This window comes from Paenibacillus sp. J22FR83, from assembly GCF_059691955.1.
Map to the genome: position 1 here is coordinate 57,040 of NZ_JCAUAM010000016.1, position 57,671 is coordinate 114,710.

General features: G+C 45.6%; 60 protein-coding genes (2 of these 60 only partly in view). 48 read left to right on the top strand and 12 right to left on the bottom strand.

Annotated features, from left to right (window positions below; all coding sequences use genetic code 11):
- The 23 genes from aroC to AC58PV_RS26250 all read left to right on the top strand — a co-directional run.
- Window positions 1-26 carry the final stretch of a chorismate synthase gene (gene aroC / locus AC58PV_RS26140; protein ID WP_497435561.1) on the top strand. It extends 1,138 nt beyond the left edge of the window, so only the last 26 of its 1,164 coding nucleotides appear in the window; its start codon lies off the left edge, out of view; its stop codon occupies window positions 24-26.
- 1 nt (window position 27) lies between these two features.
- On the top strand, window positions 28-1,122 hold the full coding sequence (gene aroB, locus AC58PV_RS26145) for a 3-dehydroquinate synthase (protein WP_497435562.1): 1,095 nt from the start codon (window positions 28-30) through the stop codon (window positions 1,120-1,122).
- Between the two features lie 3 nt (window positions 1,123-1,125).
- The gene (gene aroH, locus AC58PV_RS26150; RefSeq protein WP_068670323.1) at window positions 1,126-1,512 is read left to right on the top strand and encodes a chorismate mutase; all 387 of its coding nucleotides are present in this window, start codon (window positions 1,126-1,128) and stop codon (window positions 1,510-1,512) included.
- A 288-nt stretch (window positions 1,513-1,800) separates the two neighbouring features.
- The gene (gene trpE, locus AC58PV_RS26155; protein WP_497435563.1) at window positions 1,801-3,348 is read left to right on the top strand and encodes an anthranilate synthase component I; all 1,548 of its coding nucleotides are present in this window, start codon (window positions 1,801-1,803) and stop codon (window positions 3,346-3,348) included.
- 21 nt (window positions 3,349-3,369) lie between these two features.
- Window positions 3,370-4,410, top strand: a complete 1,041-nt coding sequence (gene trpD, locus AC58PV_RS26160) for an anthranilate phosphoribosyltransferase (RefSeq protein WP_497435711.1) — start codon at window positions 3,370-3,372, stop codon at window positions 4,408-4,410.
- Window positions 4,400-5,194, top strand: a complete 795-nt coding sequence (trpC, locus tag AC58PV_RS26165) for an indole-3-glycerol phosphate synthase TrpC (RefSeq protein WP_497435565.1) — start codon at window positions 4,400-4,402, stop codon at window positions 5,192-5,194. Before trpD ends, trpC begins: the two co-directional genes overlap by 11 nt.
- A gap of 25 nt (window positions 5,195-5,219) precedes the next feature.
- Entirely contained in the window at window positions 5,220-5,918 is a 699-nt protein-coding gene (locus AC58PV_RS26170) for a phosphoribosylanthranilate isomerase (RefSeq protein WP_497435566.1), read from the top strand.
- Window positions 5,915-7,108, top strand: coding sequence for a tryptophan synthase subunit beta (gene trpB / locus AC58PV_RS26175; RefSeq protein ID WP_497435567.1), 1,194 nt, complete (start codon window positions 5,915-5,917; stop codon window positions 7,106-7,108). Before AC58PV_RS26170 ends, trpB begins: the two co-directional genes overlap by 4 nt.
- A 3-nt stretch (window positions 7,109-7,111) precedes the next feature.
- Complete coding sequence (gene trpA / locus AC58PV_RS26180; protein WP_497435569.1) at window positions 7,112-7,924, top strand: tryptophan synthase subunit alpha; 813 nt, start codon at window positions 7,112-7,114, stop codon at window positions 7,922-7,924.
- A gap of 19 nt (window positions 7,925-7,943) precedes the next feature.
- On the top strand, window positions 7,944-9,044 hold the full coding sequence (hisC, locus tag AC58PV_RS26185) for a histidinol-phosphate transaminase (RefSeq protein ID WP_497435570.1): 1,101 nt from the start codon (window positions 7,944-7,946) through the stop codon (window positions 9,042-9,044).
- A 27-nt stretch (window positions 9,045-9,071) separates the two neighbouring features.
- Window positions 9,072-10,160, top strand: a complete 1,089-nt coding sequence (locus AC58PV_RS26190) for a prephenate dehydrogenase (protein WP_497435571.1) — start codon at window positions 9,072-9,074, stop codon at window positions 10,158-10,160.
- A gap of 113 nt (window positions 10,161-10,273) precedes the next feature.
- Window positions 10,274-11,197 (top strand): polysaccharide deacetylase family protein, encoded by a 924-nt coding sequence (locus AC58PV_RS26195; protein ID WP_497435573.1) that lies wholly within the window; start codon window positions 10,274-10,276, stop codon window positions 11,195-11,197.
- 402 nt (window positions 11,198-11,599) lie between these two features.
- Entirely contained in the window at window positions 11,600-12,181 is a 582-nt protein-coding gene (locus AC58PV_RS26200; RefSeq protein WP_436237100.1) for an RNA polymerase sigma factor, read from the top strand.
- Between the two features lie 6 nt (window positions 12,182-12,187).
- Window positions 12,188-12,817 carry an anti-sigma factor family protein gene (locus AC58PV_RS26205; RefSeq protein ID WP_497435574.1) on the top strand — a complete coding sequence of 210 codons (630 nt, stop codon included), beginning with the start codon at window positions 12,188-12,190 and terminating at the stop codon, window positions 12,815-12,817.
- Window positions 12,818-12,862: 45 nt separating this feature from the next.
- Window positions 12,863-13,453 (top strand): histidine phosphatase family protein, encoded by a 591-nt coding sequence (locus AC58PV_RS26210; protein ID WP_497435575.1) that lies wholly within the window; start codon window positions 12,863-12,865, stop codon window positions 13,451-13,453.
- A 137-nt stretch (window positions 13,454-13,590) separates the two neighbouring features.
- A complete protein-coding gene (locus tag AC58PV_RS26215; RefSeq protein ID WP_497435712.1) occupies window positions 13,591-14,706 on the top strand; it encodes a hypothetical protein in 1,116 nt (371 codons plus the stop codon).
- A 174-nt stretch (window positions 14,707-14,880) separates the two neighbouring features.
- Window positions 14,881-15,069 (top strand): IDEAL domain-containing protein, encoded by a 189-nt coding sequence (locus AC58PV_RS26220; RefSeq protein ID WP_497415650.1) that lies wholly within the window; start codon window positions 14,881-14,883, stop codon window positions 15,067-15,069.
- A 204-nt stretch (window positions 15,070-15,273) separates the two neighbouring features.
- Entirely contained in the window at window positions 15,274-15,702 is a 429-nt protein-coding gene (locus tag AC58PV_RS26225; protein WP_497435576.1) for a DUF2487 family protein, read from the top strand.
- Between the two features lie 285 nt (window positions 15,703-15,987).
- On the top strand, window positions 15,988-16,533 hold the full coding sequence (locus AC58PV_RS26230; protein ID WP_068670301.1) for a Rieske (2Fe-2S) protein: 546 nt from the start codon (window positions 15,988-15,990) through the stop codon (window positions 16,531-16,533).
- 17 nt (window positions 16,534-16,550) lie between these two features.
- Entirely contained in the window at window positions 16,551-17,222 is a 672-nt protein-coding gene (qcrB, locus tag AC58PV_RS26235) for a menaquinol-cytochrome c reductase cytochrome b subunit (RefSeq protein ID WP_028554311.1), read from the top strand.
- Window positions 17,223-17,242: 20 nt separating this feature from the next.
- Window positions 17,243-18,133: a c-type cytochrome gene (locus AC58PV_RS26240; RefSeq protein WP_497435578.1), complete on the top strand. Its 891-nt coding sequence runs from the start codon at window positions 17,243-17,245 to the stop codon at window positions 18,131-18,133.
- Window positions 18,134-18,223: 90 nt separating this feature from the next.
- Window positions 18,224-18,883, top strand: a complete 660-nt coding sequence (locus tag AC58PV_RS26245) for a DUF1405 domain-containing protein (protein ID WP_497435579.1) — start codon at window positions 18,224-18,226, stop codon at window positions 18,881-18,883.
- Between the two features lie 54 nt (window positions 18,884-18,937).
- Complete coding sequence (locus tag AC58PV_RS26250; RefSeq protein WP_497435580.1) at window positions 18,938-19,816, top strand: sporulation protein YpjB; 879 nt, start codon at window positions 18,938-18,940, stop codon at window positions 19,814-19,816.
- Between the two features lie 46 nt (window positions 19,817-19,862).
- Here AC58PV_RS26250 and AC58PV_RS26255 read toward each other — a convergent pair whose 3' ends face one another.
- The gene (locus AC58PV_RS26255; protein ID WP_497435581.1) at window positions 19,863-20,735 is read right to left on the bottom strand and encodes a YitT family protein; all 873 of its coding nucleotides are present in this window, start codon (window positions 20,733-20,735) and stop codon (window positions 19,863-19,865) included.
- 118 nt (window positions 20,736-20,853) lie between these two features.
- On the opposite strand from AC58PV_RS26255, the gene AC58PV_RS26260 reads away from it, so the two are divergent.
- The 14 genes from AC58PV_RS26260 (at window position 20,854) to AC58PV_RS26325 (ending at window position 34,410) form a co-directional block, all read left to right on the top strand.
- Window positions 20,854-21,192: a nucleotide pyrophosphohydrolase gene (locus tag AC58PV_RS26260; protein ID WP_497282771.1), complete on the top strand. Its 339-nt coding sequence runs from the start codon at window positions 20,854-20,856 to the stop codon at window positions 21,190-21,192.
- A 63-nt stretch (window positions 21,193-21,255) separates the two neighbouring features.
- A complete protein-coding gene (locus tag AC58PV_RS26265) occupies window positions 21,256-21,780 on the top strand; it encodes a tetratricopeptide repeat protein (protein ID WP_497435583.1) in 525 nt (174 codons plus the stop codon).
- A gap of 16 nt (window positions 21,781-21,796) precedes the next feature.
- The gene (dapB, locus tag AC58PV_RS26270) at window positions 21,797-22,600 is read left to right on the top strand and encodes a 4-hydroxy-tetrahydrodipicolinate reductase (protein WP_497435584.1); all 804 of its coding nucleotides are present in this window, start codon (window positions 21,797-21,799) and stop codon (window positions 22,598-22,600) included.
- 25 nt (window positions 22,601-22,625) lie between these two features.
- Complete coding sequence (locus AC58PV_RS26275; protein ID WP_068670286.1) at window positions 22,626-23,045, top strand: methylglyoxal synthase; 420 nt, start codon at window positions 22,626-22,628, stop codon at window positions 23,043-23,045.
- A gap of 1 nt (window position 23,046) precedes the next feature.
- Window positions 23,047-23,739 (top strand): bacillithiol biosynthesis deacetylase BshB1, encoded by a 693-nt coding sequence (gene bshB1 / locus AC58PV_RS26280; RefSeq protein WP_497435585.1) that lies wholly within the window; start codon window positions 23,047-23,049, stop codon window positions 23,737-23,739.
- A 19-nt stretch (window positions 23,740-23,758) separates the two neighbouring features.
- Window positions 23,759-24,931: an N-acetyl-alpha-D-glucosaminyl L-malate synthase BshA gene (gene bshA, locus AC58PV_RS26285; RefSeq protein ID WP_497435586.1), complete on the top strand. Its 1,173-nt coding sequence runs from the start codon at window positions 23,759-23,761 to the stop codon at window positions 24,929-24,931.
- A gap of 27 nt (window positions 24,932-24,958) precedes the next feature.
- Complete coding sequence (locus tag AC58PV_RS26290; RefSeq protein ID WP_497435588.1) at window positions 24,959-26,245, top strand: CCA tRNA nucleotidyltransferase; 1,287 nt, start codon at window positions 24,959-24,961, stop codon at window positions 26,243-26,245.
- 547 nt (window positions 26,246-26,792) lie between these two features.
- Window positions 26,793-27,761: a biotin--[acetyl-CoA-carboxylase] ligase gene (locus AC58PV_RS26295; protein ID WP_497435589.1), complete on the top strand. Its 969-nt coding sequence runs from the start codon at window positions 26,793-26,795 to the stop codon at window positions 27,759-27,761.
- Window positions 27,762-28,013: 252 nt separating this feature from the next.
- Entirely contained in the window at window positions 28,014-28,868 is an 855-nt protein-coding gene (gene panB / locus AC58PV_RS26300; RefSeq protein WP_497435590.1) for a 3-methyl-2-oxobutanoate hydroxymethyltransferase, read from the top strand.
- A gap of 24 nt (window positions 28,869-28,892) precedes the next feature.
- Complete coding sequence (gene panC / locus AC58PV_RS26305) at window positions 28,893-29,762, top strand: pantoate--beta-alanine ligase (RefSeq protein WP_497435714.1); 870 nt, start codon at window positions 28,893-28,895, stop codon at window positions 29,760-29,762.
- 6 nt (window positions 29,763-29,768) lie between these two features.
- Window positions 29,769-30,152, top strand: a complete 384-nt coding sequence (gene panD / locus AC58PV_RS26310) for an aspartate 1-decarboxylase (protein WP_497435592.1) — start codon at window positions 29,769-29,771, stop codon at window positions 30,150-30,152.
- Between the two features lie 88 nt (window positions 30,153-30,240).
- Window positions 30,241-30,837, top strand: coding sequence for a tetratricopeptide repeat protein (locus AC58PV_RS26315; RefSeq protein WP_497435593.1), 597 nt, complete (start codon window positions 30,241-30,243; stop codon window positions 30,835-30,837).
- A 90-nt stretch (window positions 30,838-30,927) separates the two neighbouring features.
- Entirely contained in the window at window positions 30,928-33,786 is a 2,859-nt protein-coding gene (gene dinG / locus AC58PV_RS26320) for an ATP-dependent DNA helicase DinG (protein WP_497435594.1), read from the top strand.
- Between the two features lie 3 nt (window positions 33,787-33,789).
- A complete protein-coding gene (locus tag AC58PV_RS26325) occupies window positions 33,790-34,410 on the top strand; it encodes a redox-sensing transcriptional repressor Rex (protein ID WP_497435595.1) in 621 nt (206 codons plus the stop codon).
- Window positions 34,411-34,469: 59 nt separating this feature from the next.
- Here the strand turns inward: AC58PV_RS26325 and AC58PV_RS26330 are convergent, their stop codons facing one another.
- Both AC58PV_RS26330 and AC58PV_RS26335 read right to left on the bottom strand, forming a co-directional pair.
- Window positions 34,470-35,471 (bottom strand): inorganic phosphate transporter, encoded by a 1,002-nt coding sequence (locus tag AC58PV_RS26330; protein WP_497435597.1) that lies wholly within the window; start codon window positions 35,469-35,471, stop codon window positions 34,470-34,472.
- A 59-nt stretch (window positions 35,472-35,530) separates the two neighbouring features.
- Window positions 35,531-36,157 carry a DUF47 domain-containing protein gene (locus AC58PV_RS26335; RefSeq protein WP_497435598.1) on the bottom strand — a complete coding sequence of 209 codons (627 nt, stop codon included), beginning with the start codon at window positions 36,155-36,157 and terminating at the stop codon, window positions 35,531-35,533.
- 258 nt (window positions 36,158-36,415) lie between these two features.
- Here AC58PV_RS26335 and AC58PV_RS26340 point away from each other — a divergent pair, with 258 nt between their 5' ends.
- From AC58PV_RS26340 to AC58PV_RS26375, 8 genes are all read left to right on the top strand, one after another.
- On the top strand, window positions 36,416-37,711 hold the full coding sequence (locus AC58PV_RS26340; RefSeq protein WP_497435600.1) for an amidohydrolase: 1,296 nt from the start codon (window positions 36,416-36,418) through the stop codon (window positions 37,709-37,711).
- Between the two features lie 42 nt (window positions 37,712-37,753).
- A complete protein-coding gene (locus AC58PV_RS26345; RefSeq protein WP_497435601.1) occupies window positions 37,754-38,242 on the top strand; it encodes a cell wall elongation regulator TseB-like domain-containing protein in 489 nt (162 codons plus the stop codon).
- A gap of 145 nt (window positions 38,243-38,387) precedes the next feature.
- A complete protein-coding gene (locus AC58PV_RS26350) occupies window positions 38,388-38,927 on the top strand; it encodes a hypothetical protein (RefSeq protein ID WP_497435602.1) in 540 nt (179 codons plus the stop codon).
- Window positions 38,920-40,425 (top strand): AAA family ATPase, encoded by a 1,506-nt coding sequence (locus AC58PV_RS26355; RefSeq protein ID WP_497435604.1) that lies wholly within the window; start codon window positions 38,920-38,922, stop codon window positions 40,423-40,425. The genes AC58PV_RS26350 and AC58PV_RS26355 overlap by 8 nt, the downstream gene beginning before the upstream one ends.
- A gap of 199 nt (window positions 40,426-40,624) precedes the next feature.
- Window positions 40,625-41,497 carry a 3-hydroxyacyl-CoA dehydrogenase family protein gene (locus tag AC58PV_RS26360; protein WP_497435605.1) on the top strand — a complete coding sequence of 291 codons (873 nt, stop codon included), beginning with the start codon at window positions 40,625-40,627 and terminating at the stop codon, window positions 41,495-41,497.
- The gene (locus tag AC58PV_RS26365; protein WP_497435606.1) at window positions 41,494-42,702 is read left to right on the top strand and encodes an acetate kinase; all 1,209 of its coding nucleotides are present in this window, start codon (window positions 41,494-41,496) and stop codon (window positions 42,700-42,702) included. Before AC58PV_RS26360 ends, AC58PV_RS26365 begins: the two co-directional genes overlap by 4 nt.
- Window positions 42,703-42,773: 71 nt before the next feature.
- Complete coding sequence (gene asnS, locus AC58PV_RS26370; protein ID WP_497435607.1) at window positions 42,774-44,063, top strand: asparagine--tRNA ligase; 1,290 nt, start codon at window positions 42,774-42,776, stop codon at window positions 44,061-44,063.
- Between the two features lie 37 nt (window positions 44,064-44,100).
- The gene (locus AC58PV_RS26375) at window positions 44,101-44,787 is read left to right on the top strand and encodes a DnaD domain protein (protein ID WP_497435609.1); all 687 of its coding nucleotides are present in this window, start codon (window positions 44,101-44,103) and stop codon (window positions 44,785-44,787) included.
- Here the strand turns inward: AC58PV_RS26375 and AC58PV_RS26380 are convergent.
- From AC58PV_RS26380 to AC58PV_RS26420, 9 genes are all read right to left on the bottom strand, one after another.
- Complete coding sequence (locus tag AC58PV_RS26380) at window positions 44,771-44,962, bottom strand: hypothetical protein (RefSeq protein ID WP_497435610.1); 192 nt, start codon at window positions 44,960-44,962, stop codon at window positions 44,771-44,773. The genes AC58PV_RS26375 and AC58PV_RS26380 overlap by 17 nt on opposite strands.
- A gap of 732 nt (window positions 44,963-45,694) precedes the next feature.
- Window positions 45,695-46,330, bottom strand: a complete 636-nt coding sequence (mtnB, locus tag AC58PV_RS26385) for a methylthioribulose 1-phosphate dehydratase (protein ID WP_497435611.1) — start codon at window positions 46,328-46,330, stop codon at window positions 45,695-45,697.
- Window positions 46,327-46,989: a 2-hydroxy-3-keto-5-methylthiopentenyl-1-phosphate phosphatase gene (locus AC58PV_RS26390; protein WP_497435613.1), complete on the bottom strand. Its 663-nt coding sequence runs from the start codon at window positions 46,987-46,989 to the stop codon at window positions 46,327-46,329. Before AC58PV_RS26390 ends, mtnB begins: the two co-directional genes overlap by 4 nt.
- Window positions 46,986-48,254, bottom strand: coding sequence for a 2,3-diketo-5-methylthiopentyl-1-phosphate enolase (locus tag AC58PV_RS26395; RefSeq protein ID WP_497435614.1), 1,269 nt, complete (start codon window positions 48,252-48,254; stop codon window positions 46,986-46,988). The genes AC58PV_RS26390 and AC58PV_RS26395 overlap by 4 nt, the downstream gene beginning before the upstream one ends.
- Before the next feature lie 37 nt (window positions 48,255-48,291).
- Entirely contained in the window at window positions 48,292-49,161 is an 870-nt protein-coding gene (gene proC, locus AC58PV_RS26400; protein ID WP_497435615.1) for a pyrroline-5-carboxylate reductase, read from the bottom strand.
- Between the two features lie 22 nt (window positions 49,162-49,183).
- Entirely contained in the window at window positions 49,184-50,431 is a 1,248-nt protein-coding gene (locus tag AC58PV_RS26405; RefSeq protein ID WP_497435616.1) for a glutamate-5-semialdehyde dehydrogenase, read from the bottom strand.
- Between the two features lie 11 nt (window positions 50,432-50,442).
- Window positions 50,443-52,146, bottom strand: coding sequence for a proline--tRNA ligase (locus AC58PV_RS26410; RefSeq protein ID WP_497435618.1), 1,704 nt, complete (start codon window positions 52,144-52,146; stop codon window positions 50,443-50,445).
- A 41-nt stretch (window positions 52,147-52,187) separates the two neighbouring features.
- Window positions 52,188-53,288 (bottom strand): glutamate 5-kinase, encoded by a 1,101-nt coding sequence (gene proB / locus AC58PV_RS26415; protein ID WP_497435619.1) that lies wholly within the window; start codon window positions 53,286-53,288, stop codon window positions 52,188-52,190.
- Window positions 53,289-53,661: 373 nt separating this feature from the next.
- Window positions 53,662-54,861, bottom strand: coding sequence for a pyridoxal phosphate-dependent aminotransferase (locus AC58PV_RS26420; protein WP_497435620.1), 1,200 nt, complete (start codon window positions 54,859-54,861; stop codon window positions 53,662-53,664).
- Window positions 54,862-55,016: 155 nt separating this feature from the next.
- Between AC58PV_RS26420 and AC58PV_RS26425 the strand changes: the two genes are divergently transcribed.
- The 3 genes from AC58PV_RS26425 to AC58PV_RS26435 form a co-directional block, all read left to right on the top strand.
- Window positions 55,017-55,547: a DUF1572 family protein gene (locus AC58PV_RS26425; protein ID WP_497435621.1), complete on the top strand. Its 531-nt coding sequence runs from the start codon at window positions 55,017-55,019 to the stop codon at window positions 55,545-55,547.
- Between the two features lie 109 nt (window positions 55,548-55,656).
- Window positions 55,657-56,457, top strand: a complete 801-nt coding sequence (locus tag AC58PV_RS26430; RefSeq protein WP_497435623.1) for a carbon-nitrogen family hydrolase — start codon at window positions 55,657-55,659, stop codon at window positions 56,455-56,457.
- 346 nt (window positions 56,458-56,803) lie between these two features.
- Window positions 56,804-57,671, top strand: partial view of a glycine--tRNA ligase gene (locus tag AC58PV_RS26435; RefSeq protein ID WP_497435624.1) — the 5' portion only. The gene runs 515 nt beyond the window's last position; the window shows 868 of its 1,383 coding nt (coding positions 1-868); it begins with the start codon at window positions 56,804-56,806; the stop codon falls past the right edge of the window.

The window sequence follows — 57,671 nt, forward strand, 5'->3', positions numbered from 1 at the left end:
TTCTCAAGCAAGTGGAGAACTACTAAGATGAGAGAACTTACCGTAGAGCTTGGAGAACGTTCTTATCCCATTTATATTGGCCAAGGCATTCTTACCAATATCTCGGCACTGTTCGATCGCGCGAAGCTCAGCCGCAAGTCGCCGCTGCTCATCGTCACCGACGAATCGGTGGCGGCCTTGCACTTGGAGCGCGTCCTGACGCTGCTCCGCGACGGCGGCTTCGCCGCGACAGCCTGCGTCGTGCCTGCAGGCGAAACATCCAAATCCCTCGCGCAGCTCGAGGGAATCGTTACCGCCGCCCTCCAGGCGGGCCTTGATCGCAATTCTGCGATCATTGCCCTCGGAGGCGGCGTAGTCGGCGACCTCGCCGGCTTCGCTGCGGCGAGCTTCATGCGCGGGATCCGCTTCGTGCAGATCCCGACGACCATCCTTGCCCACGACAGTTCTGTCGGCGGCAAGGTCGCGGTTAATCACCCGATGGCAAAGAACATCATCGGGGCGTTTCACCAGCCTGAGCTTGTCCTCTTCGACATCGACTTGCTGTTAACTTTGCCTGAGCGTGAAGTGAAGGCAGGCCTGTCCGAAGTGATCAAGCATGGCTTGATCTGGGATGCTGCTTTCACACAATGGTGCGATGAAAATGCAGATAAGCTGCTGGGGCTAGATCCAGAAGCATTAAGTTATGCACTTTACATAGGTTGTCGGGTGAAAGCCATCGTTGTTTCCCAAGACGAACGTGAGAATGATCTCCGTGCGATATTAAACCTTGGACACACCATTGGTCACGCTTTAGAAGCCGTAGCAGGCTACGGAGAGTTGTTGCACGGTGAGGCGATTGCCATTGGGATGGTTGGCGCAGCGAAGCTTGCACAGCAATTTGGCTACAGCGAGGACATACACACAGTTACCAAAGGTTTATTTATGAAATACGGATTGCCTGTGCGTATACCATCACATTTGGACACAGATCGCATTATGAGCGCTATGATGCATGATAAGAAATTCAAAGAAGGTACGATGGTGTATATCATCCCGACCGAAATTGGTAAAGTCGAGATTCGTAAGGATGTTACTTCTCAACAAGTGAGAGAGATTGTTGACCTTCTAAAAGGGGAGAAATAACCGATGTACTTAAGGGGAATTCGTGGAGCAACGACGGTTGAACGTAACGAGGCAGAAGAGATACTAGCGGCTACAAGCGAGCTTCTGCAAGCTATTATAGAGGCGAATGATTTCCTTCCTGAAGATATTGGATCTGTTTTCATTACAGTAACAGCAGATATCACAGCGATATTTCCAGCAGTAGCGATTCGCTCGCTAGTAGGGTGGGAGCTTGTTCCTTTGATGTGTTCCTTGGAAGTACCCGTTGAGAATGCATTACCCAAATGTATTCGTTTGATGGTTCAGGTGAACACCACCAAATCCCAAGCGGAGATTAACCATGTGTATTTGAAGGAAGCCAAGAAACTTCGTCCTGATATTGTTAAATTGACAAATGAAGCTACCCGGTAGTATAGTGAAGTTAGATGAGTTTAGGTTAGTAGAGCAGAGTTTAGTCGAGTAGAGCAGAGCCGAGTTGAGATGAGAAAAAGCAAAGTAGCTATATGACCATTGGTTCGTTCCCATGAGGGATCGTCTATTTGTTCATACCTGGGCTTCATTTTCTTTTTTCACATTCATCCTGATCGTCTACTGAAACTAAATTCAACCTCTACCCTTGGTAGAGGTTTTTTTGTATTCGAATAGAGTTTTGAGCGCCGCAGACAGTGAGCAGCTCACAAGCTGAGAGGGGATGTTTCCATGTATACACCTGAATTGCAAGAAGTCATTCGTTTGTCCAAAGATTATAATCTCATCCCAGTGGTGCGACATTTACTAGCAGATACTGAGACGCCTATACGTGTGTTCCAACATTTATATCAAGAGCCTCGTGCTTTTCTATTAGAAAGCGTAGAAGGAGGAGTGAAATGGGCCCGTTATTCCTTCTTAGGCAGCGATCCATTCTTGATGATCACGGCGAAGCATGGAAAAACAACGATCGAAACGGGATCCGAGAAAAAAATCACGGATGAGAGACCGATCGAAGTGTTGAAGGCTTACCTTCGTTCCTACTCCAGTCCTCAGCTTGCTGACCTTCCACGCTTTACAGGTGGTGCGGTTGGATTCTTCGGATATGATTTGTTGCAATACTATGAGAAACTTCCAGCTCATCAGATTGATGACTTACAAATGAATGATATTCAATTTATGTTTTGCGATCAGGTCATCGTGTTCGATCATTTCAAGCAACAGATCAAAGTGATTGCGAACTTGCATGTTCCCCAGTTTGCAACGGATGCAGACATCGCGAGAGCTTATCAGGCAACTTGTGAAAAAATCGATGCTACGATTGAGAAAATTAAAAGACCACTTAGTTCGGAAACGATGACACACAATCCAATTGTTTCTGAACCAGATTTAGGTGAAATTCGCTCAAATATTACGAAGGATAAGTTCATATCCAATGTGAACAAAGCGAAGGAATACATTCGCGCCGGCGATATTTTCCAAGTCGTGCTCTCGCAGCGGTTTGAAATGGAAACAACAGTTTCTCCTTTACAGGTGTATCGTGTGTTACGAACCATGAATCCATCGCCTTATATGTATGTGCTCAAAATGGATGAAGAGATTATTGTGGGCACCTCTCCGGAACTATTAGTTCGCGTTGAGGAAGAAAAAGTTGAAACGCGGCCGATCGCTGGAACAAGACCTAGAGGGAAAACCCCAGAGGAAGACCTTGCCTATGAGAAAGAGTTGCTTGCTGATGAGAAAGAACGCGCTGAGCATCTGATGCTTGTTGATCTTGGACGCAATGATATCGGGCGTGTCTCCGAATTCGGTACGGTGAAGTGTGATACGTTCATGGACGTTGAACGTTATTCTCACGTGATGCATATCGTTTCCAATGTGTCTGGTAAAATTGCCAAGGATAAAGATTTCTTCGATGCTTTCCTTTCCTGTTTGCCTGCAGGTACGGTGTCTGGAGCACCGAAACTGAGAGCGATGGGCATTATAGCTGAGCTGGAGCCAGAGTCTCGTGGTTCTTACGCGGGTGCGATTGGTTATCTCGGATTCTCCGGGAACTTAGACACGTGCATTACGATCCGAACGATTGTATTCAAAAATGGTAAGGCCTATGTACAAGCAGGAGCAGGAATCGTTTGGGATTCTGTACCTGAGAGTGAATATCAAGAAACCGTGAACAAAGCGACGGCTTTGCTGAAATCAATTCGTATGGCAGAAGCCATGTTCAGTCCTGAGCCTAGACCTGTTAGCGAGATTAACAAAGATTACTGGGTTAACTCCTAGAAGGAAGGGGCATCGATGAATATGAGTGGAAATAATTTGATGCAGCAAGCTCTTGGTAAAGTAATTAGCGGCAAACATTTATCCCGGGAAGAAGCACGAAGTGTCATGTCTGAAATTATGGATGGGACTGCTTCTCCAGCACAAATAGGTAGTCTATTAACTGCGCTTCGAATCAAAGGGGAAACTTTTGAAGAGATCACTGGGTTTGCGGAGACGATGCGGAGCAAAGCTATGCAAGTGAAGGTACACCAAAGCGACCTCCTTGATACGTGCGGAACAGGTGGGGATGGAGCGGACACGTTCAATATTTCAACTACAGCAGCTATTGTCGCTTCAGCAGGCGGTATCCGAGTAGCGAAACACGGCAATAGGGCAATGTCAAGTAAAAGCGGTAGTGCGGATGTCTTGGAAGCTCTTGGCGTTAAAATCACGCTCAGTGGGGAGCAAGCTGCAAAATGTCTAGATCGTACTGGCATTTGCTTCATGTTCGCGCAAGCTTATCATCAATCGATGAAACATGTTGCAGCACCGCGCAAAGAACTTGGTTTTAGAACGGTTTTCAACTTACTTGGACCGTTAACGAATCCTGCTGGCGCAGATCGCCAAGTCCTTGGTGTCTTCGACAGAACCAAGACCGAGATGTTAGCGCAATCGCTGCAGGCACTTGGGTTGAAACGCGCACTTGTTGTGGCCAGCGAAGATGGCCTGGATGAGTTCAGTATCTCAGCTCCTACCAAAGTGACAGAGTTGAAATCGGATGTAATCACTACGTATACCATTACACCGGACGATTTAGGTTTACGTGCACATAGTATCAAAGATGTAGCTGGCGGGGATGCTTCACTCAACGCTGAAATCATTCGTCATATTTTTGCCGGTGAGAAAGGTCCTCATCGTGACATTGTGCTAGCGAATGCAGCAGCATGTTTCTATGTAACTGGACTTGTAGGAACGCTTCAGCAAGGTGTTAAATATGCCGCTGACGTAATCGATTCGGGACGTGCGGAGCAAAAGTTAAATGATTTAATCCAATATACAGGAGAATTATGCCATGTTTCTTGATAAAATTGTTGCTACGAAACGCATTGAAGTAGATGCAATGAGCCATTTTTCGATTGGGGAGGCTGAAAAGCTAATTTCTCAGCTTCCTCCTTGTTTAGGCTTTGAGCGGGCGTTAACGCTAGGCAAAAACCGCTCCATGGGGCTTATCGCGGAAGTGAAGAAAGCATCGCCGTCCAAAGGATTAATTCGCGCGGATTTCGAACCTGTTGGATTGGCTCAGTCCTATGAGCGTGCAGGTGCCGATTGTATTTCGGTATTGACTGATGTTTCGTATTTCCAAGGAAGCAATGAATATTTGCAAGCTGTGCGTAAAGCGGTCAATGTTCCATTGTTACGCAAAGATTTCACCATTGACCCCAAACAAATTTATGAGGCTAGAATACTTGGAGCCGATGCCATCCTACTTATTGCAGCGATTCTGACAACAGAGCAGATGAAGCAATATTTGACGCTAGCCAAGGATCTTGGCTTAGATGCACTCGTCGAGGTGCATGATCGTGAAGAGTTGGAGCGCGCATTGGAGCTGGATACTCAAATGATAGGTGTAAATAATCGGAATTTAAAAACTTTCGTAACTGATCTAGGTACAACGGAAGAACTAATAAGTTTTATGCCAAAAGGCAAAACGGTTGTGAGCGAAAGTGGTATTTCTACGGTTGAAGATATGGCTTATGTCGAGAAAGTAGGGGCACAAGCTGTACTCATCGGTGAGCATTTCATGCGACAACCCGTCGTTGAACAAGCAGTCCATGAGCTGATGGGTGAGCTGACCAACAAGGTGTAGTTATAGGTAGAAAGAGGCGAATTTGATGACTGTAGGAACGATTCCAACGGTAAAAATTTGTGGACTTCAAAGCGTTGAAGTGTTAAAATCAATCGTACATTTGCCGATAGCTCATATCGGCTTTGTTTTTGCACCAAGCAAGCGGCAGGTCACGCCAGAGAAGGCGGCTGAGCTGATTGGTTACTTGAAAGCTGAAGAAGCGAAAGGCCAGACAGTTCCGCGTTCTGTAGGCGTATTTGTCAATCCAACGAAGGAGCAGCTGATCGAAATCCTAGCTGTTGCACCTTTGGATATCGTGCAGCTACATAGTCAGGAAACACCAACTTTCTGTGGTTGGGTTCGTGAGCATTTTCATGTACAAGTATTCAAATCCGTATCCATTTCCAAAACAGAAGATGCCATACCGTCTCTTTCGAAGGTAGCAGAGCAACTAAATCCTTATATTAGGCATGTAGATGCCATCTTATTAGATACTTTTGACCCCGTATATGGTGGGGGTTCTGGGACAACTTTTGCATGGGATTGCATTCCTGTGTATCAAGAGTGGGCTCGAAGTGCTGGCATTCAACTGCTAGTTGCAGGTGGACTCCGCCATGATAATGTAGATCAATTAGTACATGCATACGCACCTGATGGTGTTGACGTATCGAGCGGCGTGGAGACAGATGGCGTGAAAGATATTGCGAAAATAACTGCGTTTGTGGAAAGGGTGACCCGTAAGTGACACAAGTACCTGATCAGCATGGTAGATTTGGCAAGTTCGGTGGCCGTTATGTGCCAGAGACATTGATGAATGCCTTACATGAGCTTGAAGAAGCTTATGCCAAATATAAAGATGATCCTGAGTTTATTGCTGAAGTCCGTTATTTGCAGAAGCAGTATTCCGGTAGACCTACTCCGCTTTATTATGCAGAGCGCTTAACCGAGCTTCTTGGCGGAGCCAAAATTTATTTGAAACGTGAAGATTTAAACCATACAGGCGCGCACAAAATTAACAACACCATCGGACAGGCAGTTCTTGCCAAACGCATGGGCAAAAAGAAAATTATCGCAGAAACTGGGGCAGGTCAGCATGGTGTAGCTTCAGCAACCGTTGCAGCTTTAATGGGTTTCGAATGTAAAGTATTCATGGGCGAAGAAGACACGAAGCGTCAACAATTGAATGTGTTTCGCATGAAATTGCTTGGCTCCGAAGTCATTCCTGTTACATCAGGAACTCGCACATTGAAAGATGCTTGTAACGAAACTTTGCGTTACTGGGTAAGTAACGTGCAAGATACGTATTATATTCTGGGATCTGTTACTGGACCCCATCCATATCCGATGATGGTTCGTGATTTCCAACGTGTTATCGGGGATGAGTCCCGTGAACAAATTTTGGAAACAGAAGGCAGATTGCCAGATGCAGTAGTTGCTTGTGTAGGCGGAGGCAGCAATGCCATGGGGATTTTCTATCCCTTCGTTGGTGATGAGTCTGTGAAATTGATTGGTGTGGAAGCAGCAGGACGTGGCGTTAACACGGAGGAGCATGCAGCAACGATGACGAAGGGAACGCCAGGTGTATTCCAAGGGTCACTCAGCTATTTGCTACAGGATGAGTATGGTCAAGTTCTGCCAGCACATTCGATCTCAGCAGGTCTAGATTACCCAGGAATTGGCCCCGAGCATGCCTATCTCAAAGATGCTGAACGTGCTACCTATTATCCGATAACGGATCAAGAGGCCCTGGATGCACTTCAATTACTGAGCCGTACTGAGGGTATTATTCCTGCATTAGAGAGTGCACATGCTATTGCGCAAACGCTCAAATTAGCACCAACTATGTCCAAAGATCAGATTATTATCGTAAGCTTGTCAGGCCGCGGTGATAAAGATGTGGAATCCATTATTAGCTATCTTGGCGAGGGGGTATAGGCGATGAACCGTATTGACAGTCGTTTTGCTGAACTCAAAGCGCGCGGTGAAACCGCAATGATCCCTTTTTTAACAATCGGTGACCCTTCGATCGAGGCATCCTTGGAGTTAATCCTAGAAATGGAACGCGCAGGCGCGGATTTAATCGAGCTTGGTGTACCGTATTCGGATCCCCTCGCAGATGGACCTGTAATTCAGCGCTCCTCTGAGCGCGCGTTGCAGCGTAAAATCTCTATCTTTGATGTCATTGATGTTGCGAAACAAGCAAGGAATCGCGGCTCACAGCTGCCTTTCATTCTTTTCACCTATTATAATCCGGTACTCCAAATAGGTTTGGAACGTATTTTTAAAGTGATGCAGGAGAATGAAATTAGTGGCATTATTATTCCAGATCTCCCGCTGGAAGAAGATAGTGAGACTAGAGGCATTGCTGAGCAATATGGTGTTCATTTGATTCCTTTAGTTGCACCAACTTCGAATGAACGTGTACAACGGATTGCATCGAGTGCACGTGGTTTCGTTTATTGTGTATCTTCTCTAGGGGTAACTGGCGAGCGTGCCGAATTCTTTGGAGGTATAGAAGATTTCCTGACAACCGTTCGTGAAGCTGCGTCTGTTCCGATTGTTGTGGGTTTCGGCATATCTTCGCGTGAACAAGTTGAACGATTTGAGAAATTGTGCGATGGTGTTGTCGTAGGGAGTGCGATTGTCCGTACGATTGAGAGCGCGTTACCACATTTCACTGAAGATGCTGCGCATCCAGAAGGACTTAAACAAATCGGTAATTTTGTAGGACAATTAAAACGTTCGAACTAATAATTGATGAGGTGACTTCATGAAACCGAAACAAACGATTATACATTTACCCGTGTATCAACCAGGCAAGCCGATTGAGGAAGTCAAGCGTGAGCTTGGACTGACAGAAGTGATTAAATTGGCATCCAATGAGAATCCATTTGGTTCCTCTCCTAACGTGAAGGCGGCCATCGAAGCAGAAATAGCTAATATTAGCTTGTATCCAGATGGAGGCGCCGTACAATTAACAGAAGCTGTAGCAGCTTCTCTAGGCGTTGAAACGAATCAACTAATTTTTGGTGCTGGCTCTGATGAAGTTATTCTGATGCTAGCTCGTGCTTTTCTAGTGCCAGGTGATGAATCCGTTATGGCTTCTCACACATTCCCGCAATATAAACACAATTGCGAAATCGAAGGCGCAATCTCCATTGAAGTTCCATTGAAAGATGGAACGCACGATTTGGATGCAATGGCTGCAGCGATTACGGATCGTACGAAGATTGTTTGGATCTGTAATCCTAATAACCCAACGGGTACGATGAATACAGATGCGGAAATTAAAGCGTTCTTAGCTAAAGTTCCTGCACATACGATTGTTGTTCTTGATGAAGCGTATTGCGAGTACAACACTACGGGTGAGTTCCCTGACAGTATTGAGCTTATTGGTCAGTACAAGAATGTGATCTCTCTGCGTACGTTCTCCAAAATCTATGGGTTGGCTTCCCTTCGCATTGGTTACGGCATTGGGCATCCAGATGTCATCCGCTCGATCAATCAAGTACGTGAGCCTTTCAATACGACTCGCTTCGCACAAGCTGCTGCGCTTGCAGCGATTAAGGATCAAGATTTCATCACTAGCTGCCGTGAAGCGAATTCAGCTGGTTTAACGTACTTAGAAGAACAATTCAAACAACTTGGGCTGCACTCATTCCCTGCACACGGAAACTTTATAATGGTGGATGTTGCTCGTCCAGCCTCAGACGTATTCAATGGCTTATTACGCCGTGGGCTGATTGTTCGTGGTGGACATATGCTGGGCTTCCCAACATCGCTGCGTGTCACGATCGGTTCAAGTGAGCAAAATGCCAAATTCATTGCGGCTTTAACGGAAGTTCTTGCAGAGGTTCCAGTTCTAGTCTAATTCAGAAGATAAAGGTTGATTCTTGCCATGACGAAAATAGCAATATTCGGAGTAGGTCTGATCGGTGGATCTCTTGCCTTATGTTACAAAGGAAAACCAGACTTTACAGTTATCGGTCATTCACCCAATCCGAACTCTGTCGATAAGCTGTTGAAACGGAATGTTGTTGACCATGCAACTACAGATATGGCTGAAGCCGTTGATGGGGCTGATTATATTTTCCTCTGCGTACCCGTTGGTAATTTGGAGGAATATGTTCAGAAGCTGATGAAGCTACCCTTGAAACAAGGCTGTATTATTACCGACGTGGGCAGTACGAAAGCATCGATCACAGAAAGCGCAGCAGCGCACTTGAAGGAAGGCTACTATTTTATCGGAGGCCATCCGATGGCAGGCTCTGAGCGACATGGGGTGGAAGCAGCTTCATCTCATCTGTATGAGAATGCGTTCTATGTCTTAACTCCAGCAGAAGGCACGCCACAGGCTGAGGTGGATCGCCTGACAAGCCTGCTTAGTCATACGAAGGCTCAAATCGTGCAAGTCGATGCTCGCGAGCATGATGACATTGTTGGTGCAATTAGCCATTTGCCGCATATTATTGCCGTTGCGCTTGTTAATCAAGTAAGGGGCTATAACGAGAGTAATCCTTTGTATCAAAACTTAGCAGCTGGTGGTTTTCGAGATATTACGCGAATTGCCTCGAGTGAACCGACGATTTGGCGCGATATTCTAGTCAATAATCGTGCTGTGTTGCTCAAGCTGCTTAAGGATTGGAATGAAGAGATTTCACGATTCGTTCATTTGATTGAACAAAGTGACGGCGAAGGAATTGCTGAGCAGTTTCGAATTGCTGGCGAATTCCGCAAAGAGTTGCCGGAGCGTCGTAAAGGTGTTCTTACTTCCTTATTCGATATTTATGTGGATGTACCCGATCACCCGGGTATTATAGGTTCAATTACATCGCTGCTCGGAAATGCTCGAATTAATTTGAGTAATATTCAAATTATCGAGAGCCGTGAAGATGTGCCTGGTATCCTACGATTGTCGTTCCGTAACCAAGAGGAAGCCGATCGCGCTTCGGCGTTATTAGGCAAAGAATATGCGGTACATGTATAATTTTTGAATACTCGCAACATTTTAGGACTTTCTTTGTGTTGGTATTTACCATCGCGAAGGAAGTCCTTTAATTTTTTATTAACAGATTCACAGGTCAAAAGGCTCATGCTATAATGGGTCTTATTATTTATATACATACTATTCATTGTTATGGGGCGGTTGATCTGAAGTACCGAATGTTCATTGTAAGCTTGCTGACAGTCATGATTGTCTTTCTTAATTTTTCACCTATTTTGGCAAGTGCGAAAGATGTGTATTATTCGAACGAGGTTGCCGTACTTGTTTATCATCACATTGATGAATTTGAGCAGAGTTCAGTCACCATAACGCCAAGGCTGTTTGAGCGGCAGTTAGTTTCGTTACAACGGAAAGGTTTCCATTTCATTAGCTTGGACCAGTTCAAGGACTTCAAAACGACAGGCAAGCCAATACCCGATAATGCCATTCTGGTCACCTTTGATGACGGCTACGAAAGCTTCTACACACATGCTTTTCCGATTCTCAAGAGGCTTCAAATCCCTGCTGTCAATTTCGTTATCACGAAAGATTTGGATGATCCCAAGAGGCCGAAGATCGCGTCTCTATCCAAGGATGAGATTAAGCAGATTACAAGAGAAGATCCTAATATTGAATTTCAGGGGCACTCCGACGAACTTCATGCCATGAAAGATGGCAAACCGATCCTATCCAACAAACTATTGCTAAATGGAAAGCTAGAAACTGAGGTTGAGTTTAAGAGCAGAGTTCTTCAGGATACTCGCAAATGTATCGCCAAACTGAAGGAACTGAATCCTTCGAAAAATGTGGATGCTTACGCTTACCCCTACGGAAGTTACGACGATACGACAATTTCCTATTTGAATGAGGCAGGGATACAATATGCTTTTACAACAAAAGCTGGTATTGCGACAGAATGGACAGACGCTATGCAAATTCCGCGAATCAATGGTGGTAGTCCGTTTGTTCGTCCGCATTCCATTAGTAATTTGATAAAGCAAGCCAAGAGGGAACAAGCTCAATTCACTGATTCAAAATAGCGATAGTAAACGTTTTCAAATAAGTGTTGACAGAATGAAACCGTATACATATAATAAAAGTACAGTATGGTTTCTCTCCACTCCTATCCGATAATCGCACCATAAGTGCAACCGCCGATTCGGCGGTTTTTTTTTTGTCTTTTTTCTTTTCTAATTACATATAAAAGGAAGAAGGGTAAATGTCGATAGTAGAGTAGAAGCAGAAATATGAACTTTAACCAACAATTTGTCGAAACTAGCAGGAATCTCGCCTTTAATCGAGAATAGATTAGAGGCTTATTGTTTGCCCAATTCCACATTTATATTTTTTGCAAATACAACGCAACTTTTCACTCCAACACAAGTACAACATGTATGAACAGTTGGAGTGGTACCCGGAATCGCGAGGAGGGTCGCCACGTAATGACCGATTCCCAATTGATCAGAGAAATCAAGGATGGAAATGTTCAGCTGTATAACGAGCTTATGCGTCGTTACGAGCGTAAAATCCTTGCCTTTATTTTTCACATGCTGAAGAGCACACAAATGGAAGCTATTGCGGAAGATTTGTGTAATGAAACATTTTATAAAGCGTATCGCAGTTTGCATTCTTTCCGTGAGATCGAGGCATCTTTTTCTACGTGGTTATATACGATTGCCCGCAATACCGTATTGAGTGAGCTGCGCAAAAATAAAAGTGTCCAAGTATCATTAGAGCAGAGCGGGCTTACCCCTCATGCTTCTTTTGATGCGATGCCAGAACAAGCCATGTTGAGGAACGAGAAGGTATCCATGGTTCGCGAAGCGATTAATAGCTTGCCTGAAAAGCAGAGGTCGGCTTTGATTTTACGCGAGTATGATCAGATGGATTATCAGGAAATTGCCAACATACTTGGTCAAACGGTAAGCTCGGTGAAATCGCTGCTATTTCGGGCGAGAGCATCCGTCAAGCTGCATCTGGATCCTTATTTCAGTGAGCCGATATTCGAAGAATCGAAGGGATGACTAGCGATGAAGTGTAGTGAGATCCAGGAATTATTTGGAGTCTACTGGGATTTGCCGAATGATGACCTGCGTCGTCAAGCAGTGGATAAGCATTTAGAAACGTGCGACTCTTGTAACGAGGAGTTTCAAATATGGGAAGAGAGCATGATTCTGATCCGCACTGCAGCAACGGACGAGGAGCTGACGGACTTTGAGCCAATAGTCTCCACCAAAGTAATGAGCCGAATTTATGAGGATGAATCATGGCGAATTCCAGTTTCGGAGCGGATGTATGCCATTTCCTATAAATTAAGAAGAAATTTAACCGCGGTTATTGCGTTTTGTTTAGCTCTTTTTGTATTTAGCTTTTTATTTGCCATCGTATATGAGGGATCTCCACAGTCAACAATGGCATCCGCGGATAATTCACTATATGACCTTGAAGCGCCTCAAGCACTCAAAATTAGCGGTACTGAATCTTTGAATGGACATAAGTTAGGTGATGCCGTGGCTAGTCTGAATCCAAGTTTCATGGAACCTTTACGGTTTCATGTAGGACCGATTCATTCGTATCCCCATTACTTATTAGTCGTATCACTTCTAGGTTTAGTAGCAACGATAATAATCATGAATTGGTTATCGCGAACCAAATCATAGTGCTCCTCATGGGGCATTTTTCATTTCTAGCGCTGGAGGTTAAGAATGACGACGATCGGGTTTATACGGCACGGAAGTACGGAGTGGAATCGTTTAGGCAAGTTACAGGGGCAGCTGGATACAGATTTGACAGACGAAGGCAGAGAACAAGCTAGACTGCTTGGACTGCGATTATCTCATGAGAGTTGGGATGGGATTATTAGCAGTGATTTGAAGCGAGCGAATGAAACTGCACAAATTATTTCCTCGCTCTCTGGCATTCCTTTCCTGCATAAGGATAAAAGGTTAAGAGAACGTAAATATGGGTTAGTTGAGGGAACTACAGTCGCTGAGAGAGAAGAACGCTGGGGAACCGAGTGGAAGCTTCAGGATCTAGGTCAGGAGTCGGACAGTGCGCTCTGGGCAAGATGGCTTGATCTAGAAACAGAGATATTGAATCTCTACCCTAGTAAGAAAATTTTACTAATCTCGCATGGTGGTTTTATTGTTCAAGTTCTTCGCGTGTTGAAATTGAATCAAGAGGAATTCCTGCAGAATACCTCATTGACTCTTCTATTACGACAAAGTGATCAATGGGAGCTGCAGTTGTATAATTGTTTAACCCATTTACAAACAGCATCGGAACCAATGACATAAAGTAATCATGAGTAAACATGACTCTATCGAGTCATGTTTTTTTGTTTGTCACGGAATATTTTCGGAAAAAAATCCCATAATGGTTACTAGAAACATTGGAGTAGAAAACTCCGCCAGATAGGAGTTGTAGGATGGAAATGAACCTAGCGGATATGCTTAGCTATGCCGATATCCATGAATTAGGCCGAATTGCACATACCTACGAGTGTGAGTGCAATGGTCATTCTAAAAATGATTTGATTCAATCGATCCTGAGTACGGCCATGCGCAAAGACATATTCGAAAAACACATTCAAAATCTTAGTTTGGAAAACATCCGCTTCCTTAACGCATTGCTCTCCGATCCTCGTAATTCATTTAGTATGGAGGAACTTATCGCTAGAGCCCAGCAATCACGTTTTCAGAAAGAAGAATCATCAGAAGATTGGAATCCGAGGGATATGATTCTGAAATTCAAGAAACTAGGTTGGCTGTTTAACGGGTATTCCCAACAAACCAAATACCTATTTCATGTTCCAGCGGATTTAAAACGAAGATTTGGTGATGCATTGGCCAAGCAATTTAAACAAGCTTTGGTGAAAACGGAAGAACCAACGGTCTATCGTGATGAGCAATTACTTCTAGTTGACGACATATTTCTTTTCTTAACGGCAGTTGCACAGCAAGAAATGCCTTTAACAGCCGAGGGTTTTATGTACAAAAGACAACTTGGGCAGCTCCTCAGTCTATTATCTGTTCAAGAGGGATTGGTAGCCAAGGGAACGTGGAGATTTGGGTATGGACGAATGTTTAAGGAATATCCGAATCGATTTTCACTCATCTATGATTATTGCTATTACCACGAGCTCATCAGTGAGCATGGTATGGTGCTACATCTAACAGAAGCAGGTAAGGAACGGTTAGTAGAAGGCAAGAAAGAAACAGTATCGGATATCTATAAGTTTTGGCTGAGGCTATACAAAAATCCGATTCCAAGTTTACAAAGCATATCCGTGTGGCTAGATCGCCTTTGTGATCAGTGGGTGACGATGGCTTCTGTTGTAGATTTATTTAGTCAATTAGTTAAGCCATTCTATTATGATGGATCAGAATCCATTGTCGAGCAGCGAATCCTACAAATGATGATGCACATGGGATTGATCCGAATAGGCGAAGATCACACGCATGGGGTTGTTATACAAGTTACCAAGATAGGCTCCAGAGTAATTCGTGGAATTAGCATTGCAGAAGAAGACAAAGTAGTTCTCTTCTGATCTAGGTATTAACACATTCCCGTTCAAACGGGCATTTGAATGAAGCGTTGAATTAACTAGTGAATATGATGTAATAGGAGCATAACAACGGGTTGGCGTACACCATAATGCAAACATATTTTTGCGAAAAAGAAGCTCCTGACAAACCGCGGACAACATTTGGAGGTAGGTCTCATGGGAAAAATGAATGTATCTAACGATGCGCTGCTGGCACTTTTCGCGGAAATGATTTGGGATAATGCCTTACGCAAATATAGGGAAGAAAATCTTTATAAGGAAATTGATAGCGCACTTGCTAAAGGAGATCAGATATCTTTCTTGGCGCTAACGTCTGAACTAAGGATTTTACAATCACTAGGGTAATTAGCTGCGCATGAATAAGTTAAACTTGAAGACATGTGGATACCAATCCAATGTCTTTTTTGTATGATGTAAACCATGTTCAGATCCAGGACGAAATCGTGGATTGACAGCTAAGGGAGGACGGATTACAGTACTTAAAGTACAAGTTGAGCTTACGCTACATAGTGGAAGTTCTTTTGGTAAATGATAGGGAGGCGCTACACCTTGAAATTTAATGAGATTGTTTTACAAGAATGGAAGGAATTGAAACCCTATTTGGATACGTGTCTTCTACCTGTTACTGGATTGGCAGGAAATGAGGATCCGATGCAAGTGACAACAGTGTTGGAGCGGCTCCGTGATGTCATGGAAATTATTGAAATTCCTTTCAAGGGCAGAGTTGTTACATATCCAGCTCTTCATTACATAGCAGATACGGGTGCAAGTGAGCAAGTGGATTCCATTGTGCATCAATTAAAGAAAAGCGGATTTCGTTACATCATTGTAGTCACTATGCATTCGGAAGCCGTCCACTGGAAATCTGCCGAGACAGATTTGTTGATTGTTGTCGATATCGAGCAATGGGCAGAGCAATCAGAGGCGATTAGAGCGGGTATTTCCAAACAAGTACAACAACTATGGTACCCTGTCTAAGCAACTTTGGTGATATCATGTATTAATGGAAAAAAAATGTGCAAGATAAGGGTAGTAATGGATGATTGTGGCTTGCAAAAAGTTGTGACAATTTCGTTAAAATTTGTCCGAAAGCGCAGTTTTCAATCCAATAAAAGGAGTTATGAATTCTTGACGACCTAGTAGACGTAGGCTATTATTAGAAATGTCCTAGTTATGTAGTGTAATGTCGAACGACACGTGATAGAGGTAGCTGATGTTCGAGAGGGTTCGGACTTCGGCCAATGTAGGAGGGTAGGCCTGAGAATGAGTGATCATAACAATCACAATGAAGAACAGCATGGGAAGAAACCCGGGACCAAACGCGAAATGTCTCGTCGACAATTTCTTTCTTATACCCTTGGTGGCGCTGGTGGATTCATGGGAGCCGGGATTATCATACCGATGATTCGGTTTGCCATTGATCCAGTCCTTCAGCCTAAAGCAGCATCGGATTGGGTTAAAGTTGTCGAAGAAAGTAAAATTACGAATGTTCCACAAGCGTTTACGTTCCAAGTCCATCAGGTAGATGGTTGGTACGAAAGTGAAGCTGAACTCGTAGCATGGATTTCCAAAGATAGTAAGGGTGCTCTCTTTGCGTTAAATCCAACATGTAAGCACTTAGGGTGTACGGTTAACTGGAACGATAACCCTGCTTACAAAGATCAGTATTTCTGTCCTTGTCATGGTGCGCATTATACGCAAGACGGCAAGAACCTTGCTGTTGCTCCTAGTCCATTAGATGAGTACACAACAAAAGTAGAGAATGGTTTCGTGTATGTTGGACAACTGCATGCTAACACTAGAGTATAAGGGGGCGTCACGATCAGATGTTTAAAAACGTATACAACTGGATTGACGAACGTCTTGATATTACGCCTATGTGGAGAGATGTAGCGGATCACGAGGTACCAGAACACGTTAACCCTGCTCATCACTTTTCCGCATTCGTTTATTGTTTTGGCGGTCTGACGTTTTTCATCACAGTCATTCAAATTCTGTCAGGTATGTTCCTTACAATGTACTACACACCTGATATTATCAATGCTTATGCGAGTGTTGATTACTTACAACATAAAGTAGCTTTCGGTGTTATCGTCAGAGGTATGCACCACTGGGGAGCTAGTTTAGTTATCGTAATGATGTTCTTACATACCCTGCGCGTGTTCTTCACAGGTTCTTACAAAGCTCCACGTGAAATGAACTGGGTAGTAGGCATGCTCATTTTCTTCGTTATGTTAGGTCTTGGTTTTACGGGATACCTGCTTCCATGGGATAACAAAGCTTACTTTGCAACACAAGTAGGTATGAAAATTGCAGCATCGGTACCATTCGCTGGACCGTACATCGAAACATTGCTGCAAGGCGGAAGCATTGTTGGTGCACAAACACTAACACGGTTCTTTGCTATTCATGTGTTCTTCCTGCCTGGCGTTCTGCTCGCTTTGCTTGCCGGACACTTCTTCATGATTCGCAAACAAGGTATTTCCGGACCGCTATAATTTAGGGAGGGGCGAATAGCGTGGCGCATGGTCATAAGTCTGATGAAAAAATCGTTTACGTAGGGGATTCCCGCGTAATTAAGAAAACGCAAGAACAACGACTCATTCCTAGAGATTACTCTGCTTACCCAGGTAAATCGGAAGCCTTCATTCCTAACTTCTTGTTAAAAGAGTGGATGGTTGGTGTCGTTGTCTTGGTCGGTATGCTAGTTCTAGTCATGTCCGACCCAGCTCCGTTAGGTTATCCTGCGGATCCGAAGAACACGGCATTCATTCCAATGCCAGACTGGTACTTCTTGTTTATGTATCAATTGCTGAAGTATCCATACACTTCAGGTGATTACGTAGTTCTTGGAGCGGTTGTAGTACCAGGTTTACTATTCGGTGGTTTGTTGCTAGCTCCATTCTTGGATACTGGTAAAGAACGTCGATTCTATAGAAGACCAATTGCTTCAAGTCTTATGATTCTATCTTTGATCGCTTGTACATATTTAACGTACACGTCATGGGCTCATTACCAAGTTGAGCTTAAAGAGAAAAACATCATTCCAGAGCACATTAAGCGTGAAGAAGAAATGCACGCGAATAAAGGTGGCGCTGCTGGCGAGGGTGCGAAGAAAGAAACGAAGAAAGCTGCTGCAATCGTGGCTGCTGATGATCCAGGTGCTGCGATCTACGCGAAAGCAACTTGCTTGGCTTGTCATGGTGCGGGGTTAAAAGGAATGCCAGCTTCTGGTGTACCTGCTTTGTTAGGAACTGGTGATACACATACGAAGGAAGACATTATGGGTATTATCAAAAATGGTAAAGGCAATATGCCTGCTATGTACAAACCTAACATTGATAAAGGCTTGACGGATGCCGATATTGATAAATTAGCAGATTGGTTATCCAAACAAAAAACTCAATAACATGTGAACCTGGTCGCGAGAGTGATCAGGTTTTTTTTGAGAATTTTCAATGGTCTACGTATTGAATTTGATTCTAATGGAGGGGCCAACATGTCCATTTCCTATTTGTGGAGCAGTAATTTCTTACTAAGTAAAAGAATGCTATGGTTGCTTTTCATTAGTAATTTACTAGGAACCATTTATGGCTATGAATGGTATTGGATTCAGATGGTAGATACCCTTGCAGAGAATCCGATATGGTATGTATTTTTTGTGCCAGACAGTCCGACTGCCAGTTTGTTTTTCACCCTTGCTGTTGGTTACTTGATCGTAGATCGTTCCTTTGCCAAACCTGCGAGTAAGCTATATAAGGCTATTCGCGGCTTCGTTGAGGCTTTCGCGCTGATTACATCATTTAAGTATGGCATATGGGCTGTAACGATGATATGGGCAGGAGCTACGCAGGGGGCATCTGTTGGATGGGATGGATGGATGCTGACAGCGTCTCATTTGGCGATGGCCGTGGAAGCGCTGCTATTTGTTCGATGGTTTTCTTTCCGATTGCCTGCTATTGTCATTGTGGCGATATGGACGTTTTGGAATGATTACATGGATTATGAAAAGGGTGTCTTTCCAAGACTCCAACGCGAGTTGCATCCCTATTTGGGAACCATTCAATTCTTTACGATATGCTTGAGTATCATCGGAATTTGGATTGCGATTACTTGCTTAATGGTAAGAGAGAAAAAAATGTTGAAAGCGAGTACGTGATGGTCTAAAGTGGGACGAACCTCCATATGATGATGGTGAAGGAGGGGATGTCCCATGTTTTTCGATAAAAGGTTAAGAGGGATAGCGGTGACGATCTTACTCGGCTTTGTTCTTTGTCTACTTGCAGCTTGCAGTACCAATCAACATAGAGTCGGACAAGCTAGTAAACCTATAGACCCAGTTCAAGTAGAGCGGATAGCATTTTTAAATGGCATTGCTGAAGAATTGTATACACTAACGATGTCTGGACAAGTTGCTGAGGCAAGAAATAAATTGATTCAACTATCCGATCAAATCCCAAAGATTTCATGGGAAGGAATTACGTCCATTGAGGGATTGAATGCATTGACTGCGACAGTCACCGACGCGAAACGAGTGTATAACGCCGTCAATTACTCGCCAAATGAAGGACAATTAGTTGTAGCCAAGATTCGTCTAGCAACAGATGCACTTTCACATAAGAATCAGCCGATGTGGCTGCAATATTATAAGGTTCTGCAGAATGATACGCAACTGCTAAGTCAGCATGTAAAGGCGAATAAGCAGCAAGAAGCAATCGAACAATTTGGCAAGTTGTCACAACACATCGCTATTATTCATCCTTCATTGATTATTAGCCGTGATCCATCAACCGTTGAGAAATTGGATTCATTGCTCGTCTTCCTTCGAACCAATGTGAATACGAAACCGCTGCCGATAAGACCGTTAGAGGCTGGGATCGTGAATGTAAACCAATTGTTAGATGAAATTTTTATGAAACATAAAGATGCTCTGGCTTATGTGCCGCTCACAGATCCGAATCATCCTATTATTTGGTCAATCAGCATAGGCGTTATTATCATAGGTGTCCTCTCGTATGCAGGTTGGCAAATGTATCAATCTGGACGTCATATTGTTCCTGTTCGGCAGACAAGGGAAAGTGAAAATAGATAAGAAAAAGTGGATTTACAGGCTCACAGGAGCTGTTAATCCACTTTTTTTAATTTGTCTTAAAACCTTCTCCGATGACCTCATGTACATCCCCAACAATGATGAAAGCACGTGGATCAACGGCGTGTATTAACTCACGTAATTGCCTTGTCTCATGACGATAAACGACACAGTAAACGACTTCTTTCGTGTTTCCTGAGTAAGCGCCACGTGCTGGGAACAGTGTGACTCCGCGATCGAGTACTTTCGTGATGGATTCCGCTAAGATACCTGGCTGCTCACTAATGATTGTAAAAGCTTTGGCCGCATAAGCGCCTTCTGATATGTAATCAATAATGCGAGATGTGACGAATACGGCTACAAGTGAATAGAGTACTTTTTCTTTTGGCAGATAAATTAAAGAGGAACCAATCACGACGACATCAATAATGAGGATGACTTGTCCAACACTCCAGCCTCTCTTTTTGTGCCCAATGCGAGCTAAGATATCTGAACCACCGGTTGTTCCACCGAATCGGAATACAAGTCCAAGCCCCGTGCCTAACGTAATCCCAGCATATAGAGTTGCTAGGAAGTAGTCTTGTGTCGTTTGAAACGGGACTACCCAGCCCATATGAATGAGCCATTCCATCACCCATAGAAAGAACGAAAGACAAATGACGCCGAAAATCGTATACAACATGGGGCCCTTACCGAAATTCCGCCACCCTAAGTAAAATAAAGGAATATTAAATACGAGTGTTGAGACGGATGGAGGGACATTAAACACGTATTTGAGCAGGAGGGAAATGCCCGTTAATCCGCCTTCCATCAGCTCATTGGATATTACAAAATAATGCAAGCCAAATGCATAAATCGCAGTTCCAATCCCGATTCCTAGCACATTAAGAAATTGATCTTGAAACCTTTCTTTAAATATCATGTGAATTCCTCCATGCCTAAAATGCTTACCTTATCAAACAAAAAATTTGTCAACTATTCTCGTTTAGTTTAACATAAGGAGGATAACCTTTGTGAAGAGGATAGAAAGAAGGATGCCGATGTCAGAACGATCACTCAAAGACCTGCAACAAGAGGTTGATACTTATATTTCCCAGTTCAAGGAAGGATATTTCAGTCCTCTTGCAATGCTGGCCAGAATGTCTGAAGAAGTTGGTGAATTAGCTCGTGAGGTGAATCACTCTTACGGTGAAAAACCGAAAAAAAGTACAGAAGCGGACAATTCAATTGAATTGGAGCTTGGTGATATTTTATTCATTACGATTTGCTTTGCGAATTCACTTGGCATTGATTTAACGGAAGCGCATGACAAAATCATGCACAAATTCAATACCCGTGATGCAGGGCGTTGGACTAAAATTAACACCGAAACGAATTGACCTTCATAAACTAAACCATCCCCATGAATCGGGAAAACCGCTAATGGCAAGGAGGATGGGCAGATGAATGGAGAAAATCAAATACAGAAAGCATACGAATCCATACTTGGGCATGATTTTGAAGGAGCCATTGAATGGTTTGAAAAAGCGATTGCGGAAGAACCAAACAATGCTGTCTATCATCACAAACTTTCCATTACTTTCGCGAGGAGCAATAAGCTTACTAAAGCTGTGGAACATGCAGCAAGAGCAATTGAACTCGACCCTGCGAATGAAGTGTTTCGATTTCAGTTGCAAGTGTTGAATGCACGTGAGCTTGTTGAACAAGCCAGTAGGCAGTTGACGATTAAATCGGATCATACAGAGCGCGCAATTTTTCTATTAAAAGAAGCGATCACGCTTGATCCATTAGCAATTGAAGCGTATCTGATGCTAGGTGAGGCCTTCGCAATGCGAAAGGACTATACCAGAGCTTATCAAACCGTAATGGAAGCTGTTCGCTTAGAGCCGCATCACGAGCTTGCTATGCAGCATGCCACGATCTATAAGATCAAAATGAATACAGAGTTAGGCCCGAAACAAAGATAAAGGAGATCACCACAATATGGAGCGTAGTATACGAGTAGCAGTTATCGGAGCAAGTGGAAGAATGGGGCGGGAAGTCGTCAAGACTGTTCTGCGAGAGCCAGATATGGAGTTAGTTGGGGGAGTAAGTCGTACTTCCGGCCCCATTGATCTTGGAAGAATGGTTGGCATGGATGAATGCGGAATTCTTATGGGGAACGACATTGAGAAAGTATTGACCGAATCCAAGCCAGATGTTTTAGTTGATTTTACAGGACCGCAAACGGCGGTTTCACATACCAATCTTGCAATTCGCTTAGGGATTCGTCCTGTGATGGGAACGACGGGATTCACCCCTCAAGCTATTGCAGATTTGGACATGCTATGCCGAGATAACAATATCGGTGGATTAATTGCACCGAATTTCTCGATTGGTGCTATTCTTATGATGAGATTCGCTGCACAAGCTTCGAAATATTTTCCGCACTTGGAAATTATCGAGTACCATGGAGACCAAAAGCTGGATGCACCTTCAGGTACAGCTGTGAAAACGGCTGAACTCATTTCAGAAGTACGTGAAGAAATCAAGCAAGGTAATCCGAAAGAAGAAGAAACAATTGAAGGTTCCCGCGGTGGGTATTACAATGGATTCAGAATACATAGTGTACGTCTGCCAGGTGTATTTGCGCAACAAGAAGTGATTATGGCTGAACAAGGTCAAGCGCTTAAGATTAGACATGATTCTTATGATCGTGCAGCCTATATGCCAGGTGTGGCGATAGCGGTACGTAAAGTCATGACCTATATAGGTATGATTTATGGTTTCGAGCATTTTATAGATTAGAGATCCCTAGGAGAGTGGAAGTTAGATGTTAAGCATCGCACTTATTGCCCATGATCGAAAGAAAGATGAAATGGTGAATTTCGTTACAGCTTATGAGCATGTTTTCGAAGGGCACAAACTATATGCAACAGGCACGACCGGTACACGAATCATGGGAAATACCAAGTTGGATATTCATCGATTTATGTCAGGTCCACTTGGGGGAGATCAACAGATTGGGGCATTGGTTGCCAAAAATGAGATGGATTTGATCATCTTCTTGCGTGATCCTTTGATGGCTCAACCACACGAGCCAGATATCATCGCTTTGCTTCGTTTATGTGATGTGCAAGGGATTCCGTGCGCAACGAACATTGCGACTGCGGAGTTGCTTGTAAGAGCTTTGGATCGTGGGGATTTTGCTTGGAGAGAACTCGTACATAAATATAAGCCAGGAATTGAATAAGATGAGTGAACAATTAGATATTCTTATATTTGGTGCCCATGCAGACGATGCTGAAATTGGGATGGGTGCAACCATTGCCAAGCATACGCAGCGCGGACTTCGTGTCGGGCTCTGTGAGCTAACGTATGCAGAAATGTCCTCGAATGGGACGGTAGAAACTAGACTAGAAGAAGCAGCGGAAGCAGCTCAAATTCTTGGTGTGGCAGTCCGTACGAATCTGGGCTTACCCGATCGAGGATTATTGGTTACGGCAGATCATATCGAGCGCATTACACAGGAAATCCGGAAGTTTCGTCCGCGAATTGTGTTTGCACCGTATTGGCAAGATCGTCACCCGGATCATATTGCCTGTTCAACGCTCGTACAAGAAGCTGTTTTTAACGCGAAGCTGCGTAAATATTTGCCAGACACTGAAGCGGTGAATGTGGAGCAACTATTTTTTTATTTTATAAATGACGTGTATGAAGCTGATGTGATTGTAGATGTAACAAATACGTATGATATTAAAATGGCAGCACTGCGTGCGTACCAGTCACAATTTGTAACGGGTGCGGGCACCGTTGCGACGCCACTCAATCAAGGTTATGTCGAACGTGTAGAAGCTCGTGATCGCGTCATGGGTCAGAAGCGTCAACTAACGTATGCGGAAGGGTTCGTTTCCAAACTCCCTTTGGTGATAGAACATTTTGATTGATCGGAAAGAGGTGTGAGAGATGAAAGACAAATTAAAGATTGGTATTACGTGTTACCCAACACTTGGAGGATCAGGTGTAGTCGCGACTGAGCTTGGAAAACTGCTAGCTGAAAAGGGACACGAGGTCCACTTTATTACACATAGCATGCCATTTCGTTTAGGCAAATTTCATAAAAATATTTATTATCATGAAGTGGAAGTTAGCCAATATTACGTCTTCCGCTATCCACCTTATGATCTATCGCTCGCTAGTAAGTTAGCTCAGGTTGCCAAAATGGAAGAGCTTGATCTGCTTCATGTGCATTATGCGATTCCGCATGCCGTTTGTGCCTTACTTGCTAAGCAAATGGTAGGATCCAATCTCAAAGTTGTTACGACACTTCACGGTACAGATATCACGGTATTGGGTCAGGATCAATCGATTTCGGACCTAATCCAATATGCCATCAATGAAAGTGACGCGGTAACAGCGGTTTCTAAGGATCTTATAAAAGAAACACGGGAATTGTTAGCGATTGAGCGTGATATTGATTTGACTTATAACTTTGTAGATAAACGGGTGTATTACCCGCGAGATATATCCAAGCTAAGAGGCGAATTCGCGCGACCAGATGAGAAAATCCTTATCCATATTTCCAATTTCCGACCGGTGAAACGCGTGCAGGATGTTGTAGATATTTTCGCAAAGGTAAGTAAAGAAGTGCCGTCCCGACTTTTATTTGTAGGGGAAGGACCGGACCTTTCGAAAATGATTTCTAAAGTGAAAGAACTTGGATTATCCGATAAAGTGACGTTCTGTGGAAAACAGGATGATGTCGCACAAGTGATTTCACTTGCAGATGTCATGTTGCTTCCTTCGGAAAAGGAAAGCTTCGGACTCGTTGCGCTTGAAGCTATGGCTTGTGGGGTGCCTACGATTGGTTCCAATGCAGGTGGAATTCCTGAGTTGATCACCCATGGTGAAACAGGCTTCCTAGCTGAAGTCGGTGATACAGACCAAATGGCTAGTTATGCGATAAATCTGTTGAAAAATCAAGTGATGTATGAACAAATGGCACAGAATTGTTTGAATCGTGCGCGATATACGTTCTGTAACGATATTACGACTGTTCAGTATGAGGAGATTTACTATCGGGTGTTAGGACGGGAACTCCCTGAATCACACCGCATTTCAGCATCTTCGTGCCAATAAGGATGCCAACTGGATAGGAGAATGAAGTTGGATGCAAGCAAGGGTATAAATGATCCAGGTGCTGCTGAGGTATTGGCTAGGTTAGTGGAAGCAGGGTATGAGGCCTATCTGGTTGGAGGCTGTGTACGAGACGCTGTGATTGGTCGGTCGATCAAGGATATCGATATTGCGACTTCTGCTTTGCCTGAACAAGTGATGGGAATTTTCCATCGAACCGTGCCTACGGGTCTTCAGCATGGCACTGTAACGGTATTAATAGCGCAGGGCATGTATGAGGTAACGACCTTCCGTAAGGAGGCAGCGTACGAAGGCTTTCGTCGTCCTGCCTCTGTTGCCTATATTTCAGATTTAACTGAAGATTTAAAGCGAAGGGATTTCACAATGAACGCAATGGCTATGAATATAGCTGGCGTTCTGCAGGATCCTTATGGCGGACAAGCTGATCTAGCCGCTGGTGTGCTTCGCTGCGTAGGTATTGCGGAGGAACGATTTGGGGAAGATGCGTTACGCATGCTTCGCTGTATTCGTTTCGCTTCGACGTACGATTTGGAAATCGAGGCGAGTACTTGGCAGGCGCTGCTAGCGAATGCGCCACTGCTGCGCCATATAGCGATGGAGCGCGTGCGCAGCGAGCTGCAGCGCATGGTAGAAGGCCCAGCCCCTGCGCGGGCTGTGCGGCTAATGCTGGCGAGCGGCCTGCTGGCCAACCTCAAAAAGCAGCTTCCGCTGCCTTTTGAGGCCTGGCTCGCCTGGGACGACGCGCTGGATGCTCTCAGCGCGCTGGAAGGGCAGCATGACCGCTGGGCCATGCTGCTCATGCTTCTGGAGGTGCCAGCGGACGTAGTCCGCGCGGCGCTCCAGGACTTGACCTTCTCCCGCGCCGATGGCACAGCGGTCGCGGACGTGCTTGCCCTGCGCGAGGCGATCGCCGCGCAGGTGGCGGTGGAAGACCCGGCTCCGCTGGAGCGGGTCTGGAAGCTTGGCGCGGTGCGCCGCGGCGAAGCCGCAGCCAGCGCGTTATTGCGGCTGCTGCGCGAGCTGCCGCAGGTGGAGGGGAAGCGCGGCGACTTGGCGCGCTTCTTGAGTGAGACCGCGCCGGCGCTGCTGCGGCGCGGGGAGATATGGCTGAAGGAGGTCCCCTGCTTCAGCCTGAAGGAACTCGCCATATCCGGCCAGGATGTGGCGGTGGCTCTTGATCGGCAGCCCGGCCCATGGATGGGCAGGCTGCTGCAGGATCTGCTCGAGCGAGCGGCTCTCGGGGAAATCCCGAATGAGCGCGAAGCTCTGATTGACGCCGCGCAGGCTGCGAAGTAGCAGCGCTGTGCGGTTTTTCTTTTGAATGGCGGCTAGGATGGCATTCATGAAATCGAATAAGTGTAAAAACTACAGTTATTATCAGGGTTTTTCACTTGAAATTGCATTTAACTGTAAAAACTCCAGTTAAATAGTGGATTTCTTGTAGAAAAGGTAAGAAATTATGAAAATACCTACATAAAATCCAGTTAATTTTAATTTTGCTGCTTTTTCAGTCAAAATACCTACATGAAATCCAGTTAAATTTAAAAAATTGGTGGATGTGAGGAAGGTAGGCAAGCCTACTGAAGTAATTACTTTAGTTTGTTAGTTTGAGTTAGAGGTATCTTGTCCGCTGGAGTAGCTAGTAAATCGAGCTAGAGGTACCTTGTACGTTTAAGTGATAAATCAGTTGTCGTGTAAAAGCAATCCTACTCACCAAAGTAGCTACTAACTTGATATTGTGGTATCTAGTATCACCCCACCGAAACAACCAGTAAGCCAAGTCAGAAATCAAGCGCATCCTGCGCTGCTATAGATTAAATTAAAAGATTGCGAGTGAATTCGTATGAATGAACGAATTTTAGAGCTTTTTGAGCAAGCTCCGGAAACTTATGTATCAGGAGCGGAAATCAGTCGACGGATCGGTGTGAGTCGAACGGCAATTTGGAAGCACATTGAGGAACTTCGTGCGGAAGGATATGCGTTTGAAGCGGCTCCACGCAAAGGGTATCGTCTTATCAGCAAACCAGCGAAGTGGCAGCTCAGCAAATTAATGAGCGGGATGAAAACGAAGGTACTCGGCCAAAAAGTACATATTTATGATGAAGTAGACTCGACTCAAACGATTGCACATAAGCTGGTCGCTTCAGGGGCGCCTGAGGGCACGATCGTGCTTGCGGAGAGACAGACGGCAGGCAGAGGCCGAATGGGGCGCAGCTGGCATTCTCCTTCGGGTAAGGGGATCTGGTTGAGTCTTATTCTGACTCCGCGAATTCCGGTATACTTCATGCCACAGCTAACCCTGCTTAGTGCTGTTGCGCTATGTCGTGCCATTCAAAAAGTGTGCCAAGTTGATATTGGCATCAAATGGCCAAATGATCTTCTGATTCATGGGAAGAAGGTCAGTGGTATTTTGCTGGAAAGCAGCGGCGAGGATGAGCGTCTGAAATATGTGATTGCAGGAATTGGCATTAGTGTTAATTTGCTAGAAGAAGACTACCCGGAGGAGCTGCGCACCAAAGCAACTTCTTTAGCAATTGAGTCCGGTGGCGAGGTTTCGCGCGAAGGGTTAGTGCAAGCATTTCTATTGGAATTTGAGGAAATGTATGCACTATATCTGGAGAAGGGGTTTGCCCCAATTCGGCTGTTATGGGAAGCGTTAAGTGTCACCTTGAAAAGACCGATTCGGACATCAACACCGACAGGCTTCATTGAAGGTATCGCAGATTCATTGGATGATACAGGTGCTTTAACCGTGATAACCCCGGATGGAGAACGTGTTAAAATTTATTCCGGAGATATTGAACTTAAGTAGTGGGAGATAAAGGGTATCCTCGCGAAGCAAGCTTTGGTATAATAGAACCATAAGGCGGTATCCTTATAGGAACTGCACTTGCTTATCTTGCAATAACATTGCACGCAAACCGAAATAACCGAAACAAGATGTTGGATTCTGCTCTGAGCCTTACAGGACCGAGACAGAGGGATCATTGATTCTTTCTGCATGCGCTCCTTTTAGCTCTTAGCTAAAAGGTTTTTTATTTTATATGAGGAAGCTGGGATACCTGTGGAACAACGTAAAGCGCTAACGACAGCAAAGATGAGAAAGATGAAGGGAGACGGCGTACCGATTACGATGGTAACGGCCTATGATTATCCCTCAGCACGTTTGTCGGAGGAAGCTGGAATTGATGTCATTCTAGTTGGAGATTCGCTAGGGAATGTCGTGCTAGGCTACGATTCTACACTGCCCGTAACACTGGACGATATGGTTTATCATACACGTGCAGCTGTGCGTGGTGCCGCGAACACGTTTGTGGTCGCTGATATGCCTTTCTTAACGTACCATGGCAGCTTGGATGCAACTTTACAAGGTGTTGGACGTTTGATGCGTGAAGGCGGCGCTAAGGCGGTTAAATTAGAAGGTGGGGCAGAGATCGCGGCGACCGTCAAAGCGATTACGGAGGCAGGAGTTCCTGTCGTTGGTCACTTGGGATTAACACCGCAGTCGGTTCACCAACTCGGAGGATTCCGTGTACAAGGGCGCAACTCGGAGCAAGCAGAGAAGCTGCTCAGTGATGCTAAGGCCATTGAAGAAGCGGGTGCGTTCGCAATCGTACTGGAACTCGTGACGGATGAATTGGCAGCATGGGTCACGAAGCAACTATCTATTCCCACAATTGGCATAGGCTCTGGTGTGCATTGTGATGGGCAAGTGCTTGTGTATCATGATTTGCTGCAGTATGGTTCTGACAGTGCTCCCAGAAAGTTTGTTAAAGCCTATGCAAATATCGGGGAAACTATCCGTGCAGGGATTGGCGAATATGTGAAAGAAGTGAAAGCGCGGACGTTCCCAGCGCAGGAAAATACATTTCATATGGACAACGATGTTGTTCAATATCTATACGGCGATAAGGAGTGATTGGTCATGGCAGCGATCCATACGATGGAAGTGGTTCAGACAATTGCCGATTTACGGGCTCGGATCAAAGCTTATCGACGGAAGAATGATCAGACGGTTGGTTTCGTTCCGACGATGGGTTTTTTGCATGAGGGACATGCGAGTCTTCTCCAAAAGGCTCGTTCCCAAAGTGGATTAGTTGTGCTAAGCATTTTTGTGAATCCCTTGCAGTTTGGTCCAGGAGAAGATTTCGAACGTTATCCTCGCAATGAAGAACAGGACTTGGCTGTAGCTGAAGCGGCAGGTGTAGATATCGTATTTATGCCATCTGTCGAAGAGATGTACCCAACACCAACACGCACCACTGTGAGTGTGTCGGAAGTGACCACAAGGCTATGCGGGGCTTCGAGGCCAGGACATTTCGATGGTGTAGCAACAGTTGTTAGCAAGTTGTTCCATATGGTTCAGCCGGACCAAGCATTTTTTGGTTTGAAGGATGCCCAACAAGTGGCTGTAATTGAGCAGATGGTTCATGATTTAAACATCCCGGTTGAGATCGTACCTTGCCCGACCTTGCGCGAACATGATGGCTTGGCGATGAGCTCACGCAATGTGTATTTGTCGGCAGAGGAGCGTCAGCAGGCGTTGGTTTTGTCGCAGTCTTTACAGCAAGCTAAAGCATTCATTCAAAATAACGAATCAGGTTCCTTCACATCAGAAGAGCTGCAGAGGCTTGTTAGCGATCATATACAAACGGCGCCACTGGCAGTAATCGATTATGTCGAAGTTTTGTCTTACCCAACTTTAGAGCCTTTTGAACATAGCGATGCTATTACTACTCTTATTATTGCGCTCGCAGTGAAGTTTGGGAAAACCCGTTTGATAGATAATCTTATTCTAGAAGTCAGGAAGTGACGTCTTATGTTCCGCACAATGATGAAAGCGAAAATTCACCGCGCCACGGTTACAGAGGCCAATTTAAACTATATCGGGAGTATCACGATCGACGAGGATTTGATCGATCTTGTGGATATGCTGCCTAATGAGAAAGTGCAAATCGTGAATAACAACAACGGTGCGCGTTTAGAGACCTACATTATTCCTGGGCCACGCGGCACAGGCGTAATTTGCTTGAATGGTGCGGCAGCTAGACTCGTTCAAACCGGGGACACCATTATTATTGTTTCTTATGCCATGATGAGCGATGAAGAAGCCAAAAAGCATCATCCAACGATTGCCATTATGGGACCAAACAACACAGTTGCCCAATTGCTCAAGGAAGAAGAACACTCAACAGTTCTCTAAGCGTGTCTGACTTCCCCTACCATGCATGAAAACGTCCCTGTTTACAAAGAATGAGGGTAAGCTTTCGAAGCAAAGGTGGGGATGCCAAATGTTTAAGCATTTATTTTCCACAATGAATGAGGTTTTGGAAGAAATCCAAAAAGAATATCCGAACAGCGATGTGGAGAAAAAGGCCGAACTTGACGAACAATTGCAAGTATTAAAAACGATGAGTGATGAATTCATCGAGGCGTGGCTGCTTTTTGAGGAGAAGCTGGGAAAGTTTTACGGGGAGGCGCCGATCAGCCCTACTCAAACCTTACATGATGAACTGCTGGAGCTCGACATGTCAGGCAAACAAACAGAAGAATTCATGCGCGGGCAGGGATATTATAAGCTGTACATGTATGATCAAGCGATCAAAGAATTCGAGGTCCTGATACAGCGTCAGCCAGATTTCTTGTTAGCGCGAGTGTATTTAGCAATGGGACATTTGCGAAAAGGAGAGTTTGGCGATGCGTATCAGCATTTCAAATTCCTGCTGCCACTGACGGAAAATTCAAAGATGAAAGCAATTTCTTATAACGCTATGGGCTGTATTCAAGTGCAAAATCAGAACCTAGAGAAGGCTTTCGAATATTTTCAAAAAGCGTATCATACCGACCCCTCTTTCATGGAGCCACTTATCAACCTCGATGAGTCCTAAACCGAAACGGTAAAACAAGGTATTCCCTTTTCCTAATGGAGTTTGGTATGCTAGGAGAAGTGTAGGACGAAGGGATTGAAGATAGACGTTATGAAATTTGCAGTTTTGGATTTTGAAACGACAGGAAGTCAGCCTGGGGACGAAATTATTCAGGTTGGACTCGTCATCATAGATCAATTTGAAATTACAGACAGGTATACTTCTCTGGTGAACCCAGGGATTAGTATACCTTCTTCGATTACGACACTTACAGGGATTACCAATGAGATGGTGGCGGATGCACCCTCACTCGATCAGGTGATGTCGGACATGTTCCCGCTTTTGTTTGATTGTGTACTTGTAGCACATCAAGCCGCCTTTGATTTGTCTTTCTTGCAGCGTGGTCTTACGAGAACAGGGTATCCGCCTTTCTCTGGACGTGTCCTTGACACCATGGACATGCTGCGCATTCTATTCCCGTCCATCTCAAGTCTACAGCTTAGCATGGTGGCGGCGTTGTTTGGTATTGACCATGAAAGACCGCATCAAGCAGATAGTGACGCAGAAGTTACGGCATTGATTTGGATTCACTGCTTGGATCGCTTACTAGGTTTGCCTCTCTTAACGGTACAACGTTTGAATCAAATTTTCGAAAACGGTAACACGGATCTAGGCTGGTTTTTGGACGAAATATGCTTGTATAAAGAATCAGTCACCAGTGTGGACATGGATACGAATCGTTACTTTCGTCAATTTACTTTGAATGTAACCGATTGGGGCGAGGAAGAAGAACTGCGATCGGAATATCAAGTTACAGAAGCGCTGGGCGCTTCCTTTCAAGCATTTCAGCAAGGATTGAAGTCTGCACTTCAACAACGATTTGAGGTGTACGAAGATCGTGAATCCCAGGATCAAATGATTCTGGAAGTAGAGAGATCACTTGAAGCAGATCAACATCTGATGATAGAAGCGGGAACCGGTACAGGCAAATCGTTAGGATACTTGATTCCTTCGATTTACTACGGTTTGAAATATGAGAAGAAGGTCGTCGTTTCGACGCATACGATTAATTTGCAGGAGCAATTGCGTGAGCGGGATATTCCTTTGTTGAAAGAAATATTTCCTGTCCCGTTCAAGGCAGCTGTGCTCAAAGGAAGAAGCCACTATCTGTGCCTTCGCAAGTTTGAAACGAAGCTCACAACTAGGGACTATGAGAATGGCAGGGAAGACCCGATAACAGCCGCGCAAATGGTTGTTTGGTTAAGTGAAACCGAGCACGGGGATGAGGAAGAAATACATTTTGGCAATAAAGGTGCCCAGTTCTGGTACTCGGTTGCTAGTGATACGGATTCCTGTTTAAATCGGATGTGTCCTTGGTATAAGAAGTGCTTCTATCATAGAGCTCGCAATGACGCCAATACGGCTGATGTGATCATCACGAACCATTCCCTCCTCTTTACCGATATGAAGGCTGAGAACCGACTTCTACCGTCTTACAAGCACCTTGTCATTGATGAGGCACATCACTTCGAAGAAGTGGCAAGTAAGCACCTCGGGATCGAGCTGCATGCCTCTGCGTTTTACCATTCATTATTGTGGTTGTATAAAGATAATCGAAGTGGACAGCTTCCAATGCTTCGTTTCCGATTGCAGAAATCAGATGAGGCTGGAGAGCGTGCGGCAGCATGGAGCCAAACGATAGATGGTCTTTTTCCGAAAATCATTTCGATCAAAGAAGACTGGGAACGTTTAAGTGAAGCCTTGTATGAATTGGTCTCTTCCAAAAGTGATCCTTCGCAATCTGAAAATTCACAATATGTTCTGCGATTGAAGTCGGACACATTGCCTCCGAATTGGCGCGAGATGCTGATTATGGAGGATAACATTTATCTGAATGCCAATGAATTATTACGAACATTAGATAAATTGTTGAATGAGTTAAAAGAGCAGCAGGATGGACTGGGTGTGCAAGGGTTAGTCACCGACCTGAATGGGACTGTGAAAGAGCTGTATGCACATCGGGATGCACTTCACTTCTTTATGAAAATGGCGGATGAAGGGTACGTTTACTGGGTTGAAGCGGGTACGTATGCGAAAGCGAAATCCGTTCAGCTGAATTCCGTGCCAACGGATGTCAGTGGACTGTTGCAACAGCATTTCTTTGAAACGAAAGACAGTATTATTCTGACGTCAGCAACGCTTTCGGTGAATAAATCGTTCCAATACTCGGCGGAGCAATTAGGATTAGCTATTCCAGAGGACGAAGAGTCAGGTAAGTTGAAAACGGTGCAGCTGCCTTCTCCTTTTAACTACCGGGAGCAGGCACTGGTCGTCATTCCAAGGAATTTTCCTACGATCAAGGGAGCAGGAGATCCTGTTTTCATCGAAGCACTGATCAACTCTCTGAGTGATGTGGCCAAGGTGACGAAGGGTCGAATGTTGGTTCTATGTACCTCGAATCGGATGTTGAAACTTGTTCATGCTGGGATGAAAGAAAAGCTAAGCCCTCATAGCATCACAGTGCTCGGTCAAGGTGTAGACAGCGGCAATCGCAGTAAGCTGACCCGCATGTTCCAAGACAATAAAATGTGCGTGCTACTGGGCACCAGCTCGTTCTGGGAGGGTGTAGATATTCCAGGAGATGCTCTAAGCTGTCTTGCGATTATTCGACTCCCGTTTCAACCACCGAATCACCCGCTTGTCGAAGCAAAGTGTGAGAATATTAAGAAGCGCAATGAGAATCCATTTATGAAGTTTTCTGTACCTCAGGCAGTTATTCGATTTAAACAAGGTTTCGGTCGATTAGTTCGGAGAGCGTCAGACAAAGGGATCGTCATTATCTATGATACACGTGTTATCGAAACGTATTATGGCAAGCACTTCCTCTATTCGTTGCCTGGTCCGAAGATTGAACACATGACCTGTGAACAAATGCTGCCGAGGATTGAGGAATGGATGGGAGGGGCTTAATACGTGAAAACACAAAAAATTTCGGAAGCTGTTGTCCGCAGATTGCCTATCTATTTGCGTTATCTGAACGAGTTGCAAATGAACAATGTGTCCACGGTGTCTTCTCAGGATTTAGGTCAAAAATTAGATCTGAATCCTGCTCAAATACGGAAGGACTTAGCTTATTTTGGAGAGTTCGGCAAAAAAGGAATCGGCTATGATATCAATTATTTGATCGAGAAGATTCGCCAGATTCTTAAATTAGATCGACATATTCAAGTTGCGCTTGTTGGGGCAGGTAACTTAGGTCGAGCACTTTGCAATTATAATACGTACTTACGCAATGATATGAAAATCGTGGCTTTATTCGATGCCATGCCTTCTAAGTCTGGCGAAGTGATTAATAACTTAGTTGTGCTTCCTATGGATAAAATGAAAACGGTCATGTCTGAGCTCGGTGTGCGGATCGGTATTATTACCGTTCCCGCGGCCGAAGCACAGAATGTAGCGAATCAATTCGTTGCTTGTGGCATCGAAGCGATCTTGAACTTCGCGCCTGTCATCATTAAGGTGCCGCCAGAAGTGCGCGTACATTATGCAGATTTCACGACAGAGCTTCAAAGCTTGGCCTATTACCTGGACTAGTAAAATAAAAAGGCACGACCCGCGCAGCTCAGCGGATCGTGCCTTTGTTTGTTTTATCATTACATGATTAATCGGAAAATCGCAAAGTACAGGGTATAAGCAAGAACCATCGAAATGGGAATCGTAATAACCCAAGTGATCAACATGCGACCTACGGTACCCCATTGGACATCATGGAAACGCATGACACTGCCTGTCCCGATAATCGCGGAAGAAATGACATGTGTTGTAGATAATGGTTTACCGATGAAAGTCGAGATTTGAATGACGATCGATGACGTTAAGTCTGAGGCAAAACCATTAATCGGTTCAATTTTGACAATTTTACCGGAAACCGTTTTGATAATGCGCCATCCGCCAATGGATGTTCCAAGGCCCATCGCGAGTGCGGCAGCAATCTTTACCCAAATCGGCACGTTCAAATCATCTTGCACACCAGCAGCCACGAGACCAAAGACAATAATCCCCATTGCTTTTTGTGCATCGTTACCACCGTGAGAGTACGATAGTAATCCGGCAGAAAGGATTTGCAGCGTACGAAACCCACGATTAAGTTTGGATCTAGAGGTATTCCCAGACCAAATTACGATATATTTGATCAAAACCATGATGAGATAACCTAGAGCGAAAGCGATAATTGGCGATAGAATGAGAATGATAATAATTTGTGTGAAACCACTCCAGTTAACGCCACCAAAGCCTGCACCAGCAATTACAGCACCAGCTAGAGCGCCAAGCAACGTATGGGAGGAGGATGATGGAATGGACAAGTACCAAGTAAGCAAGTTCCAGATGATTGCCGCAAGTAAGGCAGCAATAACGACTTCAACCCCATTTTCGATCTTCGCAGGATTGGCAATACTTCCGCCTACCGTTTTGGCAACTTCAGAAGATACCATGGCACCAACGAAATTAAGTGAAGCCGCCATAAATATCGCAACACGAGGGCTTAATGCTCGTGTAGAAATGGAAGTTGCAATCGCATTAGCTGTATCGTGGAATCCATTGATGAAGTCGAAGAGCAGAGCTAGTGCAACGATGATAATCAAATAAGTTAACATGAATTCCTCCTAGCGTTTTCCAATAGGAAAACTTTCTTCGTACGCACAGACATCTCGTCTTAAGAGTAACGAAGTACTACGCTGTCTAGAATGTTAGCAACATCTTCACAAGCATCGGTCGTTTCTTCCAAACGCTCGTAAATTTCTTTCAGTTTGAAATCTTCGTACGGATCTTTGCGCGTGATGAAAATTTGGCGGATACCTTCACGCATCAAACGGTCCCCATCATTCTCTAATTTATTAATAGCCACTGTGTGCTCTGGAATTTGCATATATTTTTTCTTTGCTAAAAGCTTAAAGGCATCTAACATATGTTGGCAGGAATCGACAATTACACCTGAGAAATCTTTCATGTACGCATCCGTATGAGAAACGTTCAAATAGTCGAAACGAGCAATGGTTGCCTCAATCCCGTCTGTGACATCATCCACTTTGGAAGCAAGAACCATGATATCTTCCCGATCAATCGGAGTGATAAATACTTTGTTCAAACCTCTGAAAATGTCGTGTGTGATGGAGTCTCCTGCATGCTCCAGATCATGAATCGCTTTGACATACTCAATTGGGGGCTTATCACCCATCATGGCGGTTCGGAACAATTGAGCGGTTTGCAAAGCGTTCTCTGCAGCACGAATAAGAAGTTGCAAGAAATCGACTTCGTTCTTTCTGGTGAATAACGTTGTCATAGAATCCTCCTAAATTTTACTATATGTACAAGTTTTTGAACGAATTTGCGAATCGAAATTGACCAAATTGTAGAAAAAACTCACAATGATTAAAGTATCATACTCGTAAGGTTTAACGCAACGAAAATTCCGTGACAATTTACAATTTCTTAACATTGTGGAATATGTGCGGAGCTTCCTTGATTTTACAAGCATGAAGATGTAAAGTTTATGGAGCAGCAACTGTTTATAGAATGAGCATAGAGAGGGTTTTTTACTATGAAAAAAACATTAATTTCCCATGGTATTTTTATTTCTAATAAGGAAGACAAAACATCGATCAAAGGCTGCATGGTTATTGAGGGCAGTCAAATTACATACATCGGGACAGAAGTGCCTGAACCTTTAGACAACTATGATGAAGTGATTGATGGAACGAACAAACTGTATATGCCTGGACTTGTTAATACCCATGGACATGCCGCGATGTCATTGCTTCGCGGTTATGGGGATGACCTTGCACTGCAAGTATGGTTAGAGGAAAAAATGTGGCCTATGGAAGGGAAATTCACTTCACAGGACGTTAAATGGGGAACACGTTTGTCGATCCTTGAAATGATCAAAGGCGGGACAACGACATTTGTCGATATGTACGACCATATGAATGAAGTTGCCTTTGCGGTCGAGGAGTCGGGTATGCGCGGTGTTTTGACCCGTGGTGTGATTGGACTATGTCCACCAGATGTACAAACAGCTAAGCTGATCGAGGCAACTGAATTTGCAAAGAACTGGCATGGCAAGGCCGATGGACGCATTACAACGATGATGTCGCCGCACGCGCCATACACTTGCCCGCCCGATTACATCGAGCGTATCGTACAAGCAGCACATGATCTCAATCTTCCTATTCATACCCACATGTCCGAAACACGTCGTGAAGTCGAAGGAAATGTCGAACAGTATGGCGCTAGACCTGTGGCCCACTTGGAGAAGCTAGGCGTATTCTCACGCCCAACGCTTGTTGCACATGGTGTTCACTTGAATGATGAAGAGATAGCGATTCTCAAACAATATGATGTACGTGTGTCTCACAATCCTGGCAGTAATCTCAAACTTGCGAGTGGTGTTGCTCGTCTTCCTGAATTGTTGCGTGCAGGTGTTAAAGTTTCATTAGGAACGGATGGAGCGGCATCCAACAACAATTTGGACATGTTCGAGGAAATGCGATTGGCAGCACTTATTCATAAAGGAGTTACAGGTGATCCATTAGCAATCCCAGCGAAGGAAGCTTTATTGCTGGGAACTCGCATGGGTGCAGAATCCATTTGGTTAGAGGATGTCGGTTTGCTTGAAGTTGGCATGAAAGCTGATTTTATTGCGCTGGACATTGATCAACCTCATTTCCTTCCGAAAACGGACTTCGTTTCCCACATTGTGTACTCCGCTTGTGCGAAAGATGTTGTGGATGTCTGCGTGGATGGCACATGGATTGTCCGTAAAGGTGAATGCCTAACATTAGATGAAGAGAAAATTAAACGCGAATTTGAAATATGCTTCGATCGCCTAAAAGGCTAATGAGCAAGCAAGTAAGTGGCTTTGGGGAGGTGCGCGGCGATTATGAATGCGAAGCGATCAATTACACTTGGTGTTTTCATAGTAGCGACATTAGGTGTTGTGCTTAGCCGATTCTACCTGAATGTACAGAACGAACACTGGGAAGAGAAACGTGTAGCTGTTGAGAAAGCCTACAATGGAAGTATGATGACCAAGGCATCCAAGGTAGATTTTTTCTATGGAGACGAGCCGGTTCAGATTGTTTATGGGGAAAATAAGTTAGGACAACATCTCATTACTTGGGTATCAGGTGAGAATGTTCATTCCGAAATGACGGATGAAGGCTTCCCAGAGGAGCAAGTCCGCGCTGCTGTATTGAAAAAGGCGCCTAACAGTGAAATAGAGCGTGTCATACCTGGCAAATTAGGTAATGACTATGTTTGGGAAGTATTTTATAAGTCGAAAGATGATAGAGGTACGCGGTATTTCTATGATTACTATCGATTCAATGATGGAACTTATCTAGATACGTATCGACTCAGCCTTCAATAAGAGGGTTGAGTTTTTTTAATTAAAAGAGTTATTTTGCGTATTTCCACTGTTTACATAAGGCATTGCGTGTATATGAGATGATATACTAATCGTATTGCAACAGAGGCATACAAATAACTTATTACAGAAAGGTGGACGCCAAACCATGAAGATGAAACTGCGCGTTTTACCTGTTATTTTGAGCGTCATTATTTCGGCAGGTGTACTGTTTGGAGGATGGTTCGCCTATACAAGCTTTGCGATGGAAAATCCATTATCACATATAATTGATACTGCACCTGGTGTAACGAATTCAACGATGAAACTTTCTTCTAGTCATGTGGATGTAGAGTTAACTTTGAAGCCGGAAGCTAATGTAAGAGAAGTTGTACAGAGAATTAATGCCGAAGGCGCATCGATTATCGGGAAACGAACGATGAATATTACAATCAAGAATCAATCTTCTGATAAGCTGGATCAATGGTGGTCTAAAGCGTTATTTGAGGTTGCTCAAGCCATGGAAACGAAGCATTATGCAGATATTCCAACAACGTTACAGAAATACGCAGATGGTGTACCCACAATGAACGTTGACAGCGAAATGGATGAGCACTATGTTTACATTCGATTAACAGATGGTGATGCGACGAAGTTTATCATGCTGCCAAGAGTCTCCCCGCAGATAGGAGTGTGGCCGAATGAGTAAAATATATAAAGAAATTGGGATTGGTTTTATTCCTGTGCTACTGGTATTCTTAGTTTTCCAAGGTGTGAATGTGATTCCAATCTTATTCGTGAGTGCGCTTGGTGTTTCGTTATTCTATATGTTGAAAACACGCGGCGGTATCGGAGCTGCTGCTGGCGGTGGAGATCGTAAAAGCAAAAATCGGACACCGTCTTTTCTCACATTCGATGAAATTGGCGGACAAGATCGAGCTAAGAAAGAATTGATGGAAGCACTGGATTTCTTGATTAAGCATGAGGAAATTAAGAAGTTGGGTATTCGCCCCCTTAAAGGGTTGCTGTTGACAGGGCCTCCAGGGACGGGGAAAACGTTGATGGCGAAAGCCGCTGCACATTATACGAATTCTGTATACATGGCTGCTTCAGGTAGTGAATTTGTTGAGATGTATGTTGGTGTCGGGGCAAGCCGTGTCCGTGATTTATTTAAAGAAGCTAGGTCTCGTGCACTCAAAGAAGGCAAGGATAACGCCATTATTTTCATCGATGAGATTGATGTAATTGGTGGTAAGCGAGACGGCGGACAGCAACGTGAATATGACCAGACGTTGAACCAACTGTTAACGGAGATGGACGGGATTCATACGAATGACGCGCCGCGTATTCTTATTATTGCTGCGACGAACCGTAAGGAAATGCTGGATAGTGCATTGCTGCGACCTGGGCGATTTGACCGACATATCGAGGTTGATCTGCCGGATAAAAAAGGGCGTTTGGCTATTCTTCATATCCATGCAAAAAACAAACCCTTAGCTGTCGGTGTTACGTTGGAGCAAACGGCGGATCAAACTTTCGGTTTCTCCGGTGCACAGCTCGAAGGCGTATTGAATGAGGCCGCTATCTATGCGATGCGTGAAGATAAACCAGCGATTGAACAGTCCCATCTGGCATCTGCCATTGATAAGGTGATGATGGGGGAACGAACAGATAAAGAAACGGCGAATGATGAGAAAGAACGAGTGGCTTATCATGAGTTAGGTCATGCTATTATTGCTGAGCTTGTTCGACCAGGTTCTGTATCCCAAGTCACAGTGAGTCCTCGAGGAAAAGCGTTAGGTTATGTACGTCACAATCCGCCGCAGGATCATTATTTATATACGAAAGATTATATCGAAGATCAGATCATGATTGCCTTAGGTGGAGCTGCTGCGGAAGAGATGATTTACGGTGGACGTAGTACCGGCTCTCGGAACGATTTCGAACAATCGCTTTCTATGGTTCGTAACATGATGGATGCTGGACTTACCAGCTTAGGGATTATTGATCGTGAAATGGTGACGAAAGAACAACTGATGAAAGAAAATGCTGCCATTCTAGATGCACTCATGCTGCGTACGAAAAACATGTTAGAAGCGCAGCGAAGCGTGTTTGAACATTCATTTGCTATTCTCATGAAAGAAGAAGTACTATCGGGTGATACATTCCGTACATTATTTGACGCTTCTGTGTCACAAAGTGCATAATAACGACCGTTGGCCAATTAGGTCAGCGGTTCTTGGCTTTACTTCGGGTATGCAGGATACATATACTAATAATAAGGTGCTTATGAAATTGGACAACTAGCACCGACGAGATGGATAAGACTTAAGAATCAGAAGCTGATATACTGGCAGCTGCGCGAGATAGAGTAAACAGTAGTTCGGATGAAGGAGAAGACAAGCTATGATATTCAGAACAATAGGTGTAATTGGCGGAGGGACGATGGGGCAGGGTATCGCAGAGATGCTGGCCGCTCGTGGACTTGATGTCATTCTAGCTGAGAAAACAACAGAAAAACTTGACCGTGCCATTGAGCTCATTACGGTCAGTTTAGATAAGCAAATTGAGCGTTGGGCATTGACAGGAGCGGAGAAGAAATCCATCTTGTCCAAGATTAAAGGGGCTCATTCGATTCAGGACATGGCTGCTTGCGAGCTCGTCATTGAAACGATTTCTGAAGATTTAAATGCGAAGAAGCATGTCTTTTTCCAGCTCAATCAAATATGTTCCCCCCACATCATACTAGCAACGAATACTTCGACATTAAGTGTAACGGAGATCGCGGCAATCATAACGCATCCAGAGCGCGTCATAGGTATGCACTTTCTTCATCCTGTTGCGAAGGTGAATCTTGTTGAAATTGTGAGAGCGATGAAAACGTCGGATGAAACGTATGATCGCACACGACAATTCGTTGACGATATCCTCACCAAAAAAAGTATCAAGGTGAATGAATCACCGGGTTATATTACGACGCGCTTGATTTGTACACTCATAAATGAAGCGCTGCACACCTTATCCGAAGGTGTCGCTTCTGCAGAAGATATCGATCAAGCGATGCGAATCGGCTATGATTTCAAACATGGTCCACTGGAAATGTGTGATCGATTTGGACTAGATGCTGTTCTAGCTGCGCTTGAGGGAATGTTCCGCGAATATGGGGATATTAAGTATCGGCCATCTTACTTGCTCAAACAAATGGTACGCGCAGGTCATCTTGGCGCTAAGACGGGGGAAGGCTTCTTCCGTTATGACAAGGATGGTGATCGGTTATGAACATTCTCGTGATTAATGCCGGCAGCTCTTCTGTCAAATATCAACTCTATGATATGGACAATGCGATCGTGCTTGCCAAGGGAAGAGTTGAGCGGATTGGCATGGATACGGCCATTCTGATGCACGAACCGGCGAATAAACCTGAATTTCATAAGGTAGATGAAATTTTGGAGCATACAACGGCCATCCGCAGAGTGCTAGATGTTCTTGTACATCCAGAGCATGGCGTGTTGAGCGCCATCTCGCAGATCGATGCCGTAGGCCACCGTGTGGTCCACGGCGGCGAATCTTTCAAGAGCTCTGTCCTCGTCACGGACGAGGTGAAGAAAGAGATTCGGCGCCTCTTCGATTTGGCGCCGCTGCACAATCCAGCGCACATGCTGGGCATCTCGGCGGTAGAAGTAAACATGCCCGGCGTTCCCCAGGCTGTCGTCTTCGACACCGCCTTCCATCAGACGATGCCGGCGAAGGCCTATCTGTATCCGGTGCCGATGGCCCTTTACCGGAAGCACAAGGTGCGACGCTACGGCTTCCATGGTACGTCGCACAAGTACGTGAGCGAGCGTGCCGCTGCCTTCCTAGGACGCCCGCTAGAGCAGTTGAAGCTCATTACCTGTCACATTGGTAATGGGGCTTCCTGCGCCGCAGTATGGGGCGGCCAGTCCGTTGATACGAGCATGGGGATGACCCCGCTCGAGGGTCTGATGATGGGCACGCGCAGCGGCGACCTAGACCCGGCCATCGTGCCCTATGTGATGGGCAAGGAGGATTTGACGATCGGCGAAGTAAGCTCCATGCTGAACAAGCATAGCGGCCTTCAGGCCATCTCAGGCATCTCCAGCGATATGCGGGAGATCGTGGAAGCGGTAGAAGCGGGCGATAAGAACGCTACTTTGGCTTACGAGATGTATACATACCGGCTGCGCAAATACATCGGAGCTTACGCAGCGGCCATGAATGGCGTGGATGCGATTGTGTTTACAGCAGGCGTAGGGGAGAATTCCGCGCCTCTGCGCAAAGCGGTTTGCGAGGGCTTGAGCTTCCTTGGGGTTGATTTTGATGAGGGAGCGAATCTGCTTGGAAGAGGTATAGAGAAGCGGATTACGAAGCTAGGTTCCAAAGTTGAAGTGCTCGTAATTCCAACGAATGAAGAATGGGTTATCGCGCAGGATACTTACAGTCTTTTGCAAGCACAGGCCGACTGACATTTTCGTGGAATTCGTGAAATAGTGTACAATAGGAATGATCTTCAGTTCTAAGGAGGAAGGATGACCATATGAAAAGTACAATAGGTGAAGTTAAACATCATGTCGGCGAATCCGTAACCATCGGCTGTTGGCTTAACAAGAAACGTTCAAGTGGTAAAATTCAGTTTTTGCAACTGCGCGACGGTTCGGGATATATACAAGGCGTTGTTGTTAAAAGTGAAGTGAGTGAAGAAGCGTGGGAAGCAGCCTCCAAGCTAACCCAAGAGAGCTCCTTATACATAACGGGAAAAGTAAAAGAAGACACGCGTTCCAAAGGTGGTTTCGAACTCGATGTGACTGGTGTAGAGATCATTCAAATCACGGAGGAATATCCGATTACACCGAAAGAGCATGGCGTAGATTTCCTTATGGACAATCGCCACCTGTGGATTCGGAGCCCGCGTCAGCGTGCAGTACTTGTGATTCGCGCAGAAATTATCAAAGCGGTTCAAGGTTTCTTCAATGACAGAGGATTCCATTTGGTGGATCCGCCTATCTTGACACCGTCTTCTTGCGAAGGAACAACGAACTTGTTTCACACGAAATATTTTGATGAAGATGCCTTCTTGACGCAAAGTGGGCAGTTATACATGGAAGCAGCCGCGATGGCACTAGGTCGCGTATACTCCTTCGGTCCTACCTTCCGTGCAGAGAAATCCAAGACACGCCGACATCTGATCGAGTTCTGGATGATTGAGCCGGAAATGGCGTTCGTAGATCATGTTGAAAACCTTGAAGTACAGGAACAATTCGTATCCTATATCGTGCAAACCGTGCTGCAGAACTGCCAAGCAGAGCTTGAAACGTTGGAGCGAGATACTTCCAAGTTGGAGAAAATTAAAGGCAGCTTCCCACGTATCACCTATGATGAGGCTGTTGACTATTTGCAAAAGAACGGGCATGAATTCGCGTGGGGAGAAGATTTCGGAGCTCCGCATGAGACAGCGATTGCCGCTCAATACGAAACACCCGTATTCATCACTCATTGGCCAACAGAGATTAAGGCTTTTTATATGAAACCAGATCCAAGTCGGCCAGAAGTTGTCCTATGTGCCGATATGATCGCGCCAGAGGGGTATGGTGAGATTATTGGGGGAAGTCAACGTATTGATGACCCGGAATTAATGGAGCAGCGTTTCAAGGAACACGAACTTTCGCAAGAAGCGTATCAGTGGTACTTGGATCTTCGCAAATACGGAACCGTGCCGCATTCGGGCTTCGGTTTAGGTTTAGAGCGTACGGTGGCTTGGATATGTGGTTTGGATCATGTGCGTGAAACGATTCCATTCCCACGTTTGTTATACCGTCTATACCCTTAAATATGGGATTGTCCATGGGGAGAAAGGGGAAAGACGTATGAGTACGCAATCGAATACACAGATGAAGGTCGAAGCGATCCTGATGAATAGCTTTCTGGAGGGGAGTGTCGCGGTACCGAGTTTACTACTCAAGCATTATCGTGCACTACTTTTGAGTGAAGTGGACGTCATGACACTGATTCATTTTATTTCCTTTGTTGAAAAGGAAGGGAACACGTTCCCGACACTGGATGAAATTCAGGAGCGGATGTCGGCTTCACCGGATGTCGTTATTGCCAGTGTGCAGAAGCTGATTCGCGAAAAATTTATCGCCATCGATGAGGATACCCACGAAACAACTGGGTTTCGTAGCGAGCAGTATAACTTGACGCCGCTCTATAAAAAACTAGCCAAACGTGTAGCTGAGCAGCAGCTCAAAGAGTTAGCAGAGTTGGCGACAATTGCTCAAGTGCCTAGTGATGATCGAGTTAAGAACATTTATACAACGATCGAAAATGAATTCGCAAGACCGCTCACGCCAATGGAGCTGGAAACCATCAGCAATTGGTTGGACAAAGATATGTACAAAGAAGAACTGATCATGACAGCTTTGAAGGAAGCTGTGTTTGCTGGGAAAGTTCATTTCCGATATATTGATCGGATTTTGTTGGATTGGAGTCGCAATCGCGTCTCGACAGTGGATCAGGCAAAGGAATATTCGCAGCGATTTAGGCAATCGCGGTAAGATGAAGCCCATTTTTACTCCGCAAAGGAGGAAAATGGGCTTTTCCGTTGTCCGATTGGAGATGGATCGGTGTACCTACCAAAACCGGATCCTTATCCGTGCTCATTCCCGCGCCGGTCCCGGCACCTGCGCTCACGCAAGCTTCCGCCACCGCAGGCCCCACGCCAGCAGCCACCGCCACCTGCTCTCACGCCAGCCCCCGCGCCTGCTCCTCGCCTCCCTGACACCCGCCGCCCCGCGCCCGCCCCCGGCACCCACGCCTGCTCCCGCTGTCCCCGGCCCCCGCTACCGCCCCCGCTGCCATCCTCCACCAAAAATGCGAAAAGGCATCTTTTTGTTCACTAATCGAGCAAAAAATAAGAAATGGATGCAAAAAGGCAACCTTTTTCGCTCTACAAGCTGATTTCTCCTCATTTCAGCATAAATAAGTGCCTATTCGCACTTTTGCGCAATAAAATCCATTGAAGAGCATAAAATAAGTGCCTATTTGCACTTTTGCCAATTCACTCCATGGAAGAACAATAAAGGTGGCATTTGCCCAAACCGTATCCGTACTCAATCCCCTGCACTGCAACCGCAACTGCAACTGCTTCCGGCTACTGAACCGCATACCGCTCTTCACACCATTTACCAGTACCTCGACCACCACCTAGCGAATCCCACCACTTAACTCCGAACCTCAGACTACCCCATTACTCTCACACAAAGTAGTAAAAGAACGAGAGGAGCTATTTGAGCTCAAATAGCGAAATAAAAAAAGTTGCGGAACGTAGTTCCTCTATTTCGTCACGAATGCAAGAAATGCGTTCGAAATAACAAAATAGCGGACTGACGTTCCGCAACTAGATGTAATTGGGTGCTTCCCGTATCTGCACACTAGAAAATCCCCAGTTGCACGTGGATAGAATTACTTCTTCATTACATGCAATCGGTACACATATTCGAATAAGAATTCGAATGCCTCAAGATGCCTTTTGGCCTCAAAAGCATTCGCGCCCCAAGCGTAGATGCCGTGCTTGCGAAGAACGATACCAGGAATACGCGGTACGATCGCACCTTCAACCAGCTCAGCAATGCGTGGGATCTCTGCATAGTTCGGCAAGATTGGAATCTCAATTTGAGCTTCTTCATCCCAAATATTGAACGCTTTAATGAGCTCAACGCCATCAACGGGAATGCTCCCGCGTTCAGCGTATAGTTCAGATGCTAGATTGTTAAAAATCGTATGCACATGGAAAATAGCGCCAGCGCCTGTTAAGCGGTATATCTCACTATGGATCAAGGTCTCCGCAGATGGCTTAAGGCTAGTAGCTTCTGTCGGCAAGCCTTTCTCATTGACGAGAAGGAAATCCTCGGGAGTTTGGACGGATTTATCTCTTCCGCTAGACGTAATAGCGAAGGTGAAAGCGTTCGGCTCAAAGCCGCCAACACGAACAGATAAATTACCGCTTGTCGCTGGGAACCATCCCCGTGCTGCCAGGTTCGCTTTGATCTCACGTAATTCAGCGAAGGCACGCTGTTTTTCTTCTAGTAAAATACTCATTTGACGGGCTCAGCCTCCAATTGCTTAATGATGTCGAAGAACGATTCGAAGGGATGGTATGCATAGCCAAGTTGCTCACAACGCTCAATAAGATGTGATCTAGCAAAAATGGTATCTACAAGCTTAGCCCCTTCAAAATCGGTGATGCTGTCTCCGATAATAATGCGTTCATACCGCTCAGAATCGTAGGAACGAATGATGCTTGTTTTGCACATGCCGCAGTCGGTGTGACAGTGAGCATCACAGGGATTCGGCCATAGAATCTCGATCGTTTCACCTTCGAAAGAGCTAGCGTTGCAATAGATATGATCTTCAGGAATCGCGAACGCGCGAAGCAGTGGATAGATAAAGAAATCGATACCCCCGCTTGTGATCAAAAGGGTAATGCCTTGCTCCTTGCAGTAGGAGACGAATTCTTCAAATCCATCACGAATCGTCGCATTGTTGATCGCATAATCCACAATCTCCGCTTTGCGAGAAGTAGGCAGGAGGGCAAACATTGCCCCAACACCTTCACGAATGGAGATTTGCTGTGTCACAATCTTCTCGACAATGCCTTCCCAACCTGCTGGATTGAAATGCTTCATAATCGCTACAATGTTATCGTTAACGGTGATCGTACCGTCAAAGTCACAAAAGATGATGCGTTCCTTGCTCATTCTCTAATCCCCCATGTGTCAATAGCTGTTTGTAGCTCTGGATGTGTTAGGGCGTATTCACGCAATGTCTTACCTTGTAAAGTCGCATCAATTGCTTGACGGAAAGCATGTCCCCCAGCGATCGTTCCCATTGGGTGACCATGGATACCTCCGCCTGCATTCACGATAACATCTTGACCGAAATCGCGTAAGATGAGTGGCACAAGACCAGGATGGATCCCCGCGGATGGGACCGGGAAGCTGGGAGCTAATGTTAATTCTACATCAGACGGAGCCTGATACGTGTAATCTTTGCGTAAATCATTCGTCAACAACACATGCTTAATGGCCAAATTCTCTTCCTTCGGCATAACAACGGAGCCATAAGGAGAAGGGAATAATACCAAATCAGCACCGGCAAGGCGCATTAATTTGCCCAAAAGGACGGAAGGCGAGATCCCGTAGTGTGGCGATGGATACATAGCGCCAGCCATTGCAGGATGTGCCATGATCGGAATGTTGATCTCTGGGTCTGCGCTTAATTCATGCAGCACATCGAAGCCGTATGCCAACACGTTGAATAATAATGCGTTTGCCCCTTCGGCGATCGCTTTCTTCGCTTGTGAAGCAAGTTTAGACGTTGAACCGGTCAAATTTACTGCATAGAGCAATTTTTGACCTGTCTCTTTCGTGGCTTGCTCAGCGGCTTCGAGACAAATCGCAATGCGCTTCTCCAAAGGTGTTAAGGGATTTTCGAATAAAATCTCGTCATCCTTAATCAGATCAACACCACCAGCTGCTTGTAAATAAAACTGTTCGCGCAATGCTGGCAATTCATACCCGACAACGGATTTGAAAATGCTCATGAGCAGCGGACGATCATGTACGCCAAGGAGATTGCGAACGCCTTGCATGCCAAATTTCGGACCAGGGAACCCAGCTAAGAAATCAGAGGAGAAGGCAAGGTCGATCAGTTTGATTTTGCCATCCATAGAAAGCTTGCCGAACACCGTTACTAACAGCGCGGGGATGTCGCGGCTATAGTTCACATCGGGATAAGCGATCGTGATATCTGCGTAGCGTCCCGAAATGGGTTCACCAGGTGCTGGTTCGTGGACTTCAACGGAAACGACCTTGCCCAAATGCTTCTCCATCGAAGCTTTCTGCGCCTCTGGGAGCTCCGTCCAACTGCCGACGGTAAGCCCAACTGCGATGCCAGTTGCTTTTTTATGAAAATCGGCTTTCTCATCGAAACTCCGATAGGTTGCTAAACAATATGAACTCATAACGAACCCTCACCTGCTTTAACTTAGAATTCTACTATTAGACCGATTTACCTACAGGACTGTTAGGCGCAATTTGTTCGCCCATTTCTTTCGTGCGAGCGGCGCAATGCAACACAGCTTGATGGACAGCTTCGTCGAACTGATAGCGATCCAAAGCTTGAATAGCAGCATGTGTAGCACCGTTAGGAGACGTCACTTTGCGGCGTAGCTCCGCAGGGTGTTCTTTGGTACTCTGAACCATGTGCGCAGCACCAAGCACCGTTTGAAGTGTTAATTGATTTGCGTCTTCTGGGGATAAACCGCCTTCGATACCCGCTTTAATCATTGCTTCCATCAGGTAATACACGTAAGCAGGTCCACTTCCGGAAATGCCAGTGAGGATTTCAAGTTTGTCTTCTTCTACAATCGTAACAGTTCCGACGGCTTCAAACATTTGGATAGCAAGCTGCTTGAATGTATCATTAACCTTAGAAGAGAAGCTCATTCCTGTCGCGCCTAATCCAATGGTGGAGGAAGTATTTGGCATGGTACGAACGATTGGCGAGTTGGATTTCAGAAGTCTTTCGGCCTTCTCGATAGATAGGCCTGCAATGACGGAGATTATCAGTTGTCGCTCGTTCAAAAGCGGGCCAAGTTCGGCAAAAGAAGACTCCACATCTTTCGGTTTCATGCAGAGGACAACAACATCGGCTTCTTGAATTAGTGTGTTCTTCGTCGCTTGATCGGAAGTGGCTCCAACGCCATATTCCGAACATAGAAAGGCCAAGCGATCTTGATTGGAGCGATTCATCATTGAAACATTTTGCGGATTCGCGACTCCCGTCTGAATTAGTCCGCGGACGATAGCTTCAGCCATAGAGCCTGCACCTACAAAAACGATTTTCGTTTGCGATAACATGAGTGACATCCGTTGTTCCTCCTCCTAAAGTTTATTCGCGTATTTGTCCGCTTCCATAGACGCGGTATTTGGTTGAAGTTAGCGAAGGCAGCCCCATAGGACCACGTGCATGAAGCTTCTGTGTGGAGATGCCGATCTCGGCACCGAAACCAAACTCAAAGCCATCGGTAAAACGTGTCGAAGCATTATGATAAACAGCAGCTGCATCCACTTCTTGCAAGAATTTCTCCGCATTGGCAGCATCTTCCGTTACGATACACTCCGAATGCATCGTACCATAAGTACGAATGTGGGCTAACGCCTCATCTAGATCCTTAACTACTTTGATGGATAAAATATAATCCCCGTACTCCGTACCCCAATCGGCTTGTTCAGCAACTAGCATACTAGGGACTAGTTCTCTGGAACGCTCGTCGCCTCTAAGCTCAACGTTAACCCCTTGGAAAGCGTCAGCAATGGCAGCAAGATGTTTCTCGGCTATCGCTTCATGCACAAGCAACGTTTCCATACTATTACAAACGGATGGGCGCTGTGCTTTGGCATTAATCCCGATGCGAACTGCCATATCAAGTTGAGCACTCTGATCTATAAAAGTATGACACACCCCTGCACCTGTTTCAATGACTGGGACGGACGCGTTATTGACAACATTTTGAATAAGTGAGTGGCCGCCACGTGGGATTAGCACGTCAATAAGACCGTTGAGTTTCAGCATTTCATCGACGGAGCTGCGATCGGCGCTAAGAATTAATTGCAGAGCATCTGCAGGCAGGTCAGAACGCTCTAAAGCTGCATGCAGGACCTCCACTATTTTCTCATTCGAAAATAGGGCAGAGGATCCGCCACGAAGTACAACGGCATTGCCGGTTTTGAGACATAAACCTGCAGCATCGACCGTCACGTTCGGTCTTGCTTCATAGATAATACCGATGACGCCTAGAGGTACACGAATTTTACGAATGCGTAATCCATTTGGGCGATCGAAAGATTCGAGCGTATCGCCAATTGGATCAGGTAACTCTGCAATTTGACGAAGGCCTTCGGCCATCGCAGCAATGCGTGTTTCGTTTAGAGCCAATCGATCCAGTAGCGAAGCGCTAGTGCCTAGCTCTTTGCCTCGCTGCAGATCCTTGCTATTAGCTTCAATAATCGCTTGTTGTTCCGTAATTAAGGCGTCTGCCATCAGCAATAAGGCTGTATTTTTTTGCTCAGTTGTGAGATTGCCCATTGCTTGGGCAGCTTGTTTGGCCAGCTTGGATTTGTTAATAACTTCACTCATGGGAAGACCTCCTAGTTGAAAAAGGTTTGGCAATGCGTTAACAATTGTTCCACGTTCAGCTCATAGGCAGAACCGCTGCGTCGTTCTTTACACTCGACTATGCGTTCGTTTGCCTTTTTACCAATAGTAAGTCGTAAGGGGAAGCCGAGTAAATCGGCATCATTAAATTTCACGCCTGGACGTTCCTCGCGATCATCCCACAGGACCGAATAGCCTGCGCTAGTTAACGCGTTGTAGATTTCCTCGGATAGAGCCATGTGGGTTTCATCCTTAACTTGAACAGTTAATAGATGAATGGAATAAGGGGCCAGCGTGTTTGGCCAAATAATGCCTCGCTCATCATGATGCTGTTCAATGACGGCAGCTAACACGCGTGACACGCCAATGCCATAACAGCCCATAATCATTGGTTCGGAGAGCCCGTTCTCATCGGTGTAAGAGGCGCCAAGCCCCTCACTATATTTGGTGCCGAGCTTAAATACGTGCCCAACTTCAATGCCTTTTGCAAAAGCGAGTTCATGTCCGCAGTGAATACAGGATTCTCCCTGGCCCACATTGCGAACGTCCACATAAGTTAATGCACCAAGATCACGCTGAACGTTCACGTGCAGAAGATGATAGTCCGCTTCATTGGCACCAACAACGGCATCTGCAAGTCCTTGAATCGAATTGTCTGCAATCAATTTGACGGAAGTTAAACCAATTGGACCAATGAAACCCGCAAGGGAACCTAGCGCAGTAATTTCCGCTTCAGTTAGCATGGTGATTTCATCTACACCAAGAACGTGTTTTAACTTGATTTCATTAATTTCGAGATCACCACGTATAAGCACGATCACAGGTAGGCCTTCTGCTTGCACAGCGACGGATTTAATAATGTGCTGCGGTTCAATCGTGAGGAATTGGCTTAATTGTTTGATGCTCGTTACGCCTGGTGTATGAACTTTCGTAAGCTGTGCAAGGGACACGTCAATGGATGATGTTCCTTTATTTGTGATGACGCCAGAGGCTTTCTCCAAATTAGCAGCATACTGACAAGAAGGACAGTGTACGATCGTATCCTCTCCGACATCCGCCAAGGCCATAAATTCGTGCGTATCCGTACCGCCAATGGCGCCAGAATCCGCTTCGACCGCACGGAATTGCAACCCGCAGCGTGTGAAAACGTTGACATAAGCGTCATACATCGCTTGATAGCTAGCATCAAGACCGCTCGCTGAGCGATCGAAGGAATAAGCGTCCTTCATTATGAACTCACGCCCACGCAGCAGGCCGAATCGAGGTCTGCGCTCATCCCGGTATTTCGTTTGGATCTGATATACCGTGAGCGGCAACTTTTTATAAGAATGAATCTCATCTTTGACGAGTGTAGTAATTACTTCCTCGTGCGTCGCACCTAAAGCAAACTCGCGTCCGCCTCGGTCTTGGAGTCGCATTAATTCAGGACCGTACACGTCCCATCGACCAGAAGCTTTCCATAATTCGGCAGGATGGAGGGCAGGCATGAGCATTTCTTGGGCACCTGCGCGGTCCATTTCTTCGCGTACAATGGTTTGAATATGTTGTAAAGCCTTGAGACCCGTAGGTAAGTAGGAATAAATGCCGCTCGATAATTGTCGAATGAGCCCTGCTCGCAGCATGAGTTGGTGACTGACTGCCTCGGCATCTCCCGGTACATCTCGTAATGTTGGATTTAGTAATCGTTGTTGTCTCATTAGTAAGGGAGCACCTCGCTTTCTATCACATCTGTTTACAATTAAGTCAAAGGCACCCATTCATCTCGGTGAATAACTTCGATGCGTGACACTTCGACGCGTTTCTGGACTTCGTCCGTCGAAAGGCCTGCTGCGGCTTGAACTTGCCAAGCCGCATAATTGACGACGCCGCGGCCCAGCAGCAGGCCTTCACTACAGATCACCTCGACGACGTCGCCGGGGTGGAAGTCGCCAACCGCTGACGTGATGCCAGCGGGGAGGAGGCTCTTCCCACCGTTGACCAAGGCAGCCTTGGCGCCTTGATCAACGATGATTTGCCCTTGGGGCAGCGAGTGGAAGCCGACCCACTGCTTTTTGACCGGCAGATTGTTCAGCGCCGTGTCGAAGTATGTTCCCTTGCCGGTGCCGTCAACGGCAAGGTCCAGATCACCGGGCTCGAGTACGCGCCCGATGAAGACCGGCACGCCCCCGCGCATCGCGATGCGGGCGGCTTCAACCTTGGAGCGCATGCCGCCGGTGCCGACCGCGCTCCCGGAGCCTCCAGCGAAGGAGAACAGCTCGTCGCTGATGGCGTCTACGCGATCGATGCGCTGTGCGTTCGCGTTCTTGCGAGGATCGTCCGTGTATAGGCCGTCCATATCCGTAATAATGATCAATTTGCTCGCCTTGACCAAATTGCCCACTAATGCTGACAACGTATCATTGTCACCGAATTTCAGTTCATCTACCGAGACGGTGTCATTCTCGTTAATGATCGGAACGACCCCGCGTTGCAGGAGCTCGTCAATCGTCATCATCGCGTTCTGCACGCGCTTGCGGTTGGAGAAGTCGTACCGAGTCAGCAGAATTTGCGCCACGCTTATGCCGTGTGACGTAAATGCTTCATGGTACGCCTGCATTAAGAGCGCTTGGCCGACGGCTGCGGCGGCCTGCTTCTCGTGAAGCACCTTGGGCCGTGTACGATAGCCCAAGGAAGTGAAGCCGGCGGCTACTGCGCCAGATGTCACGAGCAGCACTTGGCTGCCGCTGCGTTGCAGTTCTGCAAGTTCCGCCGCAAAAAAACGTATTTTATCCGGGTTCAATCCACCCGTGTCTGAGGTTAATGAGGAACTGCCGATTTTGACTACGATTCGCTGAGTCATGTTCATCCCATCCTTCGATTTCCAACTATGTAGATACAAAAAAGACTCCCGTCCTTAAAACATAAGGACGAAAGTCTGTTGCTTCCGCGGTACCACCTTAGATTAGCGCATATCAAATAGAAGCGCTCTACTCTAGATTCCCTGTATAACAGTAGGGTTCTGTTCAACTCATCGTTGACGGTTCAGGGGCGGGTTCAGATTCGGTTCACGGCAAGCTCTCTCAGTCGGTGGAGCTTACTCCCTGGTTACGTGCGGTCACGATTCCTACTATTCCCATCATAACGTTGCTGTTTGGAATTTTGATTCTATCTAGAATAGCATGGTAGGTAAGGCTTTGTAAAGGAGAAAAAGACCAAATTCTTGTCCCAATTCCTTAAAAAAGGTTCAACTTTCCAATTCGCTGCACAGCCTCTGCTAACCGTTCTTCCGAAGACAGAAGCCCCAGTCTAACATAACCTTCGCCATGCGTTCCGAATCCTACACCTGGTGCTACGACGACTTTAGCTTCTTCCAGAAGCAAATCGGCGAGACTCTGGGAGGAGTGCCGTTTGGGCACGGGCAGCCAAGAGAAGAATGAACCTTGTGAAGGCTTAGCGTTCCAACCGATGCTTGCAAGTGCTGTGTACAGCGCATTTCGACGACTTTCGTACACGTCACGCAGCTCTGTCACACATTCTTGTGAAGCCGTTAATGCAGTAGCAGCCGCTGCTTGGATACCACCAAACAAAGAGCAATAGTAGTGATCCTGCATTAAGTTGATGAGACGAATAACTTCTTTGTTACCTAGGGCAAAGCCAACTCGCCAGCCGGCCATGTTGTACGTTTTGGACAGCGTATAGAACTCGATTCCTACTTCTTTGGCGCCAGGGGTTTGCAGGAAGGAGATTGGTTTCTGACCATCAAATCCAATTGCCCCATAGGCGAAATCACTAGCAACAACAACGCCATTTTTCTCAGCAAATGCAACGGTTTCTTCATAGAAGGAAGCGGGAGCCGTCGCACCCGTCGGGTTGTTCGGATAATTAATGAACATTAGCTTGGCACGGTCCAAGTCAGACTGTTTTAGCTGGGAATAGTCCGGCAGGAAGTTATTTTCCTCACGCAGCGGCATGAAGGCCATTTCCGCACCTGCTAGTGCGACACCTGACCAATAATCCGGATAGCCAGGATCGGGAACAAGGCAGACATCGCCTGGATTCAGTAAGCATTGAGCAATTTCGATAAGTCCCGTTTTGCCGCCAAACAAGATAGCCACTTCAGTATCGGGATTCAAATCTACGTTGTGATCCTCTTTGTAACGCTGTGCAATCGCCTGTTTCAGGAATGGAAATCCGCTAAATGGCGGGTATTTATGATACAACGGATTGGCAGACGCTTCTTGGATGGAAGCCACAATATGCGGTGGCGTAGGACGGTCAGGATTACCTTGACCCAAATTAATAACATCATGGCCAGCGGCGATTTGTGCATTTGCTTTGCCAACGAGCGTTGCGAAGAACTGTGTAGGTAGACCCTTCATTCTTTCAGCAGGTTGTATGGCAAATCGAGAAGATGTTGAGGATACGTTTGTCACGGCTTAATTCACACTCCGGAGGTCGGGATTTTAAATGATACCCTAAATGTAACATGATTAAACTTTTTTTCATAGTCGATGAAGATAATCAATTGTACTTCATTTTGCCCTTGTCATATGATGAAAGCACAGATTAATGAAGGAGGTGAATGAGGATGACAGATCACGTTCAAGTTGCGGATGTATTTCTGCAGGAATCCCTACGTGCATTTCAAAGTATGAAGAAGCTCGGGGATCAAGCCTTTGCCCAGATGAGTGAGCACTGTTTCTATCAGACATTAGATGAAGAATCTAATTCACTTGAAGTGATCATCAAGCATATGCATGGGAATATGTTGTCCCGTTGGACCGATTTCTTAACCACTGATGGTGAAAAGGAATGGCGTGATCGCGATAGCGAATTTGAAGGGGAGCGTCACTCCCGAGAAGAGTTACTTGTTCTTTGGGAAGAGGGATGGCAGGTTCTGTTCGCGACGTTGCAAGACTTGACTGCTGAAGATGTACTTTCACTAGTTAAGATTCGTGGAGAAAGCCACACGGTTCTGCAAGCGATTCAGCGTCAAGTATCACATTATGGTTATCATGTCGGGCAAATTGTGCTGCTTTGCAAACATTGGGCCAATCACGATTGGCAGACGCTCAGCATCGCGCGAGGTCAGTCCAAACAATTTAAACCTACGTTATAGTTAGTGGCCGAATCGGAACATCGGATCAACAGAGTGTTGAGTTAGGCGCACATTTCGACTACTATGTACACATACATGCATTTTTTTGAATTGGAAGGAGTCATCAGAAATGTCCCAAACCCAACTACTTAACCTAGCACTTATTCAAATGGATATTGCCATTGGTGATCCAGATTGCAATTTTGCTCACTTAGAAAAGCTGCTGCTTGAAGCCGTGAATGCGGAGCCGAAGCCAGATGTGCTTATTTTTCCAGAGATGTGGAATACGGGGTATGCGTTAACTGAAATTCATCAGTTGGCTGATGTGAACGGGGAGAGGACCAAAGCGTTCTTGAGCACGTTTGCTCAAACACATCAGGTGAACATTATTGGTGGATCGATTGCGGATAAGAAAGAAGAACGTGTGCTGAATACGATTTACGCCTGGGATCGCCAAGGTAATGAAATCGCCGAATATTCCAAAATCCATCTCTTCCGACTTATGGATGAGGAGAAATTTTTGCACAGCGGGGAACAGTTAGGCTTGTTTGAGCTAGAAGGGGTACCTGCTGGGGCGATGATTTGTTATGATATTCGTTTTCCAGAACTGTCACGTAAATTGGCGTTAGATGGGGCACGCATTCTGTTTGTACCTGCAGAGTGGCCGCATCCGCGACTTCATCACTGGCGTACTCTTCTAATGGCTCGTGCGATCGAGAATCAAATGTATGTCGTATCGTGTAATCGTGTGGGAACGAGCGGAACGACGAATTTCTTCGGTCACTCGATGGTTATCGACCCTTGGGGCGAGGTACTGGTTGAAGGCGATGAGAACGAGGCGATACTTCGAGCTACAATTGATTTAGAGGAAGTTATCCGTGTACGGGGCAAAATACCCGTTTTTGAAGATCGTCGGCCCCATTTGTATTAGGGAAGTTGATTTTTGTGTCGAAATTTTGTAAACTAAAACCAATTGAATGATCAATTGTGGCTATGAAGGATGAATAGTACTTGAAGGACTTCATGTTCAGCGAACTGGGGATGGTGAAAGCCCAGAATGAAGCTCAAGGAAACGGCTATCCGGAGCCAATACGATAAAGGGGATGCATACATGATTGTATGTATCAACTAGGGTGGAACCGCGGGTGCTCAAGCTCTCGTCCCTAGGCATTATTTGATGCCTTTGGATGTTGAGCTTTTTTGATGTTTGCTCATATCCAAACGGTTGTCATCGGGCGCAGTCCCACTAACTAGAAAGCTTAAGGAGCGATTGAACAATGAGTGTAACCATGGAGCAAGTCGTCGCGTTAGCGAAGCACAGAGGTTTTGTTTTCCCAGGTTCAGAAATTTATGGGGGTTTGGCAAATACGTGGGATTACGGTCCGCTTGGCGTAGAATTGAAGAACAATATCAAACGTGCTTGGTGGAAAAAATTCATTCAAGAGTCCCCATACAACGTAGGTTTGGACGCAGCGATTTTGATGAACCCGCAAGCATGGGTGGCATCTGGTCATGTCGGAAACTTCAACGATCCGATGATCGATTGCAAAAGCTGTAAAGCCCGCCACCGTGCGGATAAATTGATCGAGAATAAGCTGGCTGAGAAAGATATTGAAATCATCGTCGATGGTATGACGTTTGATGACATGATGAAACTGATCGTGGAACACAACATCGTGTGTCCAGACTGCGGAAGCAAGGATTTCACAGATATTCGTCAGTTCAACTTGATGTTCAAAACGTTCCAAGGCGTAACAGAAGCAAGCTCTAACGTGGTTTATCTACGTCCAGAAACGGCACAAGGGATCTTCGTTAACTTCAAAAACGCACAACGTACGATGCGCAAAAAGCTGCCATTCGGTATTGGCCAAATCGGTAAAAGCTTCCGTAATGAGATCACGCCAGGTAACTTTACGTTCCGTACGCGTGAGTTCGAACAAATGGAGCTTGAATTCTTCTGTAAGCCAGGTGAAGATTTGAAATGGTTCGAGTACTGGAGAAGCTTCTGCCACAACTGGTTGCTTACGCTAGGTGCTAAAGAAGAAAACCTGCGTCTTCGTGACCATAATGACGATGAGTTGTCACATTATAGTAATGCAACAACGGATATCGAATACAAATTCCCGTTTGGTTGGGGCGAGCTTT

What these genes read in the sequence shown, in the direction of transcription:
- aroB (WP_497435562.1), top strand. Translation starts at nt 28, where the DNA reads ATGAGAGAACTTACCGTAGAGCTTGGAGAACGTTCTTATCCCATTTAT.
- aroH (WP_068670323.1), top strand. Translation starts at nt 1,126, where the DNA reads ATGTACTTAAGGGGAATTCGTGGAGCAACGACGGTTGAACGTAACGAG.
- trpE (WP_497435563.1), top strand. Translation starts at nt 1,801, where the DNA reads ATGTATACACCTGAATTGCAAGAAGTCATTCGTTTGTCCAAAGATTAT.
- trpD (WP_497435711.1), top strand. Translation starts at nt 3,370, where the DNA reads ATGAGTGGAAATAATTTGATGCAGCAAGCTCTTGGTAAAGTAATTAGC.
- trpC (WP_497435565.1), top strand. Translation starts at nt 4,400, where the DNA reads ATGTTTCTTGATAAAATTGTTGCTACGAAACGCATTGAAGTAGATGCA.
- AC58PV_RS26170 (WP_497435566.1), top strand. Translation starts at nt 5,220, where the DNA reads ATGACTGTAGGAACGATTCCAACGGTAAAAATTTGTGGACTTCAAAGC.
- trpA (WP_497435569.1), top strand. Translation starts at nt 7,112, where the DNA reads ATGAACCGTATTGACAGTCGTTTTGCTGAACTCAAAGCGCGCGGTGAA.
- hisC (WP_497435570.1), top strand. Translation starts at nt 7,944, where the DNA reads ATGAAACCGAAACAAACGATTATACATTTACCCGTGTATCAACCAGGC.
- AC58PV_RS26190 (WP_497435571.1), top strand. Translation starts at nt 9,072, where the DNA reads ATGACGAAAATAGCAATATTCGGAGTAGGTCTGATCGGTGGATCTCTT.
- AC58PV_RS26195 (WP_497435573.1), top strand. Translation starts at nt 10,274, where the DNA reads ATGGGTCTTATTATTTATATACATACTATTCATTGTTATGGGGCGGTT.
- AC58PV_RS26200 (WP_436237100.1), top strand. Translation starts at nt 11,600, where the DNA reads ATGACCGATTCCCAATTGATCAGAGAAATCAAGGATGGAAATGTTCAG.
- AC58PV_RS26205 (WP_497435574.1), top strand. Translation starts at nt 12,188, where the DNA reads ATGAAGTGTAGTGAGATCCAGGAATTATTTGGAGTCTACTGGGATTTG.
- AC58PV_RS26210 (WP_497435575.1), top strand. Translation starts at nt 12,863, where the DNA reads ATGACGACGATCGGGTTTATACGGCACGGAAGTACGGAGTGGAATCGT.
- AC58PV_RS26215 (WP_497435712.1), top strand. Translation starts at nt 13,591, where the DNA reads ATGAACCTAGCGGATATGCTTAGCTATGCCGATATCCATGAATTAGGC.
- AC58PV_RS26220 (WP_497415650.1), top strand. Translation starts at nt 14,881, where the DNA reads ATGGGAAAAATGAATGTATCTAACGATGCGCTGCTGGCACTTTTCGCG.
- AC58PV_RS26230 (WP_068670301.1), top strand. Translation starts at nt 15,988, where the DNA reads ATGAGTGATCATAACAATCACAATGAAGAACAGCATGGGAAGAAACCC.
- qcrB (WP_028554311.1), top strand. Translation starts at nt 16,551, where the DNA reads ATGTTTAAAAACGTATACAACTGGATTGACGAACGTCTTGATATTACG.
- AC58PV_RS26245 (WP_497435579.1), top strand. Translation starts at nt 18,224, where the DNA reads ATGTCCATTTCCTATTTGTGGAGCAGTAATTTCTTACTAAGTAAAAGA.
- AC58PV_RS26250 (WP_497435580.1), top strand. Translation starts at nt 18,938, where the DNA reads ATGTTTTTCGATAAAAGGTTAAGAGGGATAGCGGTGACGATCTTACTC.
- AC58PV_RS26255 (WP_497435581.1), bottom strand. Translation starts at nt 20,735, where the DNA reads ATGATATTTAAAGAAAGGTTTCAAGATCAATTTCTTAATGTGCTAGGA.
- AC58PV_RS26260 (WP_497282771.1), top strand. Translation starts at nt 20,854, where the DNA reads ATGTCAGAACGATCACTCAAAGACCTGCAACAAGAGGTTGATACTTAT.
- AC58PV_RS26265 (WP_497435583.1), top strand. Translation starts at nt 21,256, where the DNA reads ATGAATGGAGAAAATCAAATACAGAAAGCATACGAATCCATACTTGGG.
- dapB (WP_497435584.1), top strand. Translation starts at nt 21,797, where the DNA reads ATGGAGCGTAGTATACGAGTAGCAGTTATCGGAGCAAGTGGAAGAATG.
- AC58PV_RS26275 (WP_068670286.1), top strand. Translation starts at nt 22,626, where the DNA reads ATGTTAAGCATCGCACTTATTGCCCATGATCGAAAGAAAGATGAAATG.
- bshB1 (WP_497435585.1), top strand. Translation starts at nt 23,047, where the DNA reads ATGAGTGAACAATTAGATATTCTTATATTTGGTGCCCATGCAGACGAT.
- bshA (WP_497435586.1), top strand. Translation starts at nt 23,759, where the DNA reads ATGAAAGACAAATTAAAGATTGGTATTACGTGTTACCCAACACTTGGA.
- AC58PV_RS26295 (WP_497435589.1), top strand. Translation starts at nt 26,793, where the DNA reads ATGAATGAACGAATTTTAGAGCTTTTTGAGCAAGCTCCGGAAACTTAT.
- panC (WP_497435714.1), top strand. Translation starts at nt 28,893, where the DNA reads ATGGAAGTGGTTCAGACAATTGCCGATTTACGGGCTCGGATCAAAGCT.
- panD (WP_497435592.1), top strand. Translation starts at nt 29,769, where the DNA reads ATGTTCCGCACAATGATGAAAGCGAAAATTCACCGCGCCACGGTTACA.
- AC58PV_RS26315 (WP_497435593.1), top strand. Translation starts at nt 30,241, where the DNA reads ATGTTTAAGCATTTATTTTCCACAATGAATGAGGTTTTGGAAGAAATC.
- dinG (WP_497435594.1), top strand. Translation starts at nt 30,928, where the DNA reads ATGAAATTTGCAGTTTTGGATTTTGAAACGACAGGAAGTCAGCCTGGG.
- AC58PV_RS26330 (WP_497435597.1), bottom strand. Translation starts at nt 35,471, where the DNA reads ATGTTAACTTATTTGATTATCATCGTTGCACTAGCTCTGCTCTTCGAC.
- AC58PV_RS26335 (WP_497435598.1), bottom strand. Translation starts at nt 36,157, where the DNA reads ATGACAACGTTATTCACCAGAAAGAACGAAGTCGATTTCTTGCAACTT.
- AC58PV_RS26340 (WP_497435600.1), top strand. Translation starts at nt 36,416, where the DNA reads ATGAAAAAAACATTAATTTCCCATGGTATTTTTATTTCTAATAAGGAA.
- AC58PV_RS26345 (WP_497435601.1), top strand. Translation starts at nt 37,754, where the DNA reads ATGAATGCGAAGCGATCAATTACACTTGGTGTTTTCATAGTAGCGACA.
- AC58PV_RS26350 (WP_497435602.1), top strand. Translation starts at nt 38,388, where the DNA reads ATGAAGATGAAACTGCGCGTTTTACCTGTTATTTTGAGCGTCATTATT.
- AC58PV_RS26355 (WP_497435604.1), top strand. Translation starts at nt 38,920, where the DNA reads ATGAGTAAAATATATAAAGAAATTGGGATTGGTTTTATTCCTGTGCTA.
- AC58PV_RS26360 (WP_497435605.1), top strand. Translation starts at nt 40,625, where the DNA reads ATGATATTCAGAACAATAGGTGTAATTGGCGGAGGGACGATGGGGCAG.
- AC58PV_RS26365 (WP_497435606.1), top strand. Translation starts at nt 41,494, where the DNA reads ATGAACATTCTCGTGATTAATGCCGGCAGCTCTTCTGTCAAATATCAA.
- asnS (WP_497435607.1), top strand. Translation starts at nt 42,774, where the DNA reads ATGAAAAGTACAATAGGTGAAGTTAAACATCATGTCGGCGAATCCGTA.
- AC58PV_RS26375 (WP_497435609.1), top strand. Translation starts at nt 44,101, where the DNA reads ATGAGTACGCAATCGAATACACAGATGAAGGTCGAAGCGATCCTGATG.
- mtnB (WP_497435611.1), bottom strand. Translation starts at nt 46,330, where the DNA reads ATGAGTATTTTACTAGAAGAAAAACAGCGTGCCTTCGCTGAATTACGT.
- AC58PV_RS26390 (WP_497435613.1), bottom strand. Translation starts at nt 46,989, where the DNA reads ATGAGCAAGGAACGCATCATCTTTTGTGACTTTGACGGTACGATCACC.
- AC58PV_RS26395 (WP_497435614.1), bottom strand. Translation starts at nt 48,254, where the DNA reads ATGAGTTCATATTGTTTAGCAACCTATCGGAGTTTCGATGAGAAAGCC.
- proC (WP_497435615.1), bottom strand. Translation starts at nt 49,161, where the DNA reads ATGTCACTCATGTTATCGCAAACGAAAATCGTTTTTGTAGGTGCAGGC.
- AC58PV_RS26405 (WP_497435616.1), bottom strand. Translation starts at nt 50,431, where the DNA reads ATGAGTGAAGTTATTAACAAATCCAAGCTGGCCAAACAAGCTGCCCAA.
- AC58PV_RS26410 (WP_497435618.1), bottom strand. Translation starts at nt 52,146, where the DNA reads ATGAGACAACAACGATTACTAAATCCAACATTACGAGATGTACCGGGA.
- proB (WP_497435619.1), bottom strand. Translation starts at nt 53,288, where the DNA reads ATGACTCAGCGAATCGTAGTCAAAATCGGCAGTTCCTCATTAACCTCA.
- AC58PV_RS26425 (WP_497435621.1), top strand. Translation starts at nt 55,017, where the DNA reads ATGACAGATCACGTTCAAGTTGCGGATGTATTTCTGCAGGAATCCCTA.
- AC58PV_RS26430 (WP_497435623.1), top strand. Translation starts at nt 55,657, where the DNA reads ATGTCCCAAACCCAACTACTTAACCTAGCACTTATTCAAATGGATATT.